The following is a 41,041-nucleotide window of genomic DNA, read 5'->3' on the forward strand; positions in this document are numbered from 1 at the left end:
TGATGGGGAGAGAGATAAATCCAGAGGAACGGATGAGATATTTACGGGATATTCCGCACGGGAACGGTAAATATCTGGATTGGGTTTGAAAAAGCCTTGCAATATGCGCAAAGCCTAAAAAGGGTCAGCGGCGCGAACTGATCCAACCGTGAATCCGCCAGACCAGCGCATCGGCGGTGGCCACGTCCAGCCCGGCCGCTATGCACATCTGCACGGCGACGGCGTCGGCAGTAGAGTTGGTCGCCAGCGGACGATGGTTCCAGGCGGCAATGTCATCCGCCTGATCCAGATTGAGCACCGGCAACTGTCGGCCCTTGCATCCATCCGTGCGGCATCGAGCCTTGGGATTGGGACGGTTCCATTGAGCGTCCAAATCGCAGCCGCAGAATGGGCACGGTGCCAGGTAGTGTTGGTTCTTCAGCATGACGATGTCACTTGGAGTCGTTGTCACCAGCCGACACGGTATCGAAAAGGCTCGGCTGCCGCCGCGCCAGTTCTTCCGGCATCAGCGGAAGCGGATAGGTGATGATCTCGAATTGGAAGCGCAACATCATTTCCGCGATGCCTTCGAGAGTTTCCTTGTTGATTGGTGCGCCGTAGAAACGCTTCACTGCCTCGTCGATGAAGCGTTTCTGGATGGCTCGTGCCCAATCGGGCATTTCGCGTGTACTGTTGGACATGGCTATCTCCAATGTGTGGTGCTGGATGCGCTGCCGAGGGGCTTCCTTGGTTGTGCGCGTGCGAGTGGCTGGGCGGGCATGCCAGACGCCGAAATGAACTACCTGGAGTCGTTGTCACCAGCCGACACGGCATCGAAAAGGCCCGGCTGCCGCCGCGTCAGTTCTTCCGCACGCATGACCTTGATGACCTTGTAGACCCACTGCGTCGAGACGCCATGCTTGCGCGCCACTTCGTCGACGTTGTCGCCTTTGAAGTCCTGCCAGATTTCCAGCGCCTTGCGGTGACGGCGCACGACAATGCCCAGCGGGACGTAGATGTTCATCCCGCCCCAGCTTTTCGCCATGACCTCCGCAACCTCGACGCCCAGGGCTTCGGCTACATCGTCCTGGATCTCCCCATAGTTGGTGAGCACGACCTTCACCTTGTCGGCCAGGTCTTGCAGCAGTTCCGGCCCTTTGCTTCGGAACGAGTGGCTGTTCATGTGACCTCCTTGCTGCCATGCCGCAGCACTTCTTGACAGATTTCGTATGCCGCCCACATAGCATCGAACGATCCTCTGGTCGATGCCGTGAACAGCGCGGCCTGTGCCCGCTGCCGGGCTTGTTCTTCAATGTCGCTGTCGCGTATCTGCGCTGCCAGCGTACGCAATGCGCCGGGCAGGTGTCGCTGTGCCCACCGCTTGAGCGTTTCGATGACCTGGTGCGAGTGTTCGCCATCAATCCACTGGAGCGCATCGACCTTCGTGATTCGGCGGACGTATGCGAATAGAGCCGCTTCGCTGGGGTCTTTCACTGCGCCCAGGGCATGCAGGAACAGCCACAGCGCCCTGATCTTCTTGCTGGTGCCCCTGTCATCCTGGGGTAGTGGCTTGCGCTGTCCCTGGGGCTTCTGGCGCACCTTGAAGCCGCTTTGCTTCAGGTACGACAGGACTTTTTCCAGTTCGGGAATGCTCAGTGCCGCCGACGAGTCCTTATTTGCGATTCGGCGCAGGATGGCGCGGTAGGTTTCGTCGTCCAATGCCAGGTCGCGCTTGGCTACATGGATCAGGCGGATCAGGCGCTGGCGGTCATGCTGTGCTGCCATGATTCACTCCAGCGCCAGGTGTTGACCGGAACCGTCGATGCCGCGCGACAGGCTGGCATCGCGGCCCGACTTGTGGCCAGACGCCCAATCGTCATATTCGTGGTCGCGCAACTTGCGACCATCGTTGCGATTAAGCGCGTCCAGGTTGCGCAGGCTGGGATAGTGGGCAGCCAAGTAGGCGTCGATGGCTGCGACCTGCTGCTCATTGCCGGCAAACTCCGAAACCGTGCCCGCGACGGCGCGTACCCATCCTTCGCTGAACAGGTCGGCCCGGCGTGTCTTGGTCGCCAGCTTGCACCGCTTCAGGCGCTGTTTGATGTGCTCGTCGCGTGCGCGGCGGGCTTGGCGATGCAGCACGGTGAAAGCGTATTGAGCAATCTCCGGCGCGGCACCGCAGCCGATGTAGCACCATTCGCCTGGCCGACGACCGGCGGGCACCCACCGTCCTTGCGAAAAAATCACACGGCAACTGAATGCGTCCGCCACCAGACACGCCAGGTGCGTTTCCCAATTGGACGGCCTGGACTCGACGCCGGCTTTGGCACGGCGCTCATCGGCTTCTGCCGCCAGCACGTCCAGGTCGGTAATGCCGTGGGCATCCATCAGTTTGCGGGCCTGGCGCAATGCGGCAGCGGCTTCGTGTTCGTTGCTGCTTGTCGACAACGCCAGGCATTTGCGGATCTTGTCCAGGACTTTGTTGCGGTCGCTCATTTGATCTTCCTCGAAGTCGTCATCTCCCGAAGCCGCTAGACCGGCTTGAGGCGATGGCCTCTTACGCCACGGCGTCCTTCAGCGCCTTGGCGGCGGTGAACTTGGGCGCGTTCTTCGCCGGTATCTGCACTGCCTCGCCGGTTTGCGGGTTACGGCCTTGCTTGGCGGCACGCTCGATGACCGCCAGCTTGCCGATTCCAGGCAGGACGACTTCATTACCGTCTGCCAACTGCTTGTGAACCACGCTTTCGAGCGTGTCCAGGAACGCCCTGGTATCTGTTTTCGTGAGGCCGCTTTGTTCGCTGATCGCGGCTTCCAGTTCTTTCTTGGTCAGTGCCATGATGGCTCTCCTGCTGATAATGAAATTCCGGGAAACAGCCCGGTCTGGTGAAACGAAATGCGCCGGACTTACACAGCCGCCAAGTCGAGGCTGATGGCGACGTATTCGTCGGAGCCTTCCTTGCGTTCGTAGAACCGGATATAGGGCTTGCTGCCATCGACCCGGACGCTGTCGCTGATTGCCTGCATGGCGCGCTGCCAGCGTTCATCTGTGATGTGCAGCCGACGCAGGCCCAGGACGCGGCCGGTGTTGATCTTGCCTTCCTGGTCAACGCGGAAGGCGTCGTTCACCAGCACCTTGATTTCGTCACGGCTGCCTTCCGACCAGTCCGTGATGCACTCGTCGATCAGTTCCTTGGCCGCTTGCAGTCGCTCGTCGAAAACCAAGTGTTCCTGCACCTTGCGGACGATCTTGTACCGGCCATCGAACGACGTGAGCGTGATGTTTCCCTTGTTCCCGCGTGCTTTCACGCCGTACTGCTCCAGGCTGGTCTCCACGAACGCTTCGACGTCAGAGAACGCCAGGGCGCGAAACTCCGCGAGATCCTGGCGGCGGATCTTCGCGCCCTGGATCAGCTTCTCGATGGTCTGGTCGCGTAGCTTGTCGACGTCCGAGACCATCGACTCCGGTACCAGCGTGCCGTCCGCCCGTTTCCGGTAGCCGGGCGGAATTTGCAGGGTTTGAGTTCCCATTCTGTTGCTCCTGTAAATGCGGTTGCTTGTTTGAAATCTTCATGCCCTTGGCCAGTTCCTGCCTCAATTCCCGAAGCCTGGCCAGGTTCCGTTGCCGCTGTTCCTCGCTGATCTTGGGCGGCGGCAGCGCAGGTGGTGGATCGCGGTTGCCCATGTATTCCAGGAACAACTTGGGCGGTGGCCAGCGATCACAGACCCGGTACAGCGTCCTGAATGCCTTGCGAATTCGCTCTGCGTCCAAGGCTTCGTTCCAGATCACTGGCAACCCATCGAGTGCGGCCAGCCACACGTCCAGCGTGAGCGTCACACTGTCGTCGGCGGGAGCACCGGCCAGGCGCAGGGCGACCAGCCCTTGCAGACCGCGTGCTATCTCGCGCTCGAGCCACTTCTCAACCACGGGCGCGCTCCTCCAGGGCACTGATCGCGGACAGCGTCTTCGACTGCGCCTTCGGGGGGGCCACCCGGCCATCGCCAGCCAGCACGACCTGGTTTCCCTGCGGTCGCCAATTGCTGATGACCTCGTACAGCCAGCCGTGCCCCTTGAGCGGCATAACCAGCCGTCCAGCATCCCGCGCAGCCAATGCTTGCTCCATTGACCACAGCCAGGCTTCGGTCGGTGCCTCATGAACCTGGCCGTTGCGGCTGATCCGCTGGGCCTGCATGTCGGGCAGCAGTTCGTTGACCAGGCGGGCGACCCTATCCATCGTCAATTCGCGCTTGTCGGGGCGGAATAAGGCCAGATAGCGCAATAGCGCGGCTCCGAGCGGGCCTGATAGCTTGAATGCTGCGGCCAGCGCATCCCTGGCACCGTCATGGGCGATCAGCGCGTCCAGGGACAACGTCGCGCCGCAGCTTGGGCACCGGGTACGCATCAGTGCAGTCCTCCAGGCCGCGCTGGTGATTGGGTGATCTCGACGTGCTTCTCCACGAAAGCGGTCAGTTCACGCTGCACGCTGTCCTTGTCGCCTCCGACATGGGCGAGGACGATGCGCCCCATCTGGCCGCTGATCTGGTGCAGCATATGGCGTAGAGTGTGTGCATCTTGTGTGAGCCAGCACACCAGCGTGTTCACGCGGTGCAGTTCCTGCCGTAGTTCTTCGACGCTATTCAGCGATTCAGGGCTGATGAGCCTGGTTGTGGGCGCGCTCATGCGGTCTTCCCCTCGGCCTGCTGCCAGGTCACCATGACGCCGTCCACATTGGCCTGCGCCGTTCCTCGAGCGCGGTCGTACAGCACGCTATGGGCCAGCGCCAGAATGGGACGCGATGACGATTCAACGTCCGGCATGATCTGTACTTCGGCGCGTCCCTGGGCCGTAGTGCCGACGATGCGGTAGCCCATTTGGCGCAGACGCCTGGCTACTGCATTGACGCGGCGGAGGTTTTCCTGGAACTGCTCGGTCAGCACCACCAGGGGACGCCTGGGCGGGATATGAACGGGCGCGGAGGGCGGATTCACCACTTGCAGATGGGTCATGTCACACCTCGTTGATGACGTCCGCGCTGACCACCGGCGCGCCATTTTCTGCGGCCAGATTCAGCGCGGCGGTGGTCAGGTTGTGGACTGCCAGGGGGTACAGCAGGGAATAGGACTTGTGGCCGCGCGGTACGGGCGGTTGCAGGCGGTCGTGGATGGCCTGGACGGCGTCATCTGTCATGACCTTTTTCAGCGTGGTGCCGGCCTGCTTGAAGCGGAATTCGAGGTACTCGGGCAGATGACTTCCCAGGGGGGGCAGCGTCATGATTTCGCACCGCTGTACCACCTCGCGGACAGCAGCGTTTTGCTCGGACAGCTTGGCCGCAAGTTCCGGCTGGCCGACGAGGATGATCGACAGCAGCCGCGCAAAGCCTGCCTCCAATTCCGTGAACCGCTTCAGATGGTTCAGTGTCGGAATTGGCAGCGCATGGGCTTCTTCGATGATCAGCACATGCCTGTTGCCGGCCTGGTGCGAGGTCATCAGTTCCTGGCTGACGCGCCGGAACCGTGTCTCGCTGTCCGACGGCACTGTGATGTGCGGCGAAATCTCGGCCAGGATCGCGGTGGCGATGTGGGAGGCGCGCATCACGTTGCCCTTGGTGTCCTGGTCGGCCATGCCGATGATGGAAAACGGCTGGATGATGCGTACCTGTTCGCTCTCGCGGTGGATGCGTTCGATCAGGTCGCGCCGCAGAGTAGACTTGCCGGAACCAGACTCCCCGATGACAGCCATGAAGCCGCCCCGCTTGGCGGCGTCCAGCATTGCCAGGCGCGTGTACCGGATGGCGTCGTTCTGATAGACTTCTTCGGCGCTGGCGACCTCGCTGAATGGGTTCCTGACCAGCCCGAAATGCTGGCGGGTTTTCGGATGCAGGGTTTGTTTGCGTAGCAGCATGATGGGTTCTTCCTCTTGAGGTTGGGCCTGGGACGCCGCCCTGGCCGGCGGCGTCCACTTCTCGAAGGCGCTCCCGATCTGTTCATCGGTAGCGCCGTTCTCCTTCAGAAACTCACGAATTCGCGCCTGATACGCTGCGGCCGGTTTCTTCTTCGGCCAGATGTCGTGGTTCGTGATCTGTGCAATCGCGGCGGCGCTGATGCCGATGGCATACGCCAGCCGTGACTGCTCGATTTGCAGGTCTTTGAGTACCAATTTCAGCTTCAGCACCGTGGGGTCTCCTTACGCGACTCGGACAATGGTTGGACGGGGGCGCATGGCTTCGCGCAGCGCGAATGCTGCGCCGCTGATCTCGTCTGCAGGCACGCCTGCGGGATACATCTCGACCATGCGGTCGTAGTGCGCCGGCGACCAGTCCGACAGTTCCTTGCGCAGCAGCTTGGCCGCTTGGATATGCGTCAGCAGTTGCTCGGCCACGGTCGGGGCTTGCGATTGCAAATCGTGCATCTGGCCGGTGCGCGGCATGGGGATTGCCAGCTTGGTTTGCTCGATGTGCGCCAGCGGGTTGAATGCGCCACCCATGAACGCCGCCTTCTGCTTGCGCGCGGCAGCAGCTTCTTCGTCTGAGGATGCGCCCATTGCCAGGCGTTCGATCTCCTTGGCATTGGCCTGGGCCGGCGTGTCCGCATGGCGCTTATAGGATTCCCCGATCACTGGGGCGCCAATCACCATGCCGAACTCATTGCGCAGCACTTCAGGCAGGATGTGGAACGTCTCGTAGCCGTCATCTGTATGTCCGATAGCCTGCGCACCCTGATCCTCAAACGCGTTTCGGCAGATCAGCAGCTTCTCGCCGTTTAGCACCCCAGGCACGCCGGAAACGTCGTATTCGCGGCCCCGGAACTGCACGGTCAATTGGCTGCCGACCACGCGCGATTCGGGAGCGCTGACGGCAACCTGCCGCATCACGTCGGGCGCAGGCGCAACGATCAGCTGGTCGCCTTTGATACGCAGCCATGCACCGTCGCGTGTCATCTCATGCCGCGTGTGGATTTGCGTGCCGTTGAACCAGGCCATCCACTTCGTGGCCAAGCCATTGATTTTCTCCAGGGTGTCCACCTGGTCTTCGCGCAGCGTCTTGAGCAGCGTTTCAAAGCTGCGCTCCACCAAGTCCTGGCCTTTTTCTACCTGCCCTTTTGCGCGCGGGTTGCCGGGCTTGTTGATCTGGAGGCGGATACGCAGCGCATGGCACAGATTCTTGAACGCTGCGGACGTGTTGGCGCTGCCGGGGTCGAGCATGATCAGCCTGGGAACGCCGTGCATGGCGTGCCCAGGACGTTGCACCATCGCGGCGATGAACGCTTCGATCAAGTTGGCCGACGTTTCCCCGCCGATCACGTAGTGGACGTACACCCAGCCGGACGTGTGGTCGGTGACGACGTAGCGCCATAGAGCGTCTTTCATTGCCTTGATCACATTGGCTGGCTTGTTCTTGTAGAACGCCTTTTCGTCCATGATCCGCAGACCGTTGTCGCCCGGCTGCGATGGCAGGTAGTACATGACGCATCGGCTTGCGTCGATTTGCCAGACATGATTTGGATGCAGGCTTGTCATGGCCATCGCAGGCGCGGGGCGCAGCAACTGATCCGGGTGTGCCTGGTAGCGCCGCAGTGCGCGTGAAATCGCACTGACAGACAGCGGTACGATTTCGCCCGTGGCCTGGTCGATACGCTCGGCCCGGATCAGACCGTTCGCCCGCAGCTGTTCGATAGCCAGGTTTACGCTGGCAGTGCGCTTTCCGTTCTTGCGCATGTGTTCCATGAGGACTGCGGAAACCTTCAAGGCTTCCTCGCGTGGCAGTTCGACATTGCCAGCATCCGACCGGCGCTTGCGCGTGTCGGTAGCCACCATGTCCTTGAACTTCCTGTGCAGCGTGGCGCGCGCCATCCCGAGGATGCGCTCGGCCTCCTCGATCACGGTTCCCTTGGTGCCATGCGGGGCGCTTTGCCACCGCATGGCGAACTCGAACAACTGTTGATTCGCTGCGCCCTGCATGCTCAGTTCTCCTTGGCCCAATCGGGAACTGGCGTGGTCGGCGTCTCGCCGCCTCCGTCTCCGGCCCATGTCGGCTGCGGGTAGGCAACCGTGCCCAGGGCGAACTCGGCGCGCAGTTCATCCAGTACCTGTTGCACTTGGGCGACGAGTCCCGCCACCTGGGCGCGATGATCAGTTCCATGCTCCTGGTCGTGCTGCATCAATGCTTCGATGGCCGGTCGCAGTTCGCCGTGGATCGCATGCTCCGCACTGTGTACGTAGCCAGACAGCGCCAGGCTCAGGTCTTTGGCCGTTTCGTCGGGCGACATCGTCTTGATGCGCTTGGCTGTTTTCTGGAGTTCGACCTTCAGGTTGTCGACGGCCTTGCCTTTTTCGGTCAGGAGCTGGTCGACGGCCTTCTTTTCTTCGCGGAGATCACGCAGCGCTTTGCGCAGTTCGCTGACTGGCATGCGCGCAATCTCGTCCAGATCTAGGCCCGCAACAGTGCCGCCTTCGTTGAGTTCCTGTATTTCTTCGTCGTCCAGGATCATCAGTTCGAACACTTTCGACTTGGAACCGGCTGCCTGGATCAAATGCGTCGACGTCGACGCATTTGAAAACCGGATGGCCGATTGCATCATTCGTTGTGCCAGGCGAACGTCCAGCCCGAGCCGATCCATAAACGGCAGCCACTCGCCGTGCGGCAGGTGCTCTCTGGCCACTACGAGGGCGCGGCCAGCTGCCAGCATCTCTTCTGCGCTGCGGGAAAGGTGTCCACGGATCTTGTCCTCGTAGCGCAGGACGTCAAATGGCATGCCGTCACCGAACTGGGTGATCACCTGTGCCAGTCGTTCGCCAGCCTCGTTCTGTGCCTGAACTACCAGGGCCGCAGCAGAGCCCTGGATGTCTTGGTGCTGTTCCGTGCTTGTATTTGCCTTGGGGCGTGCCATGATGGCTCCTCCGATCAAAGGGCACCCGCCGCGATCCGCTGATTCATTTCGGATGCGCGACGGGTGATGTTTTCGATATGGTTGTGGTGAGCTTGAGCGATCTGCAGCATGGCGATGCTGTGGGCGTATCGCCCGCTGTCCAGCTTCAGTGCCAGCCCTTCATCCACCAGTGCAGCCAATGCCCTCGTCACGTTCGAGGCTGATTCGCCAGTCAATGCAGCGATTTCCCCGTTGGAGAGCCCGGTCAAAGAATGGCCTTTGAGAGCCTTGAGTACGCGCAGAGCACGCGTGGCTGATGAGGATGCTTGGCGGTCGTTGCTCATACGACCGCCCGTGGCGCGCAAGCGCCGCGCATGATGCGCAAAGCTGCGCCGTGGTCGATGCCGAACTCCAGCGAGGCGAGAGAGGCGCGGATATCGAGCAGTTCGTCGACCAGGGGCTGGGTCGATTCGAATTCGCCGTCGAATCGCTCCAAGCGTCGTTGCAGATCAGCCAGGCGCGCACCCAGGTTGCCGATATCGCCAGTGGTGAGGCTGGACGATATGCGACCCTGATGTGCGCCGCGTCTGGAACTAGATGTAAGGATCTTGTTCTGAAGGTTCATGACGGTTTCCCTTGTCAGGGTGCTATGAGAAAATGGCCAGTTACGGCTGTGCGCTCTGCGTGCGGGGGTTGGGCTTGATACCCAGCTTGACGGCGATTTCGTGCGGAATGCCGCGCTTGCAGGGCGACATGCCGTTGAGAACTCGGTACACGTCACAGCGCCGGAAGCCGTTCTCGTCAGCCCACTGGCTGATCGGGACGCCCCGAGCATGGAACTGGGCTTTCACTTGTTGAGGGGTCATCGGATGGCTCCTTTGTTACCTGTCAAAAGACACTTTAAGGTGTTAAATGACATTCTAAGTGTCTTTTGAAATGTGCTCAAGGGGTCAGATGAAATTTTTCGATGAAGCGATGCTGCGCTTGAAACAGCAACTTGGAGTCACCGAGGATAGGGATGTAGCCGAGGCGCTAGGCATGTCTGCCAATGCCTTGACGCTTCGAAAACGACGAGGCTCCTTTCCCGAGAAGGAGTTCCTGGCTCTAGTAGCTAAGAGGCCCGACCTGGGGCTGGACATTGACTACGTCCTGGTCGGTCATCACTCCCAGGTGTTCGAGGCTGGCATCAAAGAGGCAGCCAAGAACCCGCTGGTTACGGAGGATGAGACGATGGCCGGTCTTTTTGCGGCCTTGTCCCACGAGTCGCGTGCAGAAGTGCTGTCCGTCGCGCGACGGCTCCGAGAGCTGGAGATGTTGGTAGCTACCGCACGCGATAAAGCATCGAAATCGAGGCGTTCGAAATGAAGGCGGCGCTTTCCTGTAGATGCTGTGAGATCATTTCGATAGACCTAAGAGAGGCAGGTACCGATGGCAGCGATTGATGTACTGGCAGGAGACTTTCCACAAGGCCGGGCAGAGTTTGGTTTTGGGGTAATCGCATTTCCCAAGAAACCCAAGCAAGGGTTCCCTGCTGACATTGCCTTGCGCCCGAAAGACGACCTGTTGCATATCGAGATCACGACTGAAAGCGAGGAAAGTCGGGTAGGCAAAGCTGCTGAAGCAGGCATTGCAGGGGGGCTCTTGTTCGGGGGGGCTGGGCTGATCGTGGGCGGCTTGCTGGGGGCGGCCAACAAGCAAAAAAAGACGGTGACGTTTAAGGCGGTCTTTACTGAAGGACGCTCCCTGCTAGGGAAAACTGATGCCCAGACATTTGAGAAACTCCAGGCTTTTGCCTTCAATAATGCGGAGAAATTGCCGCCACAAGAACCTGGAACTCATCCGACCGCCGGGGATGATGATGTGCTGTCGAGGCTTGAACGGCTCTCCAGGCTGAAAGAGCAAGGCATCTTGAACGAAGAGGAATTCCAGCAGCAGAAGGCGAAGTTGTTAGCGTCCTGATACTCCCCACAGCAGTCTCTAAACACAATTAAAAGACTGTGCGCGGCCTGGAGCCGATCATGTCCCCGTTCAAACCTTGGGGGACATCATGGCAAATCAGGTCATGCGGATGCCGCGCGGCATTCGCAATTCCAACCCCGGCAACATCGAGCGCAACGCCACCCGCTGGCAGGGTATGGCGGCGCAGCAGAGCGATGCCCGGTTCATTACTTTCTCCGCGCCCGAATGGGGCATCCGCGCCATTGCGCGCACGCTGATCACGTACCAGGACAAGCGCCGCGCACGTGACGGTAGCCGCATCGACTCGGTACGCGAGATCATCGAACGCTGGGCACCACCCAGCGAAAACGACACGGCAGCATACAGCCGCGCCGTGGCATCGGCGCTGGGTATCGGCCCGGATGACGAAACCGTGGATGTGTACCGCTACCCGACGATGGATCAGTTGGTGCGTGCCATCATCCGCCACGAAAACGGCCCCGGCCCCTACGACGGTGGTTGGTACGACGACGCGGTGATCGAACGCGGCCTGGCGCTGGCTGGCATCGTTCCAGGCGTCATCCACGGTGGCGCGGAGGTGGCAGCATGAAGCTGGACGATTCCGCCAAGTTCTGGCACCGCCTGTGGTCGGTGCGCTTCGCCATCCTGGCAGCGCTGGTATCCGCTGCGGGGGAACTGCTGCCGCTGTGGCAGCCGATGCTGGCACCCATCCCCTACGCAACCCTGTCCACGGTATTCGCCATTCTGTCGGCAGTCAGCCGCGTCGTCCACCAGGGCGGTGTGCAGACCGATCTGGACAGCTACCGGAGCGGCCAGTAGGCCGAGGGGGACGCAATGCTCGGCCAAACCATCACAACGAGTCGTTTGAATGCGCTGCTGGCCGCCCTGGTGTTGGCCGGTGGTGCGGCGCTGGGCGCGGGCATCGGCGGCTACATCCTGGGTCACGGCAAGGCCAAGGCCCAGGGTGATGCCGCTCTGTCTGCATTGGCGCTCGATCACGCCCAGGCATATGCCGATGCCCAGGAGGAAGCCTGGCTGCGGCTCAACGACGAAATCCAACGCAATCAAATCCTCGCGCGGCAGTTGGCCGATGAAAAGGCGGCGCACGCGAAGGAACGCGAATCCCTGCTCAAGAGGATCAGAAATGTCACCACAGTCTATGTGCCTGCCCCTGGCAGCGCGGCGCAGCCTTTGCCTCGCAGCGTGTTCACTGCTGGCTTCGTGCGCGAGTACAACGCCGCCATCGGTCTACCCACCACAAACACATGCACCGTTGCCGCTGGAACTGGCGACACGTCCGCAACCGGCCAGGCCGTTGACACCTGGCTATGCGAATCAGGACTTAGCCAGGCCGACATCCTCGCCCACATTGCCGACTACGGAGAACGCTGCCGCAACCTCGAGTCCCAGGTGAACAGGCTGCTGGATCGTGAGGGGGACGTCGATGGACATCATTGACCTGGCCAGCCAGCGGGAACAGGCGGATCGGGAACTGGCGCTGGCGAACCAGCAGGCCAAGAGGTCGACACGGCCGCCCGCGTCGCACTGCCTGGCTTGCGGCGAACCGATCCCTATCGCGCGGCAGCAGGCAGTGCCTGGCGTGCAGCGATGTGTTGAGTGCCAAGAGGCGTATGAGCACCGGAGTATGTGATGGATTTCAGCAATTTGAGTTTTGGGTTTGAGACGGTTCGCTGGATCGTCGTTACCGCCATTGGCATTTACGCCTGGATCATCGGCAGGCAGTCGGCCAGCAGCAAGGAGCTACTGGAATTGCGCACCAGGATTACGAAGCTGGAGTCGGAAATGCGACAGGTGCCGAGCCAGCAGCAGATCCACGACCTGGCGCTCCAGGTCAGCCGCGTAGTGGGCAGTGTCGATGCACTGGCCCAGGGCATTGCGCCCATCCGCAAGTCTGTTGACCGGATGGAATCCTACCTGCTGAACAACAAGTGAGACCGACCATGAAAAAGGCTTATGCAACGGTCTTGAGTGAAGATCGCCGCCTGATCATCCTGCGCATCCTCAGTGAACTGCCGTCCTACCGCGCCAACAGCAGCGTTTTGTACAGCCTACTGAGCCAGTGGGGCCATCATCCCAGCCGCGACCAGGTGAAGAGTGAAATGCGCTGGCTGCAAGAGCAGGCATTGCTGGATGTGGAGTCCATTGGCGATGGCAGCGTTCTGCTGGCCACGTTGACCGAGCGTGGCCAGGACGTAGCGGCGGGCCGGTCGATTGTCGATGGGGTCAAGCGCCCCGGCGCAGGTAGTTGACGTATGGCGCGCAAATCGAAGGTTTCCAAGCTGTCGCCCGAGGTCAAGGAGTACCTGCAGCGTTTGCTGCGCGAGGATCGCCTGACCCTGGACGAGATGCTGGACGATCTACGCCAGCGGTTCCCTGGAAAACAGGAGGAAATGCCCAGCCGCACCGGCCTGGGACGCTACCGCAAGACCTACGAAGAAGTGTTGGCCAGCCACAAGAATATCGCGCTGGCTTCCGAGGCACTGGTCTCCGAGCTGGGCGAATCGTTCGACGACAAATCCGGGGCGCTGCTTGCCCAGGCCGTGACCACGTTGGCTATCAACGCAGTGGACAACGCGCTGGAGCAAGGCAATACGTCCATCAAGGATGTGCAGGCCATTGCCCGCGCGGCGAAATCCGTCCAGGAGACGCGCAGCCTGAACCTCAAAGAGCGCCAGGCGGTTGCCAAGGAGGCCCGCGAGAAGCTGCTGCGCGAACAAGCCGAAACCCTGGACGACGAAGTCAAGTCTGGTGGCCTGGATGAAGAACAGGCCATGTTCTGGCGCAAGAAATTCCTGGGGGTGTGATGTGGCATCGGTGAAGGGGCTGTCAAGCACACTACGGGTCGTCGAGTGGGACGAACTGCCAGCGCGCGCGAGAGAGATCCCGGCCAACTTCAACCCGCTGGCCGAGGGCATCTTAATGGCCCATCAGGCAGACTGGCTACGCCTGGAGGCACAGATCAAGCTGTGCGGCAAAGGCCGGCGTACTGGAATCACGTTTGCTGAAGCCTTGGACTCGGTTATCACCGCTGCATCGCGCAAGAGCGCGGGCGGCATGGACACGTTCTACATCGGGGACACGAAAGAGAAAGGCTTGGAGTTCATTGGCTATTGCGCCAAATTCTCCAGGGTGATCGCGGAGGCCCAGGCGTCCGGCGTGAGCGAGATCGAGGAGTTCCTGTTCGACGACCAGGACGAGCATGGCAATACCCGCCAGATCAACGCATACCGAATTCGCTACGCCAGTGGTTTCAAGATCGTGGCCCTGTCGAGCAACCCGGCGAACATCCGGGGTCTGCAGGGCAAGGTCATCATCGACGAAGCCGCATTCCACCGCGACGTGTCCGCCGTCCTGGACGCCGCGACCGCACTGCTGATTTGGGGCGGGCGCATCGTCATCATCAGCACGCACAACGGCAAATCCAACCCGTTCAACCAAATGCTGGTTGATATCCAGGAAGGCCGCTATGGCGCGGACGCGCAGGTCATGATGATCACCTTCGACGATGCCGTGGCGAATGGCTTGTTCGAACGTGTGTGTTTCATGAAGGGCGAAGAGCCGACCCCGGAAGCCAAGGAGGCTTGGTACAAGAAGATCCGCGCCGCCTATGGCCCACGCAAGGCGCAAATGCGCGAGGAACTGGATGCCATCCCCCGCGACGGTACTGGCGTGTGCGTGCCTGGCGTCTGGGTCGAGGAGGCAATGCGGCCAGATCGCGCGGTGCTGCGGCTGACGTTATCCGACGATTTCGTGCTGCAGCCGGTGTACCGGCGCGAGGCGTATGTCGAGGAATGGATCAGGGTCAACCTGGCCCCGGTCGTGGAACGGCTGGATGGCAGCCTGCGCCATTTTCTGGGTATGGACTATGCACGCCACCGCGACTTCTCTGTGATCTGCCCGATGTCGGTGGCGCAGGATCGCAGCCGCGATGTGCCGTTCGGCGTCGAAATGCACAAGGTGCCTGCACGCCAGCAACAGCAGATCCTGTTCTACGTCATTCGGCATTTGCCCCGCTTCGTCGCCGCCGCACTGGATGCATCCGGCAACGGTGAAACGCTGGCCGAGGACACCGCAGATGAATTCGGCCGCAGCCGCATCCACCAGGTCAAGCTGTCGCGTTCCTGGTACGGCGCGTGGATGCCCAAATTCGTCCAGTTGTTCGAGGATTCGATGATCGCAATCCCCCGCGATGACAACTTCCAGCAGGACGTTCGTGCTATCGAGCTGGTGGACGGCATTCCCATGATCGTGAAGGCGCGCAGCCAGGATATGAAAGAGCCGGATCTGTACCGGCACGGTGACTTTGCCGGTGCCGCAGCCCTGGCGAACTACGCAGCCCTGGAGGTGGCCGGTGATACGCCCCGCGCGAAGTCCCGCAACCGCCGTGTGGCCGCGTCCATGATGCGAGGTTATTGATGAAAAAAGGTCTGTGGGTCACCCCCACCCAATTCGTGAGCTTTGGCGAAATCCAGCGCGACCGGCTGGTACAGCAGCATGTGGCTACGCGCAGCCGCGCCATCGGTGGTTTCGGCGGTCTGGGTCTGCCCAACCCAGACCCGATCCTGAAGGCGGCTGGCAAGGACGTGTCCACATACCGCGACCTGTTAAGCCACCCGCGCATCGGCGGCAACGTGCGCCGCCGCAAAGCGGCAGTGCTGGGCCTAGAGCGTGGTCTGAGACGCGAAAATTCCCCGGAGCATGTGTTCACGTTCGTCGATGATTGGCTGTCAGACCTGGACATGGATCAACTGGTGCGCGAATTGCTCAATGCGCCCCTGTTCGGCTATCAGCCGGCCGAACTGATGTGGACGCCAGTCGGGCGTTTCATCGTGCCCGAGAGCGTGCTGGGTAAACCGGCCGAATGGTTCCGTTATGACCGCGACAACGCTCTGCGTTTCATGGCCCAGGATGCCGGCACCGATGGTGAACTGTGTGACCCTGTCCGGTTCGTCGTTGCCCGACAGGACGCGACCTACGCCAACCCCTACGGGTTCCCGGATCTGAGCATGTGTTTCTGGGCTGGAACCTTCCTCAAGGGCGGGCTGAAATTCTGGGTACAGTTCACCGAGAAGTACGGTTCACCCTGGGTCATCGGCAAGCACCCCCGTGGTGCAGATGACCGAGAAACCGACTTGCTGCTCGACAGCCTAGAGGCAATGGTGCAGGACGCTGTAGCGGCGATTCCTGACGATTCCAGCATCGAGATCAAAGAAGCCACGGGCAAGAGCGCCAGTTCGGATGTCTATCGGTCGTTGCTGGAATACTGCCGCAGCGACGTCAACGTTGCGCTGCTGGGTCAAGACCAGACCACGGAAAAAGACAGCAACCGCGCCAGCGCCACAGCCGGGGCCGAAGTCACCGAGGACATCCGCGACGGTGACAAGGGCATCACGCTGGCGGCGCTGAATCGCATCATCCGGCTTGTGGTGGACGTCAATTTCGGTGAATCGGTTGCCGCGCCGGTGTATGCCATGTGGGAACAGGAGGTCATCGACAAGACGCAGGCCGAGCGCGACCAGATCCTGTCCGGGGCTGGCGTTCGCTTCACATCCGCGTACTGGCAACGCACCTACAACCTGGAAGAAGGCGACATCGACACGCGGGTCGTGCCGCCATCGGACAACTCTGGCGATCCGGCTGGGCTGGCTTTTGCCGAGGGGAACCATGGCGAGGGCGACTATGCGGATGTGGCTACATCCGTTCTGGCCAGGCAGGCCCAGCCGCACGTCGAAAGCTGGCTGGGCCGCATCAGCCGTCTGGTCGCAGAAGCGCCCGACCTGGTCACGTTACAGGCCAATCTGCTGGCCGAGTTCTCCGACCTGGACGAATCGGCTCTGGCTGATGTGATGGGTCTGGCGTTCACCGCTGCCGAGCTGGCCGGCCGTGCTGAACTGGCCGACGAGGTAGACCGTGGCCAATAGCATCCAGGCGACGTTTCGCAAACCCTTTGCAGAACAGTCCGAATTTTTCCGGCGCAAGCTGGCGCTGCCGTCCGAGCGGTGGGATGACTTGCAACGGGATCAGCACGATGCCGGCTTTATCGTAGCTGGCGCGATGAAGGCCGACCTGGTCGCAGACCTGAAGGCGTCGATCCAGAAGGTCATCGACGAGGGCAAGAGCATCGAATGGTTCAGGGGCGAGTTCGACCGCATCGCCCAACAACGCGGCTGGACGGGCTGGACAGGTTCGGATACCGCCGATGGCACGGCCTGGCGTACGCGCGTGATCTACAACACCAACCTGCGCACCAGCCATGCAGCCGGTCGGGACGTGCAGATGAACGACCCGGACGTTGCGCGCTACAACCCGTACATGATGTTCCGGCACCGTAGTACCGAGAACCCGCGCCTTGAACACAAGGCGTGGGATGGTCTGGTGCTGCGGCGTGATGACCCGTTCGTAGCGGCGCACAGCACGCCTATGGGGTTTGGCTGCAAATGCCAGTGGGTGCCTGTGAGCGAACGTCGGCTCAGGAAAATGGGTAAGACAGGCCCGGATAGAACGCCGCCGACGGAAACCTACGAGCATGTGAACAGGCGTACGGGCGAGGTGCATGTACTGCCCAAGGGCGTGCAGTACGGATGGGACTACACGCCAGGCAGGCACGCGGCGACCACTCGGGCGCTGGCCAGTCGCATGACCAGGCTTGAAACCCTGGACACCGAAATCGCACGGCTCAATGTGCAAACCTTGGTGGCTGCGGACGTGTTTGCGCGCTTCTTCGTCGGAGACATCCTGGGCGAGTTTCCGGTGGCAGTGCTGCGCAATGCCGACCGCCTGGCCATCGGAGCGGAATCATCGGTGGTGCTGCTGTCGCAGGAAAGCCTGGCTGCGCATGTGGCCCGGCATCCCGAGATACGGATCACAGACTACAGGAAGATCCAGCGGCTGCTCGACGAGGGGCAGGTTTATCGGCTGGGGGATGAGCGCCTGGTCTACCTGACGGTCGATGGTGTCCCGTATCGGGCGGCACTCAAGCGAACCAGGGATGGCAGGAAGAACTACTTCCTGACCCTATTTAGGAACGCCAAGGAAAAACCGCCCGTAGGGGCGGTTCGGATTCGGTGAGGGGGAATGCCCGCGGGCGGGAGGCGCCCGCCCTGGCTCTCATCAACACCCTGGGGTGAAGGAGTCGGCAGCCGGGCCGACGCGGGCATAGGCACAGTATAGGACGGATCATGATCAGAATCGAGTTGGATGACCAGGACGTGAAACGTGCCCTGGCTGGCTTGGAACACGCAGTGGGCGATATCCGGCCTGCGCTGAAGAACATCGGAGAGGCGATGCTGTTCAGCATCGACCAGCGTTTCGCAGACCAGGAAGCGCCGGACGGTACGGCATGGGAGGGAAACGCTCCAGCCACGATAGCCAGAAAGGGCTTTGACGATCCACTTGTGGGTGCAGAGCGCAATCTGACGCTGCGCACGCAGAACATCTACCAGCTGGAGGGCGATGCGCTCCTGGTTGGCAACACGATGGAATACGCGGCCATGCAGCAGTTCGGTGGCGACCAGCAGGATTTCCCGCATTTGTGGGGCGACATCCCTGCACGCGAGTTCATCGGTATCTCCGACGAGGACGAGGAGGAAATCGTCGAAATCATCACCGACCACATCGCAATGGGTGCCGGCACACGATGATTTCCAGAAACGGCCCCACAGCGCGTTTTAAGGCTGGGGGCGGCCGGATGCCCCACCTCGCCATTCGTCCCGCTTTATAAAGCCTGTACGGGCCGCTGGCGGCTATCGCTGCCGGCCGGTTCCGGTGTCTGTTTCACTCCCGCCCCAACTGCAATCTGTAAACGCCGTTAAAAGACTGCGCGCCCCGCTGTCCTCAGACTGCGGCATGTACCTATTTGGGACATGCACAGCAGATGAAGACGATCAATATTTTCCGTGCCGGCTCGCACGTCGCATCAGACGGCCAGGCGGTCACGTTCAGCGAAACCGACCTGGCCGCTACTGTTGCAGCCTACGACCCTGCGCTGCACGAAGCACCCATCGTCATCGGCCATCCGCGCCATGACGCACCAGCCTATGGCTGGGTCAAGTCGTTGCAGGCTGGTAAGGATGGCCTGCAGGCCGAGCCTGGCCAGGTCGATCCCGCGTTTTCCGAGATCGTCGACGCAGGCCGGTTCAAGAAAGTCTCCGCATCGTTCTACCAGCCCGACTCCCCCAGCAACCCCGTGCCTGGCGTGTTCTACCTTCGCCACGTTGGGTTCCTCGGTGCGATGCCTCCTGCCATCAAGGGGTTGAAGCCTGTCGAGTTCGCTGCCAGCGAAGAAGGCGTGATCGAGTTCGCTGATTACGGACATGAGATCGGTGCCGGCCTGTGGCGTCGCATGCGCGAATGGTTGATCTCTCAGTTCGGCAAGGACACTGCCGACCAGGTCGTGCCTGGCTGGGAAGTTGACAGCCTGAACGAAGTGTCCCGCGCCAAACCCACCAACGATTCCATTCCCGCTGACCCGTCCCCGACCGGGGTCGCTTTCAGCGATCCCGCAACCACTGAAACACAGGAGTCATCCGTGACCGACAAGGAAAAGGCCGCGCTGGAGGCCGAGAACCAGCGCCTGCGCGCACAAATCGCCCAGGATCAGCAGAACAAGCGTAAGGCGGCGCGTGACACCGCGCATGCGCGCAACGTGGAGTTTGCCGAGGGGCTGGTAAGCAAGGGGCTGCGCCCGGCGCACGTCCCCGCCATCGTTGCCGCGCTGGACTTCTCCGAGGCCGAACCCGACGCCCCGCTGGAGTTTGGCGAGGGCGATGCCAAGAAGCCGCTGGCCGACGGGCTGCGCGAAGTGTTCACCGCACTGGCCGGCGGCATCAACTTCTCGGAACAGGCCACGCAATCGCGTGCCGGCCGCGCCGAGACCGTCAACCCGCTGCTGGCTGATGCCGAAGCGCGCAGCAAGTCGTAAGGAGGCGTCATGGCAACCACCTATACCCCGAAAAAAAAGCTGGGCGACCTGCTGCTCGTCGAAGTCCAGCCTGGCTGGACGAAAGGCGCTGGCACCTTGCTGGCTGGCACCGCTTACAAGTTGGGCACCGTACTGGCGCTCGTCAGCGGCAAATACCAGGTGATCGACCCCGCTGGCACTGGCGCAGCGAAAAAGGCAGTCGCAGTGCTGGGCGAGGACGTCGATGCCAGCGCCGCCGACGCCGAATCGCGCGTGCTCATCAAGCGCGGCGCGGTCGTCAATCTGGATGAGTTGGTGTGGCCCGATGCGGCGACCGACGCGCAAAAAGCCACGGCGGTCGCTGAACTGGATGCCCTGGGCATCGTGGCCAGCGCGCCCATCTGATGTTCAACAAGAGGAATCTGCAACCATGAATCTGGACGATCTGTTCACAGTGACTAGCCTGACGGCAGCGGTCAACAAGCTGCCCGCCGTGCCGGGCAAAGTGGCCGCTCTGGGGCTGTTCGAAGAAAAGGGCGTGACGACCACGTCCGTGGTCATCGACGAGTACCAGGGCCGGCTGATCCTGGTGCCGAACACGTCGCGCGATGCCGATCCGGCCCCGAGCAAATCCGGCAAGCGCGGCCGTCGTGTGTTCGAAACGTTGCACCTGCCATTGTCGCGGCCGCTGCTGCCCGGACAGTTGCAGAACGTGGCGGCGTTCGGTGACGAGAAGCCCATCTCGCAGCAGGCCAAAATCATCAACGACCACCTGGGCGAGATGAAAAACAGCGTGGAAGCCACGCGGGAGCATCTGCGCATCGGCGCGCTGCGCGGCCGGCTGCTGGATGCCGACGGCAAGGTGATCGAGGATCTCTATGACGCGTTCGGCGTCACGCAGAAAAAGATCACGGTGCCCCTGGGGACGGCCACAACGGATGTGCGTGCGGAATGCCTGAAGGCCAAGCGCTACTCCGAAAGCAAGCTGGGCGGCGTAGCCGTTCGCGGGTTCAAGGCGTTCTGCGGCCCGGACTGGTTCGACGCCTTCACTGGTCACGAGAAGGTGCAGAAGGCGTTCGCCAACTACCAGGAAGCCCAGGATCGGTTGGGTGGCGACACTCGCAGCGGCTTCACGTTCGGTGGCATCACCTACATCGAGTACGACGTCACGATCAGCGGCCAGCGTTTCATCCCCGCCGACGTCGCCCAGGTGTTCCCGGATGCCCCCAGCGTCTACCGCATGTTCAACGCCCCGGCGAACTACAACGACACCGTGAACACCCTGGGTCTGCCGTACTACTCGAAGTCCGAGGCGCGCAAGATGGGCAAGGGCTGGGATGTGGAAGTGCAGGCCAACCCGCTGGCGCTGTGCATGTTCCCCGAGGCGCTGGTCGAGTTGAAGGCAGGCTGACATGCGCTACGTCACTCGGGACGCCATTGGCGCGTTCATTCCCCAGGTCACGCTGCTGCAACTGTCGAACGACGATCCGGCCGCAGATGCCCCGGACGAGGCAGTCATCACATCTGTCGTGACCGAAGTGGAGGATCTGGTAGACGGGTATATGCGAGGCCGCTACACGCTGCCATTCGACCCCGTGCCGACGGTGCTGCGCGGCGCAGCCCTGAGCCTGATCCGTTATGAACTGTACGCCCGGCGTCCCGAGGGCGCTATTCCTGACGCGGTAACGGACGCCCGCAAGCACGCTATCAAGCTACTGGAGACCATCCGCGACGGCCTGATCACCCTGGGCATTGCGGATGGCCAATCTGCCCCGGAACCGGGCGAGATTCGGGTGCGTGCCCGCCGCCAGCGGTTCGGTGACAAGGCGTGGAGGCACTACTGATGAGCCAGACGCCTGAAATCCTGGATGCGGTTGTCGACCGGCTGAAGGAGCGGTTCGGCAAGGGGCTGGCCGTTGAGTTGTTCCCGGAAAACCCCAAGGGCTATCGGATGAATCATCCGGTGGGGGCAATCCTGGTCGCGTTCAGCGGTTCCCGGTTCGCCCGCAGCGATGCTCTGGACGCGGTATTTCAGGAACGCGACATGACCATCCCACTGACGCTGGTCTTCAGGCAACTGAACGGCCCGCAAGGGGTAGTCGGCTATCTCGATCAGATCCGGGAGGCGCTGACCGGGTTCACGCCGCCGCATTGCTGCATCGCCCTGGCACCCACCGATGAATCGTTCATTGGCCAGGTTACGGGGCTGTGGCAGTACGCACAGAAGTACCAGACACGCACTACTCAGGCCCAGGTTCAGGGGCCGGAGTCCGGCCCGTCTTTCAAGCCCTTTTTTGAGGATCTTTCATGAAACTGAGCAAATACGTTTACAGCGGCCCGCGCTCGGCGGCATCGCTGCGCGTGGATGGTGAGGTGCTGGATGTAGCGCTGGTGCCTGGCGGCACGGTGGAGCTTCCTCCCGACCACGAATACACGCAAACCCTGCTGGTGCTGAAGCACATCAGCCTGGCCCCGGCGACGAAGTCGGCCAAGGCTACGGAAGGAGGCGTCTGATGGCTGCGAACTATCTCCACGGTATCGAAACCACCGAAGTCGAGCGCGGCCCGCGCGCCATCAAGGTCGTCAAGAGCGCGGTGATCGCCGTGGTCGGCTCGGCTCCGACCGGGCCGGTCAATACGCTGACGCTATCGCAGACCGAGGTCGACGATGCGCAATTCGGCCCCGATCTGCCCGGCTTCGGCATTCCCGAGGCGCTGGCGGGCATCCATGCGTTCGGTGCCGGCACCGTCCTGGTCGTCAACGTCCTCGATCCCGCCGTGCATAAGAGCGCGGTGACCGCACAAGAACGCACGTTCGGCTTGAACGACCTGGTGCAACTCGGGCATGGCGCACTCCAGACGCTGACGCTGAAGTCTGCCGACGGCAGCAAGACCTATGCGGCCGGCACTGACTACGAGGCCACGCTGCTGACCGGCAAGGTCAAGCGCCTGGCTGGCGGGCAGATTCCTGCCCAGTCCGTCGTGAAGGCGGACTACACCTATGCTGATCCGTCCAAGATCACGGCCGCCGAGATCATCGGCAGTGTGAACATCGCTGGCCAGCGTTCCGGCATGAAGCTGTTTGCCGACAGCTACAACCTGTTCGGGTTCTTCCCGAAAATCCTGCTGGCTCCCGGCTTTTCGACGCTGAATTCCGTGAGCACGGAACTGGCTGCCTTGGCCGATGTGCTGGGAGCCATCGCCTATACCGACGCCCCGATTGGTGTCTCGCCGTCCCAGGCGATCTCCGGCCGAGGCCCGCTGGGCACCATCAACTTCAACACGTCGAGTGAACGTGTGCGGCTGCACTACCCGCACGTCAAGATCTACGACAGCCTGACGGATGGTGAAAGGCTACAACCGTTGTCCATCCGTTCGGCCGGACTGCGGGCCAAGGTGGATAACGACGAGGGATATTGGGCATCGCACTCGAACCATGAACTGGTGGGGGTGATCGGCCTGGAGCGTTCGCTGACCGCGCGTGTGGATGACCCCAACAGCGAGGTCAATCTCCTGAATGAGAACGGCATCACCACGGTGTTCAACTCGTTCGGTACCGGCTTGCGGCTGTGGGGCAACCGCACTGCCGCTTGGCCCACGGTCACGCACATGAAGAACTTCGAGAACGTGCGCCGCACCAAGGACGTCGTCGACGAGTCGATCCGCTACAGCATGCTCCAGTTCGTCGACAAGAACGTGACCAATGCACTGATCGAGAGCGTTGTCGAAAGCGTGAACCAGTTCATCCGCAAGTTGTTTGGCGATGGTGCCTTGCTCGGCGGCGAGTGCTGGTACGACCCGGCCCGAAACCCGCAAACGCAGCTGGAACAAGGGCATGTGCTGTTCAGCTACAAGCTGACTGTGCCGCCGCCGTTCGAGCGCGGCACATTCGAAACTGAAATCACGGGCGAATACCTGGCGACTCTGGGAGGGACTCAATAATGGCCGGATTTAGCGCACATCGGATCACCAACGCGGCGGTCTACCTGGACGGAAACTCGTTCTTCGGACGGGCGTCCGAAATCGACCTGGGCGCAGTGAAGGCCGTGACGAGCGACTTCCAGGGCTTGGGCCTGGTCGGCCTGATCGAATTGCCGGACGGCATCGACAAGCTGGAAGGCAAGATTGTCTGGAACAGCAAGTACATCGACGCGGCGAAGCGGATCGCCACCCCGTTCAAGACCGTGCAATTGCAGTGCCGCAGCAGCATCGAGGTCTACAACTCGCAGGGGAAAACCGACGAAATCCCGCTGGTGACCCTGATGACCGTGATGTTCAAAGAGTACCAGTTGGGCAACTTCAAGCCGCGCGAGAACACGGCGTTCGAGACCCCGTTCTCCTCGACGTATGTGCAGCAGAAGGTCAATGGCGAAGAAGTGCTGCTGCTCGACTACCTGGCCAATATCTACAGGGTGGCCGGCCAGGATCAGCTATCGAAGTATCGGCAGAACCTTGGCCTGTCGTGATGACGGGCCAAGACTAGGAAAAGGGGCGCTGCGTGCGCCCCTTTCTGCATCTGTAAACGCCGTTAAAAGACGGGCGGCGGCTGGCGGTTGATGATGACGACTCTAGATATTTCGTTCATCAACCACCTCGGAGCCTGCCATGTCGCAAGAAGCCAAAGCCACGAACACCGCCGCCAGCGCCCACAGCCTGCCGTTGCTGTTTCCCACCCCGCTGCCCACCGGCGAAACCCTCAAGAGCGTGCCCATCCACATCATCCGCCGCAAGGATATCGCGGCCGCGCAAAAGCATTCCCGCGACGAGGCGGTCATCGAAGATCTTCTCCTGGCCAAAATGACGGGCCTGACCGTCGAGGATCTGGGTGAACTGCACATTGCCGACTCGCGGCGGGTGACCGAGACGTTTCAAGAAATGGTACGGGGCGGCGACATTGCTGCATTCCTGGGACGAATTGCTGCTCCTGGTGCTGCGGATGCAGCCAAGCGAGATTGACCAGCTGGAGATGGACGACTACTGGCGCTGGTGCGGCGTATGTGAGCAGGAAATCGACCGCCGCCTGGCTGCTGTAAAGGGCAATCGCTGAGGTAGGCATGGCATCGCGGGAAATCCAGGTAGGTCTGCGCATAGGGGCGGTGGTTGGCGGTTCGCTGCGGGCTGCCTTTGGTTCCGTGCGTGGCACGGTAACGCAACTTGGCCGCGCTACCGACGGGCTGACAGCCAAGCAGCGACAGATCGGCACCACGTTGTCGGCAGCAGTGGCTGCGGGCGGCAGCGGCCTGGCCCGGTTGCGCGCCCAGTACGACCGCGTAGGCCGCACCATCGACCAGTTGAAGGTCAAGCAAGACCGACTGAACGCCAGTATTGCCAGGGGCGAAACGCTGGCCAGTCGGCGGCAAGAATTGCGTGGCCAGGCTCTGGAAACTATCGGAACGGCGGCAGTCCTCGGCGCGCCGGTGTTCAAGTCGATGGCGGTCTCGGCAGCGTTCCAGGATCAGACGAACGATATCGCCATTACCGGCGGATTCGACCAGGCGGAAGAAAAGCGCCTGGGCGACGTGCTGCGCGGCGCAGCCATCCGCTGGAACCAATTTCAAAGTGATGTGGCTGCTGGCGCGCAGGTACTGATTGCGGGTGGTATCGAAAACGTCGACCAGTTGTCGGCCTATGCACCCATCATGGCGAAAACCGCCACGGCCACCCGCGCCAGCATGGATGACCTGGGTTCAGTGGCCATCGCCCTGAACGACAACCTGGGGATCGGTGCGCAGGGCTACGAACGCGCCTTGAACATGCTGGCGTTCGCCGGGAAGAAGGGCCAGTTCGAACTGGCTGACATGGCAAAGTGGTTGCCGCAGTTGACGCCGCAGATGGCTGCGCTGGGCATCACTGGCGAACGCGCCGTGGCCGAGATCGGTGCGTCCTTGCAGATTGCGCGACGTGGCGCTGGAACCAATGACGAAGCCGCCAACAACTTCAAGAACTTCCTGTCGAAGATCACAGCACCGGATACCTTGAAGTCGTTCGAGGATGCCGGCATCAATTTGCAGGCATCCATGCGCAACCTGGTCGAAGGCGGATTGACGCCAGTCCAGGCCATGCTGGAGATCATCACCAACTACGTCGGGAGCAAGGGGCCGGAGGCTGCAAAGGAATTTGAAGCCGCCATGCAGATCAAGGACGAGGCGGAGCGCCAGTCTGCCCTGGATAGGCTCAACGAGGCGTACAAGCTGGGGGAACTGTTCCGGGATATGCAGGTGCTGTCCTTTGTCCGGCCGGCGCTGGCGAACCGGAGTGACCTAGCCGAGATCCAGGCGGGCAGCGTGGCAGCGGCCGACCAGGGCGTGCTGGATGCCGACCTGGCGCGGCGCATGGAAAGCCCGCGGGAGCAGATGAAGGCGCTGATGGTCAACTTGTCCGAGATTGGGCTTGTCATTGGCCAGGTTCTGATTCCACCCTTGGTCGAGATCAGCAAGGCAGTGCTGCCCATCGTGCGCGGCTTCGGTGAGTGGGCTGCCGAGAATCCGGCACTGATCAAGGGGGTCGTCGGCCTGGTGGGTGGTTTGCTGGCAGCCAAGTTGGCATTTATCGGTGTCCAGTACGGAATGCTCCTGGTGCTGAGTCCGATCAATGCGGTACGCACAGGCGTGTTGACGTTGTCGGCCAAGTGGACGTTGCTCAAGGCGCTGTTCCAACTGGGCAACTTTGCCCCAGCCGTTCGCGGGCTGAGGGCCATCGGTGCAGGCTTCTCGGCCACGATGCGGTTTCTGGTGCCATTCAGCAAGGGGCTGGCCATGACCTTTGGCGGGCCGCTGATGCTGCTGGCCAAGGGTGGGCTGCTGCTGGGCCGGGTAATGGGTGGCGCATTGGTGTCGGGCCTGAAACTGGCTGGCCAGGCGGTGCTCTGGCTAGGCCGGGCGCTGCTGCTCAATCCGATTGGGCTGGCGGTGACTGCCATCGGGATCGCGGCATACACGATCTACAAGTATTGGGAGCCGATCAGCGAGTTTTTCAGCGGGCTGTGGTCGGGGGTGAAAGGCGTCTTCACGTCGGCCTGGTCGGGCATCACGGCAGGGCTGTCCCGAGCCTGGGGCGGCGTCCAGGACATGGCGGCAACCGCCTGGGGCGGCCTGACGGGCTTCTTCAGCGGGCTATGGTCGGACGTGGCCAGCGTCACGCGCAGCGCGTGGGACGGCATTGGCGCGGGCCTTTCGTCGGCCTGGGGCAGCATTCGAGGTGCGGCTGCCAGCGCCTGGGGTGGAGTGTCAAGCTTCATCGGAGGCGTATGGGGCGACGTCCAAACCGCCGTGGACGGCGGTGTTTCAGGTGTGACCCAGCAGTTGCTCAACTGGTCGCCTGTCGGTCTGCTGTACCAAGCTATTTCGGGCGGGCTGTCGCAACTCGGGATTGAGCTGCCTGGCAAGTTCAGCGAGTTCGGTGCCAACCTGATGGATGGCCTGATCGGCGGCATCCGCAGCATGGGGACGGCGGTGCGCGACAGCGTGGTCGGCATGGGCGAAAGCGTGGTTGGCTGGTTCCGTGAGAAATTGGGCATCAACTCGCCCAGCCGGGTTTTCATGGGGTTTGGTGCCAATGTCTCCGAGGGCGCGGCCCTGGGCATCCGCAATCAGATGCCACTGGCTGGACAGGCTGCGCGGGCGTTGGCCGGCGTAGTTGCCGCAGGCGGTGCGCTGGCCCCGCTGGGCGTATCTGCTGCGCTGCCGGCCGTGGAGCCGCTGACGGCTCAGGTGCAATTGCTGCCACGCCTGGCTGGCCTGCAGGATGCGCCTGTGGCATTGCCTACAGGCGCACCGCCAGCCGGACGCCTGCCGCCGCAGTATCCCGACCAGGTCTGGAACCAGATCATTCAACCTGCACCGACGGCTGCCTCGGCACCGATCACATTCGCGCCGGTCATCCATGTCGATGCGGCAGCTGGCCCGGTACGCGACCAGGTCGAGAACGCGATGCGGATGTCCTTCGACGAATTTTCACGGCTGATGGAGCAATACCAGCACCAGAACCGCCGTCGATCCTATGGGGGTGAGTGATGTTGGCAGTACTGGGAGAAATCGAGTTCGAGGTCACCAGCGGCCTGTCCGGTATGGAACTGTCCGCGTCCACGGATTGGGCCGAACATCCGCTGATCAAGGGCAAACCGTTGCTCGAGTGGGTGGGTGACGGACTGGATGAGTACACGCTGACCATTGAACTGCACCCGATGCTGGGCGATCCGTCGGCTCGACAGCGGCAGTTGCGTGACGCACAGGCTGCACACCAACCACTGGCCCTGGTGTTGGGCAGCGGGGATTACCTCGGAGCGTTTGTCATCACGGCCCTGGGCAATGTGCCCCGGCGCACATGGGCAAACGGCCAGAACAGCATCTCTACGCTGACGATCACCCTGCGGGAATACACCGGCCCGGTCGAGCAGCCCAAGACGCTGTTGGGGCTGATTGATCCATCACTGACTGCCGACACTGCTCGCCCCGAGCTGCTGTCGCGCTTCGATTCGATCAAGAGCACCGCCGAGGTGGCGCTGGGACACGCCCGCAAGGCGGCGGCAGTGATCCAGTCCGGCAAGCAGCTGTACGACGTTGTGCGGCGTGGCGATGTGGCCGATATGCTGACCCAGGCGCCGCGTTTGCTTGGGGTTGCAGGCAAGGCCATCGCACCGCTGGAAGGTTTCTCGGATGCGGCTGCGCTGCTGCAGGACGCCGGCGACCTGGCGGCACTCGGCAGCGATGTCCTGAGCGATGTGCGCGGCATCCAGACCAGCCTGGATCTTGACAGCCTGGATCTGGAGAACGTCGTCGACCGTATCGGGTCAGCAGGCAGCGCCCTGGAGCGTTCGATTTCTCTGTTCGATGATGCCGGGCCAAAGCTGGCCAGCCTGGCGGCGAAGGTGGCGACCAGGAGGGCATGATGTTCTTGACCCATATCACGACCGAGGGCGAACGCTGGGATCAACTTGCGGCGCGCTATTACGGTGATTCGCGCCGCTATAAGCCGATCATCGACGCGAATCCGCATGTGCCCATCACGCCGTCGTTGGCATCGGGGCTGAAGCTGGCCATTCCGCTGCTCGAGCGCGAGGCAGCAACGGAGGATCTGCCGCCGTGGATGCGATAAACCTGACCGACTTCCTGACGCCCAAGTTGGTGCCGGATGCACGATTCGTCGTCATGTACGAGTCGCGCAACATCACCCGCGATATCAGTGCATCGCTGCTGTCGCTGCGCTACACGGATTACCTGAGTGGCCAGAGTGATGACCTGGACATCCAGTTGGTGGACGCCCAAGGCCGGTGGCGTGGTGACTGGTATCCCGGTCACGGCGACACGCTGACGCTGTCGATGGGCTGGCATGGCACGCCGCTGCGGGCTGTGGGCAGCTTCGAGATCGACGAGGTCGAACTGCAGTACCCGCCGTCCGTGGTGAACATACGGGCGCTGGCCACAGGCATTCGGGCCGGGCTGCGCACGGTCGAGAACCGGGCCTATGAGGGCATGACGCTCGAGGGTGTAGCCAAGCAGATAGCCCAGCGCCAAGGTCTCGAACTGGTGGGCCGGATCGAGTCGATCAAGTTGGATAGGCTGACGCAGCGCGAATCCGACCTGGTGTTCCTGCGGGAACTGGCGGACACCTATGACTATGCGTTCAAAGTGGTCGGTTCCAAGCTGGTTTTCCACTCGATCTCTGAACTGGCCCAGGGCAAGCCCATCGGGAGTCTTGCGCTCACACAGCTGACAAACGTGCGTATCCGCGACCAATTGCGCGAAGTTCCTCGGGCCGTCGAGGTCAAGCATCAAGAGCCGGCGAAGAAGCAATTGGTCGAGTACCGCATCGAAAACGGAAAAACCGTTGCAGTTCCGAGTAGCGCCAGCAAGACCACCAGCAGCGGGGATACGCGCAAGAGCCGCAAGCGTGCCGCATCTGCGGAAGAAGCCACTGCCCAGGCCAAGGCCGACCTGGCCAAGTCGAACCGGGAGCGTGCCACGGGTGGCTGGTCGTGCGTAGGCAGGCCGAGCATGGTTAGCGGGAACGTGCTGGCGCTGATCGGTGAGGATGCCGGCAAGTTCGCAGGGAACTACCTGATCACGCGCTCGACGCACACCGTGGATCGAAATGGCGGCTATGTGACCGACGTGGATGCCTGCCGCGTCTCGACAGATGCCCAGACGGCGGATGATGCCCGCCTGGGCATCCAGTCCGTGGCGCACGGGAAGGTTTGATGATGGGGCTGGATCTGGACTATGGCATCGTCACTGCCCTGGACTACCGGGCGTGCCGGGTGCGGGTGCGCCTGGATGACCGTGACGGCCTGGAAACCTACTGGCTCGATGTCCCGCAACGAAACAGCCAGGGAACAAAACGCCGCCCGGTGCTCTATGAGATCGGGGAGCAGGTCGCCGTCCTGCTGCGGGAAGATGGCGTTGGCGGCGTCGTGTTGGGCGGGGTCTACTCGACGGTTGAGCCGCCGCCTGTGGTTGACCAGGATACCGACTACGTCCGGTTCCGGGACGGCACGACAATCACATACAACCAGGGCGCGCACCTGTTGCGCGTGGAGTGCGTGGGTGATGTCCAGCTGCAGGCCAAGAACGTGCGGGCAACGGCCGAAACGGTAAATGTCCAAGCCGACCAGGTAGAAGTCAAAGCCAGCCAGGTCACAGTCAAAGCCGACAGCGCAGCGATCAGCGCCACGCAATCCACCATCGAAGGCGGTGTGGGCGTTACCGGCCAGGTGAAGATCAAGGGCAACCTGGACGTCGATGGCAGTATCCACGCCAGCGGCACCATCATCGACGAACAGGGCAATACCAATCACCACCGGCATTGACCTGGTGCCGCCCGCAGCATTCTCTAAACGCCGTTAAAAGACGGCTCCAGCGCGTATTCCTACCATGCTCGCATGACTCAGGAATACACGAACATCACCGCAGCCCACTGGCAACCCGCGCTCAAGCGGGACGGTGAAATCGTGTCCGGCATTGGGGACATCGACCAGGCCATCCGCATCATCCTGTCCACGCCCAAGGGTAGCGATCCGCACCGGCCTGACTTCGGGAGCCGAATCCCTGATTGGCTGGACAGGCCGGTAGACCGTGTGCGGCCGCACCTGGTGCGCGAGGCCGTGGACGCCCTGCGCGTGTGGGAGCCGCGCATCGTTGTCGAGTCTGTGCGGATTGATGTCGATGCCGAGTGCATAAAAACCCGCGTGCTGTGGCGTGCGGCTGATGGTGTGACGCGACTGACGGAGGTGCAGCATGACAGACCGGCAACCGCCTGAGTTCGTCAAGGTTGACCCGGCAGCCGTCGAGGCCGATCTGGTGGCACGCTACGAGGCGGCTACCGGCAAAACGCTGTACCCGGCCCAGGTTGAGCGGTTGTTCATCAACCAGATCGCCTATGCGCACGGCCTGGCTCAAACCAACATCCAAAGCACTGGCGAAAAGGTGCTGGTGCGATTTTCCAGCGGGATCATCCTGGATTACCTGGGCGACCTCGTGGGCACGCCTCGGCTGCTGGCCAAGGCCGCTCAGTGCAAGATTCGCTTCTCAAAGAAAGAAGAGGCTGGGGCTGACTTCATCGTGCCCGCAGGCACACGCGTGGCTACGGTTGACGGCCGCACGGTATTCGAGATTGAGGGCGAAGCGCGTGTGACCTCGATGTCTGCCATCGTTGATGCGTTTTGCACGGTCGAGGGCGTCTCGGGCAACGGGTGGATGCCCGGTCAAGTGTCCGTTCTCCAGGGCGATTTGCCTGTGGTGGCCGTGAACGTCACGGAATCTACAGGTGGTGCTGGTGACGAAGCCGATGATCGCTACAAGGAGCGCATCATCGCCGCGCCCGAGGCGTACACGAATGCGGGCAGCTATGGCGCGTATCGGCATCACGCCATGTCATCGCACCAATCCATCGTCGACGTCGTCGTACACGGCCCGAATGAGGGCGAGGAACCCGGACACGTCGCCATCTATCCTCTGGTCGAGACGGGGCTGCCATCCGAATACCTGCAGGCCGTTGTCCTGGCTGCACTATCGAGCGAACGCGTGCGGCCGCTGTGCGACACCGTACTGGTGCGCCAGCCGGAGATCGTGAACTACGAGATCCGCGCGCGGCTGACGTTCTATGAAACTGCCGACAGGACGGAAACCGCGACACGCGCGCGGGAGGCGCTCGACGCCTACATCGCTGCGCGTCAGCGTGAACTGGGTGCCGACCTGGTGCCGGAACAGATCGCGGCGGTATTGCAGGTCTCTGGCGTTTATCGCGTGCAGATGCTGGCCCCTGCATTGCGGGTACTGGCATCGCACCAGTGGGGCTATTGCTCTGCAATCACGCTGATTGACGGGGGGACGGCGCATGGATAACCGCATGCCTGCGTTGCCGCCCGCACTGGCGGGGGACGAGCGTTTCGCGCTGCTGTGCAAGCTGCTGTGGGAGCAATACGGCAGCCTGGATATCGAGAAGATCCTGGTTTGTCTGGTGGACATTGTCCCAGAGGCGATGTTGCCGCACCTGGGCGATCAGTTCCACATCATGGGCAATGAGGGCTGGAACCTGACGTCTACGGTGGCACAGCGCCGGGCGCTGATTAAACGTTCCATCGAACTGCACCGCACGAAGGGTACGCCCTGGGCGATCAAGGAAGCGCTGCGCGCACTCGGATTCACCGACCTGCAGATCGTTGAGCACCTGCCCGAGAACGACTACGACGGCAGCCTGGCGTATGACGGCGGCAATACCTATGGGGACTTCCACTGGGCGCAGTTCCGTGTGGATCTCAATGCGGACGATATGCGCGCCCTGACCGCCGATGACATTGCACGCATCGTCGGGGCCATCACTGAATGGAAGCCAGCCAGGTCGCACCTGGTCGATGTGCGCTATCGCGGCAACGATGTCGAGGATGCCGTCACATACCGGGAAGAGGATGCGCTCAACATCGAGATCGACCAGGCCGATGTCCATACCTGGGGCCGTCCGCTGTACGACGGCAGCCTGGCGCATGACCAGGGGCAGCCGATCACCTATGGGGGCAAATTCGACTACTCCGGCGCGCAGGCGCATTCCGGTCTGACCAATGAGGGTGAGGTCTACGGCGAAGCGTGCGAGGAACTGGAAATGTCCGGTGTCCTCGAGGCCGAGGATCGGCAGCAGGTTTTCCCCTTGCACGGTGGAGAGGTCGATTACAGCGGCATCGTGACCTATGGCTCTGAAGGGGTAGTGGCACTGGATCTGCCGATGCCCATCATCGTGACGCGCCACCGCGCATACGACGGCACCCTGTCCTACTCGGGCGATGAGGAGGACTACCCATACGACGGCACCTACCAGCACGACGGGCAGATCTTCTATCCCGGCGGCATTACCTACTCGGGTGACGTCATCACCATGTTGGAGGCGTGATGGAAATTCGTGACAGGGTCGGAACACCGACCGGCATTTTCGAGATGGAAGTTCGCCGCGAGGGCGAACTGATCCAGGTGATCCAGGAAAAGAATCTGATCGTGGCAGGTGCCGCTAACCAGCTTTCTCGTTTCCTGGGTGGCGATGGTGCAAACCGGCATGTAAGCCGCATTGGCTTCGGCGTCGGTACTACTGCCGCTGCACCTGGAGACACGGCGCTCACGTCGCCGGTCATTCTCCCCATCGGCAGCATTACTTACCCACAAGCGGGCCGTGTGCGCTTCAGCTGGTCGCTGCCGAAGTCCGAGGGGAACGACCTGGAGATCACCGAATTCGGCCTGCTGTGCGCCGACAGCACGCTGTTTGCGCGAAAAGTGCGTGAGGCGATTCACAAGAAACCAGACCTGAGCCTGACCGGGGCTTGGACAATCATTTTCTAGGAGCCAACATGGCAAACGTTAGCGAAACCCCGGTATGGGAATCGGGTATCTACCAGATCGAAACCACGGACAAGGTTCGGGGTGGCGAAGACGGTATTTCCAACGTACAAGGCAAACAACTTGCCAATCGCACGGCCTACCTGAAGATGCGTGCTGACCAGGTTGACGAGGCCAAGGGCACTCACGCAAACCTGCCGGAGCGCCTGAATCACATCGAGGGCGAATTCGAGGCAGTAGGCCCGGATAAGCAGAACGCAGGCGATTCCGCGCTGATGTTCGCGCTGGAGCAGGCGGGTATTGCCAACCGCGAAGTCGAGCGTCTGCGCGCTGGTGAGTCGAAAACATCGGCCCTGCCAGCGCTGGCGGCGTGGAACTTCGAGCAGCAGGCCGAGGTGCTGCGTGGCCAAGGCCAGAGTGGGTTGTTCCTGACCCGGCAGTACAACCGGGGCGGGGACGATGCCTATGACCGTGGCTGGGCCGAGAACTACAACCCTGCCTCCATCCACAACCATCCGAACTATCGCGGCATGCCGGGAATGGGCGAGTTTTCGGCCATCATCAACGGTTACTACCTACGCACGCGCCACAACGATTACCGTCTGCGCGGGCCGGCCCCGGAGGGGACGGCATTCCTGGCCACCGAGGAAGTCGAAGCCCCACCCGTGCCCGCGCTGGTCACGGGTGCCGGCAGCGTGGCCAACCAGATCACCGCCATGCGCGACCTGTTCCGCCGCTACGCTGCGGGCGAATGGCCCCAAGGATTCGGCTGGACGCTGTCCTATGTCGAGTGCTGGTTTGAAGTGCTGACCGGCACGGTCACGGACACGTATTCGTCGTTCCGGCACCAGCAGTATGTGACGACGGTCGACGCGGCGCTGCGCGAGGTGCTGAAGTTCAATGCGGGCGGGTACAAGAACCCGAGCGAGAACGTTTCGTTCGAGCCGCCTGTCGTCCGATTTATCGACGCCAGCGGCAACCCGGTACTGGCCCGCCTGCGATATCGCCTGGCGGCGGTCGATGTATCGAGCCTGGGCGACCTGCGGCCCCATATTCAGATCGTTGATGATTGGGCGCAAGCGGCATATGCGGCCCGCCAGTCCGGCCGATATCGCGTACCTGACGACGCCAGTAAGCCCGGCATGCTCGATTCGATCATGGGCCTGGTGCCGGGTCTGAACGGCGCTGGCGCAGTGCTGGAGGAGAAGTACGGAACGGTGGTGATCGGCAAGTTCGGTGACCAGGTTCCGTTGAACGCGGCGTACTACAACCGATTCAGCGCCGGGCAGACCGATGCGTCGAACCGTTCCAACTTCCGTCGTGGATTCAACGACCCGACATTGTTCGTGGCCAAGAACACACGCGCGGAAGTAGCCCCGATGACCATTGGCAGCGAAACCTATCGCTTCTCGTATGCCATTCCGCTGGAACTGATCCTGCGCACGCCGCTGGAAAACTGGAACCCCTACAACGTGCCGGAGGCAGAAAAACGCACGGACGTGACCGGCAACGGGCTGCAGGCCACGCCGTACAGCGCCTGGCACCCGGATGCCCGCAATTTCCGCACGCCGTCGGCGTTCTACGGCAGCACGTTGAGCCTGACCCTGACTGACCAGGCCGACACTGGCTCGGGCGGCGCGTATGTTCAGACGCCATCCGGTGGCGTGCAGCAAATGCGGGGCAGCGGGATCTATCTGGCGCTGCCGGCGATTCCTGGTGTTGCGGCGACGATTCGCCTGCGACATCCGGTGTTCCCGGTTTATCACGAAGGGTCACATGCCCAATCGCAGTTCGAAGCCCTGCGTGGCGAGGTGGAAGTCGTGCGCGGCCTGGCATCCCTGGCCGTCGATCAGGCTGGCCAGGCGCATCATGGTCTGCGCCTGCTGCGTGAGCATGCACAGCAGGAAGGGGAGCTGACGATCACCAACCGTGGCGTGGTTAGCGGATGCACGGTGACCCGTTCCGAGGGCGCTGCACGCAACCTGAACCTGGCGGGTGGACTTTGTTTTGCGAACGGCCGCACTTATCGCGTGGCCACGGCCGGGAACGCTGCCTCGGTGCCGAGCAACATCGGCACTGGGTCTGTGACGCTCTACGCCTACCTGTTCATGGCTACGGGCGGCAATTGGCGCTTGGCTGTGACGCCCATCGGCACATCGGTACCCAGCGGTGCGATCCCTGTTTACAGCCTGACCCTGCCCGCGAACTCGACAGATGAAACTGATCCAGGGCTGACGAAGGTCACCATCACGGACATTCGCCGCCTCGAGCCTGGTTTCCCGAACGTGCTGGACAGCCCGGCATCGGCATCTGCCGTCCTGAACCGCCTGAACGCCAACGACTACCGGCTCATGTTCGACGTGGTCTCTGCCGACGGTGCGCCGTGCGACGTACAGGATATCAGCGTGACCAGCCGGGCAACGAACGGTTTCACGATGCTGCTGGGCAGTGCGGCCGACAACGTCGTCATTCGCTGGAAGGCCAGCAAACTCAACCAATGATCAGGAGTTCATAACCATGAAGATCAATCTGAAACAGGCCGGGCAGCCGGTGGCCGATTTCGCCGTGAGCGGCGCGCTGGTGACCGTTGCCGGCGTGGTCGTGGATACGGCCGCGCGCGAGGACGACGTGGCGGTCATCGTCGAAATCCGTGAGAACAGCGATGGCCCCGGCGAAGGGGGCGATGGTGCCTATTTGGCGCAGATCGAGATCCCGGCTCGTCGCTATGTCACGCATCACGTTCCCGGCGAAACCGAGGACGATCCGCCGACCGAAACCCAGGAACCTGCCGAGTTCGACCCCGATGCTGTGGTCGTGACTTTGTGGCCTGCCGCCCGCTAAATCCGTTTATTTAGGAGCACACCATGCCCACCATCCTCATCAAAGACGACCTGCGCCGTAGCGTGGAGGCTGCCACTGGCGGCCAGATGACCGTGCTGTACACCGCGACCAAGCAGCCGACCTACATGAATGTCTTCTACAGGCAGAACCTGGAGGACATCGACCCGGAGCTGGGAACCGGCGTCGATCCGGCCTTCATCGTCAATGGCGTAGAGAAGAGCGAGTTGTTCATCGGTGCCTATCCCGGCATCGTGAAGAACGGCGAACTGATCTCGTTGCCCGGTGTTGACCCGGCCGCAAGCCGGAATTTCGACTCGTTCCTGACTGCCGCGCGTGCGTGCGGGCCGGGCTTCCATCTGGTGACCAATGCTGAATGGATGGCCATTGCGCGCTGGTGCCGCAAGAACGGGTTCATGCCGCGTGGGAACAGCTATTACGGTCGTTCGTCCGACGTACCGTTGGAAACCGGCCGTCGCGTTGATGGCGCAGCTGCCGGTACGACGACTGGTACGCCGCGCACGTTGACCGGCTCCGGCCCGATGGCCTGGCGACACAACAACACCGCTGGGGGCATCTCGGATCTCTGCGGCAATGTTCTGGAGTGGGCGCCGGGCTATCGGCTCATGGATGGTGAGGTGCAGATTATCCCGAACAACGATGCAGCGGCCCACACCATCGACCTGAGCAGGACGTCGACGCTGTGGAAAGCGATTCGTGCCTCGGACGGGGCATTGGTTGCGCCGGGTACGGCGGGCACTTTGAAGTACGACGGCATTGTTGCTGGGAACACTGGACAACATGGAGCGCCACGTCTGTCTGACACGGTCACCATTCGTCATGGGGATGCTGGCCAGGACTCTGGCGCTGGATACGCGTCTGGGTCGTTCGAGTCGCTGTCCGTCAAGGAAGGGCTGAACGTGCCGAACATCGCCCGCATCCTGGGCATTGCCCCTCCGGGGGCCGGTCTGGGCAGCGACGGTATCTGGGTGCGGAACTTTGGCGAGCGTCTGCTGCTTGCCGGTGGTTACTATAGCCTTGGTTCCTCGGCGGGCGTGTTCGCGCGCAATCTCTCTTCTGCGCGGTCAAATGTTTCCGGTGCCGTCGGTGCCCGGCCGGCCTTCTTTTTGTAACCTTTGTCTAGGGGGGCGCGGTAGCGCCGCCCTGGTTCCTCGAGAGGATGAGGTTGGGGTTGCGCCGACTCGGGCGCGAAGCGCCCGGCGAAATTTTTTTCGGTGTTACATATTGAGGGGGTAGGCTAAAATCGCTGCGGAATCTGTAGCGAGGCGTGCAAAATGGCGGTAGACAAGGAAGCGATGCTGGTACGAAAGTTCATAGAGCTGGCCAAGCTGATGAACATTTATCTGAATCACTTCCCCAGCCATGAAAAGTACGGTCTGAGCAACAGAATCCGCAATTCCGCTTATGCGGTCTACGATCTGATCGTGGAGTGTCAGAAGCGGTACCACAAGAAGACGACCCTGACTCAACTGGACATTGCTCATGAGCAGCTGCGCATGCAGCTGTATCTGGCCTATGAATTGGGCTATTTCCGGTACAAGGACGGGCGCACCGACGAGAATGCTGTGGAAGTCGAGGCTCACCGCTGGCAGGCAATCAGCAAGCTGGTGGACGAGTTGGGCAGGATGATCGGCGGTTGGATCAAGCATGAGCTGGAAAGCTTCAAGTGATCCCTGGTGGTAGCAAGGGCAGCCTACAAGTACGTCTGCTGCTTGCCGGTGGTAACTATAACAATGGTTCCTCGGCGGGCGTGTTCGCGCGCAATCTCAATAATGCACGAACAAATGTTTCCGGTGCCGTCGGTGCCCGGCCGGACTGCAGCTTCTTCCTCAAACCTCTTTCGGGGATAGTGGAGCTATAGGGATAGGTTGTCCTGCGTGCCTGCTTTGCAGGCCGCGAACTCGCAGTAGCTCCGCGCTTTTTGGTAGGTTTCGGCCGAAGACCAGCGCGGAGTTTTTTTTGCCCATTGGGGGGCTTATGAAGCGGCATGGAAACTTGTTTGAGACGGCGTTTTCCAGGGATGCCCTGTACCACGCCTACCTGGAAGCCAGGCGTGGCAAGCGGCTGCGCAAGGCGTGCTACTGGTTCGACGTTCGCGCCGGCGCGGTGCTGGACTGGCTGCATCGTCGCCTGCACGATGGCACCTACACGCCGCGTGGTTACAAGCGGTTCATGGTGAGGGAGCCGAAGCCGCGAGAGATTTGCGCACCGTGGTTTGGGGACATCGTCGTGCAGCACGCTATCTACCACGTCGTGCGCCCGATCTTCGACCGCACCTTCATCGACCAGTCCTTCGCCTGCCGAATCGGCAAGGGGACGCACAAGGCGTCGGAGTACGCCCAGGCTGCATTGCAGCAATGCGACCCTGAGCGGTACACGTTGAAGCTGGACATCAGGAAGTTCTTCTACCGAATCGACCGGGATATCCTGCGCGGCCTGATTGAACGGAAGATCAAGGACAAGCGACTGGTCGATGTGATGATGCAGTTCGCTGAGTTGCCGGAGCCGCTGGGCATTCCCATTGGGAACCTGCTGTCTCAGATCTACGCCCTGATCTACCTGAATGCGCTGGATCAATTCGTCAAGCGAGAATTGAAGGTCAAGCTGTATTGCCGGTATGTGGACGACTTCATCTTGTTCAACCTGACGCACGACCAGTGCATCGAATACAAGGCCCGCATCGTGGAGTTCCTGGACAAAGAACTGAACCTGGAACTGTCGAAGTGGACGATGGCCAAGGTCAAGAAGGGGGTGAACTTTGTCGGCTATCGCACCTGGCGGCGCGGCAAGTTCATCCGCAAGTTCAGCCTGTACAAGTTCAGGCGGGCTGTGCGGCGGGACAAGGTTGACAGCGTGATCTCACTGCTTGGCCACGCCAAGCATACGCATTCGCTGGGGTTCATGTGGCGAACCATCCGGGAGGTCAACCCGGAGATGGTCGGGCGGCTGCCGGTGAAGATCCGGCGCTTCTACCCATTACGGTCGCCTCGGGAGGTGCCCGACAGCAGCCAGTAAACGCAATTCAAGAAAAGACGCGGCGCTGCATTGGGTGCGGGAACACCCGATACAGCACTGCCCAGCAGAGCTAGGCTGCGTAGGTAGCCAAGGCCGCGCCACCTGATCAGGCGGGCTCAAGGCTACCAGAACCGCAAAGGTTTTGCAGCATATGAAAGAGATACGGTGCGGCAACTGCCGCCGAAAACTGGCCGAAGGCGAATACCTGCGGCTGTCGATCAAGTGCCCGCGCTGCGGGACATTGAACTACCTGAGTGCCGAGAGCACTGAACCAGAGCGTCGTGGAGCGCCTATTTTTCTCAATAGGAGCAACCATGCCTCTCACCAAACAAAACCGGCCCCAGGCCAATCCTGAGCGCCCCACCAGGTCGCTGCTGCGCTACTTCGGTGGCAAGTGGATCATCGCCCCGTGGGTGTTGTCGCATTTCCCTCCCCATCGGATCTACGTCGAACCGTTCGGCGGCGCGGCCAGCGTGATGCTGCGCAAGCCGCGCAGCACGATTGAGGTCTATAACGATCTCGACGAAGAGATCGTCGGCATATTCCGGGCCGTTCAAGACCCGAGGCTGTGCCAGGCGCTGATGCGCCGCCTGCGCCGGACGCCGTATAGCCGCCGTGAATTCGAGCTGGCATTCCAGGGCAGCAAAGACCCGGTGATTCGCGCACAACGGGCGATAACGCGGGCGTACCAGTCCTTTCACCATGAGGCGTTGTTCAACTTCAAGAAGACCACGTTCGCGGACGCCAGGCACCGCACCGGGCCGCATTGCAAGGCACATGAGTGGGCCAGCTACCCGCGAAGTCTGCTGACGGTATCCAGGCGGCTCCAGGGCGTGGTCATCGAATGCCGGCCAGCACAGGAGGTCATCCGGGCGCAGGACACGCCCGATACGCTCTTTTTCGTTGACCCTCCGTATGTTCCATCGACGCGCACGAAGTCGGGATACAGGCATGAGATGAGCGAGGCCGATCATGTGGCGCTGCTGGAACAGCTACGGGCGGTGCAGGGGCTGGTGGTGCTTGCAGGCTACCCGTCGAAGCTGTACGACCAGGTGCTCTATGACTGGCACCGGGTCGAGCGGCCGCACCGCGCTGCCGGCAGCCAGCGGCCACGCACGGAAGTGCTGTGGCTTTCTCCCCGCGCGGTGGCGCGATGACTTGATGTTCTAGGCACACAGAGCGTTACTGGTGTCATCGCAACCAAGGAGCAGCCACATGGCCAAACCAGCCCTTTCCCCCGCCGCCCAGGAGCAAATCGAGCAGCGCCTGGTCGATTACCTTAGCGGCTACGTCCGTAACAGCCCGGCCAACCTGGCACACGTCATCGACTACCAGGACTGGCAACGGATGGCCAGGCTCGAGCTTGACCGCCGAGCCAGCAAGCTGCTGGCGGTATTGCCGGAGGAGGAACTCCAGGCCATTGCCGAGGGTCGGGTAAGCCTACCCGAGCTGGCCAGGAGCCTGGCTACCTGACCAGCGCCGCCCTAACGAAGAAGGCCGCCTCATTGGGCGGCCTTCTTTCTTTCATGCTTGCGACGACATCACCGTATTTGTGCAATTCCTTTGCGCGGGATGCAACGGCACCCGAGGGGAAATATCTCGCTTTTCTCGCTTCAAATATCGCGCGCGGCTTC

At 61.8% G+C, this 41,041-nt stretch carries 55 protein-coding genes; 39 read left to right on the plus strand and 16 right to left on the minus strand.

Translation table 11 applies throughout. The features are described 5' to 3' along the window. Positions 1-124: 124 nt before the first annotated feature. The 16 genes from APH44_RS29865 to APH44_RS24190 all read right to left on the minus strand — a co-directional run bounded on the left by APH44_RS29865 (position 125) and on the right by APH44_RS24190 (position 9,707). Complete coding sequence (locus APH44_RS29865) at positions 125-424, minus strand: hypothetical protein (protein WP_156343787.1); 300 nt, start codon at positions 422-424, stop codon at positions 125-127. Positions 425-431: 7 nt separating this feature from the next. Then, a complete protein-coding gene (locus APH44_RS24120; RefSeq protein WP_054894929.1) occupies positions 432-680 on the minus strand; it encodes a hypothetical protein in 249 nt (82 codons plus the stop codon). 98 nt (positions 681-778) lie between these two features. Next, positions 779-1,162 carry a Mor transcription activator family protein gene (locus tag APH44_RS24125; protein ID WP_054894930.1) on the minus strand — a complete coding sequence of 128 codons (384 nt, stop codon included), beginning with the start codon at positions 1,160-1,162 and terminating at the stop codon, positions 779-781. Then, entirely contained in the window at positions 1,159-1,764 is a 606-nt protein-coding gene (locus APH44_RS24130; protein ID WP_082430658.1) for a gp16 family protein, read from the minus strand. Before APH44_RS24130 ends, APH44_RS24125 begins: the two co-directional genes overlap by 4 nt. Before the next feature lie 3 nt (positions 1,765-1,767). Beyond that, the gene (locus APH44_RS24135; RefSeq protein ID WP_054894931.1) at positions 1,768-2,475 is read right to left on the minus strand and encodes a DUF2786 domain-containing protein; all 708 of its coding nucleotides are present in this window, start codon (positions 2,473-2,475) and stop codon (positions 1,768-1,770) included. Positions 2,476-2,536: 61 nt separating this feature from the next. After that, positions 2,537-2,815, minus strand: coding sequence for an HU family DNA-binding protein (locus tag APH44_RS24140; RefSeq protein ID WP_156343788.1), 279 nt, complete (start codon positions 2,813-2,815; stop codon positions 2,537-2,539). 68 nt (positions 2,816-2,883) lie between these two features. Beyond that, positions 2,884-3,507: a DUF3164 family protein gene (locus APH44_RS24145; protein WP_054894932.1), complete on the minus strand. Its 624-nt coding sequence runs from the start codon at positions 3,505-3,507 to the stop codon at positions 2,884-2,886. A 389-nt stretch (positions 3,508-3,896) separates the two neighbouring features. Further along, a complete protein-coding gene (locus APH44_RS24150; RefSeq protein ID WP_054894933.1) occupies positions 3,897-4,379 on the minus strand; it encodes a hypothetical protein in 483 nt (160 codons plus the stop codon). Continuing rightward, positions 4,379-4,657: a hypothetical protein gene (locus APH44_RS24155; protein ID WP_054894934.1), complete on the minus strand. Its 279-nt coding sequence runs from the start codon at positions 4,655-4,657 to the stop codon at positions 4,379-4,381. Before APH44_RS24155 ends, APH44_RS24150 begins: the two co-directional genes overlap by 1 nt. After that, positions 4,654-4,983, minus strand: coding sequence for a hypothetical protein (locus tag APH44_RS24160; protein WP_054894935.1), 330 nt, complete (start codon positions 4,981-4,983; stop codon positions 4,654-4,656). The genes APH44_RS24155 and APH44_RS24160 overlap by 4 nt, the downstream gene beginning before the upstream one ends. A gap of 1 nt (position 4,984) precedes the next feature. After that, positions 4,985-6,148: an ExeA family protein gene (locus tag APH44_RS24165; protein ID WP_054894936.1), complete on the minus strand. Its 1,164-nt coding sequence runs from the start codon at positions 6,146-6,148 to the stop codon at positions 4,985-4,987. Between the two features lie 12 nt (positions 6,149-6,160). Beyond that, positions 6,161-7,933, minus strand: coding sequence for a DDE-type integrase/transposase/recombinase (locus APH44_RS24170; protein WP_054894937.1), 1,773 nt, complete (start codon positions 7,931-7,933; stop codon positions 6,161-6,163). Between the two features lie 2 nt (positions 7,934-7,935). Then, complete coding sequence (locus tag APH44_RS24175; protein WP_054894938.1) at positions 7,936-8,862, minus strand: hypothetical protein; 927 nt, start codon at positions 8,860-8,862, stop codon at positions 7,936-7,938. A gap of 14 nt (positions 8,863-8,876) precedes the next feature. Beyond that, a complete protein-coding gene (locus APH44_RS24180) occupies positions 8,877-9,185 on the minus strand; it encodes a helix-turn-helix domain-containing protein (RefSeq protein ID WP_054894939.1) in 309 nt (102 codons plus the stop codon). Next, positions 9,182-9,466 (minus strand): hypothetical protein, encoded by a 285-nt coding sequence (locus tag APH44_RS24185; protein WP_054894940.1) that lies wholly within the window; start codon positions 9,464-9,466, stop codon positions 9,182-9,184. The genes APH44_RS24180 and APH44_RS24185 overlap by 4 nt, the downstream gene beginning before the upstream one ends. A 40-nt stretch (positions 9,467-9,506) precedes the next feature. After that, positions 9,507-9,707: a DNA-binding protein gene (locus APH44_RS24190; protein WP_054894941.1), complete on the minus strand. Its 201-nt coding sequence runs from the start codon at positions 9,705-9,707 to the stop codon at positions 9,507-9,509. Positions 9,708-9,795: 88 nt separating this feature from the next. Between APH44_RS24190 and APH44_RS24195 the strand changes: the two genes are divergently transcribed. From APH44_RS24195 to APH44_RS24380, 39 genes are all read left to right on the plus strand, one after another. Next, on the plus strand, positions 9,796-10,206 hold the full coding sequence (locus tag APH44_RS24195) for a helix-turn-helix domain-containing protein (RefSeq protein ID WP_177342482.1): 411 nt from the start codon (positions 9,796-9,798) through the stop codon (positions 10,204-10,206). Between the two features lie 63 nt (positions 10,207-10,269). Next, positions 10,270-10,800, plus strand: coding sequence for an SHOCT domain-containing protein (locus tag APH44_RS30240; RefSeq protein ID WP_054894943.1), 531 nt, complete (start codon positions 10,270-10,272; stop codon positions 10,798-10,800). An 88-nt stretch (positions 10,801-10,888) separates the two neighbouring features. Beyond that, the gene (locus APH44_RS24205; RefSeq protein WP_371264437.1) at positions 10,889-11,389 is read left to right on the plus strand and encodes a structural protein; all 501 of its coding nucleotides are present in this window, start codon (positions 10,889-10,891) and stop codon (positions 11,387-11,389) included. Beyond that, entirely contained in the window at positions 11,386-11,619 is a 234-nt protein-coding gene (locus APH44_RS24210; protein ID WP_054894945.1) for a hypothetical protein, read from the plus strand. The genes APH44_RS24205 and APH44_RS24210 overlap by 4 nt, the downstream gene beginning before the upstream one ends. A gap of 15 nt (positions 11,620-11,634) precedes the next feature. Continuing rightward, positions 11,635-12,258 carry a hypothetical protein gene (locus APH44_RS29875; protein WP_054894946.1) on the plus strand — a complete coding sequence of 208 codons (624 nt, stop codon included), beginning with the start codon at positions 11,635-11,637 and terminating at the stop codon, positions 12,256-12,258. Then, positions 12,245-12,451 (plus strand): TraR/DksA C4-type zinc finger protein, encoded by a 207-nt coding sequence (locus APH44_RS24220; RefSeq protein WP_054894947.1) that lies wholly within the window; start codon positions 12,245-12,247, stop codon positions 12,449-12,451. Before APH44_RS29875 ends, APH44_RS24220 begins: the two co-directional genes overlap by 14 nt. Beyond that, positions 12,451-12,753 (plus strand): DUF2730 family protein, encoded by a 303-nt coding sequence (locus APH44_RS24225; RefSeq protein WP_054894948.1) that lies wholly within the window; start codon positions 12,451-12,453, stop codon positions 12,751-12,753. The genes APH44_RS24220 and APH44_RS24225 overlap by 1 nt, the downstream gene beginning before the upstream one ends. An 8-nt stretch (positions 12,754-12,761) precedes the next feature. Then, complete coding sequence (locus APH44_RS24230) at positions 12,762-13,070, plus strand: hypothetical protein (RefSeq protein ID WP_054894949.1); 309 nt, start codon at positions 12,762-12,764, stop codon at positions 13,068-13,070. 3 nt (positions 13,071-13,073) lie between these two features. Then, positions 13,074-13,625: a phage protein Gp27 family protein gene (locus APH44_RS24235; protein WP_054894950.1), complete on the plus strand. Its 552-nt coding sequence runs from the start codon at positions 13,074-13,076 to the stop codon at positions 13,623-13,625. Position 13,626: 1 nt separating this feature from the next. Continuing rightward, the gene (locus tag APH44_RS24240; RefSeq protein WP_256250264.1) at positions 13,627-15,237 is read left to right on the plus strand and encodes a hypothetical protein; all 1,611 of its coding nucleotides are present in this window, start codon (positions 13,627-13,629) and stop codon (positions 15,235-15,237) included. After that, positions 15,237-16,742 (plus strand): DUF935 domain-containing protein, encoded by a 1,506-nt coding sequence (locus APH44_RS24245; RefSeq protein WP_054894952.1) that lies wholly within the window; start codon positions 15,237-15,239, stop codon positions 16,740-16,742. The genes APH44_RS24240 and APH44_RS24245 overlap by 1 nt, the downstream gene beginning before the upstream one ends. Further along, positions 16,732-17,889, plus strand: a complete 1,158-nt coding sequence (locus tag APH44_RS24250; RefSeq protein ID WP_054894953.1) for a phage minor head protein — start codon at positions 16,732-16,734, stop codon at positions 17,887-17,889. Before APH44_RS24245 ends, APH44_RS24250 begins: the two co-directional genes overlap by 11 nt. Positions 17,890-17,999: 110 nt before the next feature. Then, positions 18,000-18,461: a phage virion morphogenesis protein gene (locus APH44_RS24255; protein WP_054894954.1), complete on the plus strand. Its 462-nt coding sequence runs from the start codon at positions 18,000-18,002 to the stop codon at positions 18,459-18,461. A 233-nt stretch (positions 18,462-18,694) separates the two neighbouring features. Beyond that, on the plus strand, positions 18,695-19,741 hold the full coding sequence (locus APH44_RS24260) for a hypothetical protein (protein WP_054894955.1): 1,047 nt from the start codon (positions 18,695-18,697) through the stop codon (positions 19,739-19,741). A 9-nt stretch (positions 19,742-19,750) separates the two neighbouring features. Further along, entirely contained in the window at positions 19,751-20,125 is a 375-nt protein-coding gene (locus APH44_RS24265) for a head decoration protein (RefSeq protein WP_054894956.1), read from the plus strand. A 25-nt stretch (positions 20,126-20,150) separates the two neighbouring features. After that, a complete protein-coding gene (locus tag APH44_RS24270) occupies positions 20,151-21,131 on the plus strand; it encodes a major capsid protein (RefSeq protein WP_054894957.1) in 981 nt (326 codons plus the stop codon). A gap of 1 nt (position 21,132) precedes the next feature. Then, positions 21,133-21,564: a gp436 family protein gene (locus APH44_RS24275; protein ID WP_054894958.1), complete on the plus strand. Its 432-nt coding sequence runs from the start codon at positions 21,133-21,135 to the stop codon at positions 21,562-21,564. Further along, a complete protein-coding gene (locus APH44_RS24280) occupies positions 21,564-22,031 on the plus strand; it encodes a Gp37 family protein (RefSeq protein ID WP_054894959.1) in 468 nt (155 codons plus the stop codon). Before APH44_RS24275 ends, APH44_RS24280 begins: the two co-directional genes overlap by 1 nt. Then, on the plus strand, positions 22,028-22,234 hold the full coding sequence (locus APH44_RS24285) for a hypothetical protein (protein ID WP_054894960.1): 207 nt from the start codon (positions 22,028-22,030) through the stop codon (positions 22,232-22,234). Before APH44_RS24280 ends, APH44_RS24285 begins: the two co-directional genes overlap by 4 nt. Then, positions 22,234-23,661, plus strand: coding sequence for a phage tail sheath subtilisin-like domain-containing protein (locus APH44_RS24290; protein WP_054894961.1), 1,428 nt, complete (start codon positions 22,234-22,236; stop codon positions 23,659-23,661). Before APH44_RS24285 ends, APH44_RS24290 begins: the two co-directional genes overlap by 1 nt. Beyond that, complete coding sequence (locus APH44_RS24295; protein ID WP_054894962.1) at positions 23,661-24,185, plus strand: phage major tail tube protein; 525 nt, start codon at positions 23,661-23,663, stop codon at positions 24,183-24,185. Before APH44_RS24290 ends, APH44_RS24295 begins: the two co-directional genes overlap by 1 nt. 139 nt (positions 24,186-24,324) lie before the next feature. After that, positions 24,325-24,675 (plus strand): phage tail assembly protein, encoded by a 351-nt coding sequence (locus tag APH44_RS24300; protein WP_054894963.1) that lies wholly within the window; start codon positions 24,325-24,327, stop codon positions 24,673-24,675. A 98-nt stretch (positions 24,676-24,773) separates the two neighbouring features. After that, positions 24,774-27,731: a phage tail tape measure protein gene (locus APH44_RS24305; protein WP_054894964.1), complete on the plus strand. Its 2,958-nt coding sequence runs from the start codon at positions 24,774-24,776 to the stop codon at positions 27,729-27,731. After that, a complete protein-coding gene (locus tag APH44_RS24310; protein ID WP_054894965.1) occupies positions 27,731-28,606 on the plus strand; it encodes a phage tail protein in 876 nt (291 codons plus the stop codon). The genes APH44_RS24305 and APH44_RS24310 overlap by 1 nt, the downstream gene beginning before the upstream one ends. Continuing rightward, complete coding sequence (locus tag APH44_RS24315; protein ID WP_054894966.1) at positions 28,603-28,812, plus strand: tail protein X; 210 nt, start codon at positions 28,603-28,605, stop codon at positions 28,810-28,812. Before APH44_RS24310 ends, APH44_RS24315 begins: the two co-directional genes overlap by 4 nt. Beyond that, positions 28,800-29,915: a phage late control D family protein gene (locus tag APH44_RS24320; RefSeq protein WP_177342483.1), complete on the plus strand. Its 1,116-nt coding sequence runs from the start codon at positions 28,800-28,802 to the stop codon at positions 29,913-29,915. The genes APH44_RS24315 and APH44_RS24320 overlap by 13 nt, the downstream gene beginning before the upstream one ends. Beyond that, positions 29,915-30,523, plus strand: coding sequence for a phage baseplate assembly protein V (locus APH44_RS24325; protein ID WP_371264438.1), 609 nt, complete (start codon positions 29,915-29,917; stop codon positions 30,521-30,523). Before APH44_RS24320 ends, APH44_RS24325 begins: the two co-directional genes overlap by 1 nt. A 72-nt stretch (positions 30,524-30,595) precedes the next feature. Then, positions 30,596-30,973, plus strand: a complete 378-nt coding sequence (locus APH44_RS24330; protein WP_054894967.1) for a GPW/gp25 family protein — start codon at positions 30,596-30,598, stop codon at positions 30,971-30,973. Next, on the plus strand, positions 30,951-32,057 hold the full coding sequence (locus APH44_RS24335; protein WP_054894968.1) for a baseplate J/gp47 family protein: 1,107 nt from the start codon (positions 30,951-30,953) through the stop codon (positions 32,055-32,057). Before APH44_RS24330 ends, APH44_RS24335 begins: the two co-directional genes overlap by 23 nt. After that, the gene (locus tag APH44_RS24340) at positions 32,050-33,096 is read left to right on the plus strand and encodes a phage tail protein (protein WP_082430660.1); all 1,047 of its coding nucleotides are present in this window, start codon (positions 32,050-32,052) and stop codon (positions 33,094-33,096) included. The genes APH44_RS24335 and APH44_RS24340 overlap by 8 nt, the downstream gene beginning before the upstream one ends. Continuing rightward, a complete protein-coding gene (locus APH44_RS24345) occupies positions 33,096-33,536 on the plus strand; it encodes a hypothetical protein (protein WP_054894970.1) in 441 nt (146 codons plus the stop codon). The genes APH44_RS24340 and APH44_RS24345 overlap by 1 nt, the downstream gene beginning before the upstream one ends. A gap of 8 nt (positions 33,537-33,544) precedes the next feature. Further along, positions 33,545-36,034: a hypothetical protein gene (locus APH44_RS24350; protein ID WP_054894971.1), complete on the plus strand. Its 2,490-nt coding sequence runs from the start codon at positions 33,545-33,547 to the stop codon at positions 36,032-36,034. Positions 36,035-36,050: 16 nt separating this feature from the next. Beyond that, positions 36,051-36,374: a hypothetical protein gene (locus tag APH44_RS24355; protein WP_054894972.1), complete on the plus strand. Its 324-nt coding sequence runs from the start codon at positions 36,051-36,053 to the stop codon at positions 36,372-36,374. Between the two features lie 23 nt (positions 36,375-36,397). Continuing rightward, positions 36,398-37,504 (plus strand): hypothetical protein, encoded by a 1,107-nt coding sequence (locus APH44_RS24360; RefSeq protein WP_054894973.1) that lies wholly within the window; start codon positions 36,398-36,400, stop codon positions 37,502-37,504. A gap of 162 nt (positions 37,505-37,666) precedes the next feature. Then, a complete protein-coding gene (locus APH44_RS24365) occupies positions 37,667-38,062 on the plus strand; it encodes a four helix bundle protein (protein WP_054894974.1) in 396 nt (131 codons plus the stop codon). A 307-nt stretch (positions 38,063-38,369) separates the two neighbouring features. Then, positions 38,370-39,407 carry an RNA-directed DNA polymerase gene (locus APH44_RS24370; RefSeq protein WP_054894975.1) on the plus strand — a complete coding sequence of 346 codons (1,038 nt, stop codon included), beginning with the start codon at positions 38,370-38,372 and terminating at the stop codon, positions 39,405-39,407. A gap of 151 nt (positions 39,408-39,558) precedes the next feature. Beyond that, positions 39,559-39,762 carry a Com family DNA-binding transcriptional regulator gene (locus APH44_RS29420; RefSeq protein ID WP_082430661.1) on the plus strand — a complete coding sequence of 68 codons (204 nt, stop codon included), beginning with the start codon at positions 39,559-39,561 and terminating at the stop codon, positions 39,760-39,762. Next, positions 39,722-40,564, plus strand: coding sequence for a DNA adenine methylase (locus tag APH44_RS24375; protein ID WP_054894976.1), 843 nt, complete (start codon positions 39,722-39,724; stop codon positions 40,562-40,564). Before APH44_RS29420 ends, APH44_RS24375 begins: the two co-directional genes overlap by 41 nt. A gap of 58 nt (positions 40,565-40,622) precedes the next feature. Beyond that, positions 40,623-40,880: a hypothetical protein gene (locus APH44_RS24380; protein ID WP_054894977.1), complete on the plus strand. Its 258-nt coding sequence runs from the start codon at positions 40,623-40,625 to the stop codon at positions 40,878-40,880. Positions 40,881-41,041: the final 161 nt, after the last annotated feature.

This window comes from Pseudomonas sp. NBRC 111143, assembly GCF_001320965.1.
Classification (GTDB): Bacteria; Pseudomonadota; Gammaproteobacteria; order Pseudomonadales; family Pseudomonadaceae; genus Aquipseudomonas; species Aquipseudomonas machongensis.

Coding starts and splice junctions, on each gene's coding strand:
- APH44_RS29865 (WP_156343787.1), bottom strand. CDS start 424: ATGCTGAAGAACCAACACTACCTGGCACCGTGCCCATTCTGCGGCTGC.
- APH44_RS24120 (WP_054894929.1), bottom strand. CDS start 680: ATGTCCAACAGTACACGCGAAATGCCCGATTGGGCACGAGCCATCCAG.
- APH44_RS24125 (WP_054894930.1), bottom strand. CDS start 1,162: ATGAACAGCCACTCGTTCCGAAGCAAAGGGCCGGAACTGCTGCAAGAC.
- APH44_RS24130 (WP_082430658.1), bottom strand. CDS start 1,764: ATGGCAGCACAGCATGACCGCCAGCGCCTGATCCGCCTGATCCATGTA.
- APH44_RS24135 (WP_054894931.1), bottom strand. CDS start 2,475: ATGAGCGACCGCAACAAAGTCCTGGACAAGATCCGCAAATGCCTGGCG.
- APH44_RS24140 (WP_156343788.1), bottom strand. CDS start 2,815: ATGGCACTGACCAAGAAAGAACTGGAAGCCGCGATCAGCGAACAAAGC.
- APH44_RS24145 (WP_054894932.1), bottom strand. CDS start 3,507: ATGGGAACTCAAACCCTGCAAATTCCGCCCGGCTACCGGAAACGGGCG.
- APH44_RS24150 (WP_054894933.1), bottom strand. CDS start 4,379: ATGCGTACCCGGTGCCCAAGCTGCGGCGCGACGTTGTCCCTGGACGCG.
- APH44_RS24155 (WP_054894934.1), bottom strand. CDS start 4,657: ATGAGCGCGCCCACAACCAGGCTCATCAGCCCTGAATCGCTGAATAGC.
- APH44_RS24160 (WP_054894935.1), bottom strand. CDS start 4,983: ATGACCCATCTGCAAGTGGTGAATCCGCCCTCCGCGCCCGTTCATATC.
- APH44_RS24170 (WP_054894937.1), bottom strand. CDS start 7,933: ATGCAGGGCGCAGCGAATCAACAGTTGTTCGAGTTCGCCATGCGGTGG.
- APH44_RS24175 (WP_054894938.1), bottom strand. CDS start 8,862: ATGGCACGCCCCAAGGCAAATACAAGCACGGAACAGCACCAAGACATC.
- APH44_RS24180 (WP_054894939.1), bottom strand. CDS start 9,185: ATGAGCAACGACCGCCAAGCATCCTCATCAGCCACGCGTGCTCTGCGC.
- APH44_RS24185 (WP_054894940.1), bottom strand. CDS start 9,466: ATGAACCTTCAGAACAAGATCCTTACATCTAGTTCCAGACGCGGCGCA.
- APH44_RS24190 (WP_054894941.1), bottom strand. CDS start 9,707: ATGACCCCTCAACAAGTGAAAGCCCAGTTCCATGCTCGGGGCGTCCCG.
- APH44_RS24195 (WP_177342482.1), top strand. CDS start 9,796: ATGAAATTTTTCGATGAAGCGATGCTGCGCTTGAAACAGCAACTTGGA.
- APH44_RS30240 (WP_054894943.1), top strand. CDS start 10,270: ATGGCAGCGATTGATGTACTGGCAGGAGACTTTCCACAAGGCCGGGCA.
- APH44_RS24205 (WP_371264437.1), top strand. CDS start 10,889: ATGGCAAATCAGGTCATGCGGATGCCGCGCGGCATTCGCAATTCCAAC.
- APH44_RS24210 (WP_054894945.1), top strand. CDS start 11,386: ATGAAGCTGGACGATTCCGCCAAGTTCTGGCACCGCCTGTGGTCGGTG.
- APH44_RS29875 (WP_054894946.1), top strand. CDS start 11,635: ATGCTCGGCCAAACCATCACAACGAGTCGTTTGAATGCGCTGCTGGCC.
- APH44_RS24220 (WP_054894947.1), top strand. CDS start 12,245: ATGGACATCATTGACCTGGCCAGCCAGCGGGAACAGGCGGATCGGGAA.
- APH44_RS24225 (WP_054894948.1), top strand. CDS start 12,451: ATGGATTTCAGCAATTTGAGTTTTGGGTTTGAGACGGTTCGCTGGATC.
- APH44_RS24230 (WP_054894949.1), top strand. CDS start 12,762: ATGAAAAAGGCTTATGCAACGGTCTTGAGTGAAGATCGCCGCCTGATC.
- APH44_RS24235 (WP_054894950.1), top strand. CDS start 13,074: ATGGCGCGCAAATCGAAGGTTTCCAAGCTGTCGCCCGAGGTCAAGGAG.
- APH44_RS24245 (WP_054894952.1), top strand. CDS start 15,237: ATGAAAAAAGGTCTGTGGGTCACCCCCACCCAATTCGTGAGCTTTGGC.
- APH44_RS24255 (WP_054894954.1), top strand. CDS start 18,000: ATGATCAGAATCGAGTTGGATGACCAGGACGTGAAACGTGCCCTGGCT.
- APH44_RS24260 (WP_054894955.1), top strand. CDS start 18,695: ATGAAGACGATCAATATTTTCCGTGCCGGCTCGCACGTCGCATCAGAC.
- APH44_RS24265 (WP_054894956.1), top strand. CDS start 19,751: ATGGCAACCACCTATACCCCGAAAAAAAAGCTGGGCGACCTGCTGCTC.
- APH44_RS24270 (WP_054894957.1), top strand. CDS start 20,151: ATGAATCTGGACGATCTGTTCACAGTGACTAGCCTGACGGCAGCGGTC.
- APH44_RS24275 (WP_054894958.1), top strand. CDS start 21,133: ATGCGCTACGTCACTCGGGACGCCATTGGCGCGTTCATTCCCCAGGTC.
- APH44_RS24280 (WP_054894959.1), top strand. CDS start 21,564: ATGAGCCAGACGCCTGAAATCCTGGATGCGGTTGTCGACCGGCTGAAG.
- APH44_RS24285 (WP_054894960.1), top strand. CDS start 22,028: ATGAAACTGAGCAAATACGTTTACAGCGGCCCGCGCTCGGCGGCATCG.
- APH44_RS24290 (WP_054894961.1), top strand. CDS start 22,234: ATGGCTGCGAACTATCTCCACGGTATCGAAACCACCGAAGTCGAGCGC.
- APH44_RS24295 (WP_054894962.1), top strand. CDS start 23,661: ATGGCCGGATTTAGCGCACATCGGATCACCAACGCGGCGGTCTACCTG.
- APH44_RS24300 (WP_054894963.1), top strand. CDS start 24,325: ATGTCGCAAGAAGCCAAAGCCACGAACACCGCCGCCAGCGCCCACAGC.
- APH44_RS24305 (WP_054894964.1), top strand. CDS start 24,774: ATGGCATCGCGGGAAATCCAGGTAGGTCTGCGCATAGGGGCGGTGGTT.
- APH44_RS24310 (WP_054894965.1), top strand. CDS start 27,731: ATGTTGGCAGTACTGGGAGAAATCGAGTTCGAGGTCACCAGCGGCCTG.
- APH44_RS24315 (WP_054894966.1), top strand. CDS start 28,603: ATGATGTTCTTGACCCATATCACGACCGAGGGCGAACGCTGGGATCAA.
- APH44_RS24325 (WP_371264438.1), top strand. CDS start 29,915: ATGATGGGGCTGGATCTGGACTATGGCATCGTCACTGCCCTGGACTAC.
- APH44_RS24330 (WP_054894967.1), top strand. CDS start 30,596: ATGACTCAGGAATACACGAACATCACCGCAGCCCACTGGCAACCCGCG.
- APH44_RS24335 (WP_054894968.1), top strand. CDS start 30,951: ATGACAGACCGGCAACCGCCTGAGTTCGTCAAGGTTGACCCGGCAGCC.
- APH44_RS24340 (WP_082430660.1), top strand. CDS start 32,050: ATGGATAACCGCATGCCTGCGTTGCCGCCCGCACTGGCGGGGGACGAG.
- APH44_RS24345 (WP_054894970.1), top strand. CDS start 33,096: ATGGAAATTCGTGACAGGGTCGGAACACCGACCGGCATTTTCGAGATG.
- APH44_RS24350 (WP_054894971.1), top strand. CDS start 33,545: ATGGCAAACGTTAGCGAAACCCCGGTATGGGAATCGGGTATCTACCAG.
- APH44_RS24355 (WP_054894972.1), top strand. CDS start 36,051: ATGAAGATCAATCTGAAACAGGCCGGGCAGCCGGTGGCCGATTTCGCC.
- APH44_RS24360 (WP_054894973.1), top strand. CDS start 36,398: ATGCCCACCATCCTCATCAAAGACGACCTGCGCCGTAGCGTGGAGGCT.
- APH44_RS24365 (WP_054894974.1), top strand. CDS start 37,667: ATGGCGGTAGACAAGGAAGCGATGCTGGTACGAAAGTTCATAGAGCTG.
- APH44_RS24370 (WP_054894975.1), top strand. CDS start 38,370: ATGAAGCGGCATGGAAACTTGTTTGAGACGGCGTTTTCCAGGGATGCC.
- APH44_RS29420 (WP_082430661.1), top strand. CDS start 39,559: ATGAAAGAGATACGGTGCGGCAACTGCCGCCGAAAACTGGCCGAAGGC.
- APH44_RS24375 (WP_054894976.1), top strand. CDS start 39,722: ATGCCTCTCACCAAACAAAACCGGCCCCAGGCCAATCCTGAGCGCCCC.
- APH44_RS24380 (WP_054894977.1), top strand. CDS start 40,623: ATGGCCAAACCAGCCCTTTCCCCCGCCGCCCAGGAGCAAATCGAGCAG.